Source organism: Mesorhizobium sp. 1M-11 (genome assembly GCF_001303895.1).
Lineage (GTDB): Bacteria > Pseudomonadota > Alphaproteobacteria > Rhizobiales > Rhizobiaceae > Mesorhizobium.
On sequence record NZ_LJSD01000075.1, the window covers coordinates 7,501 to 62,299 of the forward strand.

The window sequence follows — 54,799 nt, forward strand, 5'->3', positions numbered from 1 at the left end:
GTCATCAAGATCCTGGCCTCCGATGTCGACTACCAGGCACGGCTGAGTTCCAGCGATCGCCTCGAAGTGCTGTTCTCGCAACCCGATAGTGACGATCAGGCTTCGGAAGATTCGGAACTTCTCTATGTGTCAGCCAGCATCGGCGGCATGACCCGTACGCTCTACCGGTTCCAGCTTCAGGACGGCAGCACCGACTACTTCGACGAGAACGGCCGCAGTGCCGAGCAATTCCTGCTGCGGAAAGCCGTGCCCAACGGCACCTTCCGCTCTGGCTTCGGCGCGCGCCGCCATCCGATTCTCGGCTATGTCAGAATGCACACCGGCGTCGATTGGGCAGCGCCTACCGGCACGCCGATCATCGCAGCTGGCAACGGCGTGGTCGAAAAAGCCGGCTGGGCAGCCGGCTATGGCAAACAAACGATCCTTCGTCACGCCAATGGCTACGAGACGTCCTACAATCACCAGAGTGCCTTCGCTCGTGGCGTCCAACCGGGGGCCCGCGTCCGGCAAGGTCAAGTGATCGGTTATGTCGGGACCACCGGTCTCTCGACCGGCGCGCATCTTCACTACGAGCTCATCGTCAACGGTACCAAGGTGGATCCGATGCGCGTGCGTCTCCCCACGGGCAAGGTCCTGCAGGGCGACGATCTCGTCGCCTTCAAGCGCGAGCGCGAACGCATCGACGATCTCCTCAAGCAGCAAGAAGGCACCGGGCTGAAAGTTGCCAGCGCAAGCGCGGCCACCAGCAAATAGCCGCTTTGTCGACAGCCAACCGGTCAGTTTGCGATGACACCATTCGAATCGCTCAGACCGATCAGCCCACGGCGCGAAGGTTTGGCCGCATACATGGCTTGATCGGCGGCCTTGATCAGCGAATTGGCGTCGTGACCGTCATCCGGAAAGATGGCGATGCCAACGGTGGCGCCGACTTCAAGCTGCACTTCGCCCAACTGGCGTGCCTTGCTGATATCGCGTGAAAGCCGCTGCGACAGGAAGAGAACGGACTCGCGACCCGGCACCGCCATCACGATCACGCCGAACTCGTCGCCACCGAGCCGGGCTGCCGTCGCTCCCGCCGGCGCCGCCAGCGCGATCTGCTGTGCTACATCGATCAACACCTCGTCGCCGACAGCGTGACCGTGCATGTCGTTGACCGGCTTGAACCGGTCAAGATCGATGAACAGGACCGCACAGCTTGATTGCGATTGTCTTGCGCTCTCGATCGCCTGAGCCAGCGCCTCGCGAAAACGTCTGCCATTGGCCAGTCCGGTCAGCGGATCGTGCCGAGCTGAATCATGGGCCAGCCGCTCGGCTGCCTCGCGGCGCCGGACCTCATGGGCAAGCTGCCTTGTTCGAACAGCCAGGAATACCAGGGACACGACACCGACACACAAAAGCAGCGCAAGGATTTCGTCCAGCTGCCAGTCCTCGTGAGTCCGCGTGATCCGGTAGAGCCAGTCAAAAAGGTCGACCTTCACGGCGAAAGCAAAAAGTCCAGCCACCAGCAATATCCAGGAGCCGACAAGAACGAGCATGCGCCGGTCAGGCCATCTCACATCGCCTGAAGCGATCTCGGAGGAACCCAGTTGCCGCCGCAGATCATTCTTCGACATGCGCGCCCCTCACTCGACGATAAACCACGTCGCGTGCCTGTCCCGGCATTATAGCACATTACCGCTTGCGAATATGCACCAAAGAAGTGCGGCTCTCTTTACCGTATGATCGCCGCTCGCAGCGTCATTCAATTCTTTCCGTGACCGTCACAAATTCAGTGAGCGGGCGAGCCGTCCGGCTTCTCCTCCGGTTGAGGAACCGGTGGCGCCGGCTGCGTCAACCAAGCGGTTATGGCTGCGATGAAACACATGACCGCCGAGATCGCCGCGACAGCCTGGAAAGCGCGACCCGTTGCAGCTGTCCGCATTGCATCCGCCGCCGGCTCGATGACGGATTGAGGCAACACCCCAAACTCGGTGCCGCTCGCACCACCGCCGGCGGCAGCATAGACCAATCCGACCACGGCGCCGAGCGCGGCGACAGCCATCAGACCGGCAATGCGCGCAACCGCATTGTTGATACCGGACGCAGCACCGGTATCTCTATCGTCGACCGAAGTCATGATCGCTGTCGACAGGGGCGATACGACCAGCGCCATACCGAGCCCCATCAGCATCGCAAGTGGGAAAACCCCGCTCCAGAAGCCATGGAAATCCGTGCCCGCCAGTATGGCCAATCCGGCAAAGGCGACACCCACCACGAAACTGCCGAGAGTGATCGGCAGGCGCGCGCCGGTCCGGTCGGACCATCGACCGACTGGGCCGGACAACAATGCGATTGCCGCCGACAGGGGCAGGAAGATGAATCCCGCCTCCGCTGTGCTTAGCCCCCAGCCTGCGATCAGGAGCATCGGCAGATAGAAAAGCACCGCCGACAGCGCGAAATAAAGAAAGAAGGTCGCAGCATTGGCACCGGAGAAGGCTGCGATCCGAAACAGCCTGAGATTGACCATCGGTTCGCGATGGCTGTTCTCCCACAAAAGGAACACCGCAAGCGCGGCAAGACCGATCAGAAAGACTGCGATGTTGACCATCATCGAGCCATTGCCGCCTTCCGCGCTCATCGCCGTCAAACCATAGGCCATGGCACCGAAGGCCCCTGTGGCAAGCGCCGCACCGCCAAGGTCGAGTCCTCTGGGGTGCGCCGGTGAATCGGCCGGCACTTTGGCAAGCAGCAGCCAGATCGCAAAAGCGCCGAGCGGCAGATTAATGGCGAAGATCATCCGCCAGACGCCCGCACCGAAACTGGAGAGAACCATGCCCCCAAGGACAGGGCCAAGCGCCGTCGTCAACGCCGAAGCTGCCGCCCAGATGCCGATGGCTCGGCCCCGTTCCGCCTTGGGATAGGCCTTGGCGATAATGGCGAGGCTGCCAGGCACCATGATGGCCGCGCCGATGCCCTGGATTGCCCTGAATAGAATGAGCAGTGGCGCTGTCGGAGCGAGCGCGCAGGCGATTGAAGCTGCAATGAACAGCGCGATCCCGGCGACGAAGGCACGGCGCAGACCGAACCGGTCTCCGGCCGCACCACCGGCCAGGATGAGCGCGGACAGCGTCAGCGCATAGGCATTGGAAATCCACTGTGCCTCGACAAGGCTTGCGCCGAGATCGGCACGCAACACCGGCATGGCGATCGAAAGCACCGAACCGTCGATGAAGCCGAGTGCGGAAGCGAGAATGGCTGCGACCAGCACATAGCGACGGCTGCGCTGCGGGCAAAAGGTTTCCGTCGCAGCCAACCCGCCGAGAACGCCGGCATCCATGTTCGTATCGCTGCTCGCCTGCATGGCTTTGCTTAACGCAGCTCCGCACGAATCGGTATCGATTTTCGGACGGAACGCTGCGCGAAATCGAAAACGAGGCGCGTTTGTTCCCCGGAAGGAACCTATTCGACGAAATCGACCGGCACGCCGGGCTTCACCAACCTGGCGAGTTCTGCCGCATCCCAGTTGGTCAGGCGTACGCAACCATGGCTTTCTGTCTTGCCGATCTTCGAAGGCTCTGGCGTGCCATGGATGCCGTAGGTCGGCTTGTCGAGCGCGATCCAGATCGAACCGACCGGGCCGTTCGGCCCCGGCGGAATGGTCAATACCTTGTCGTTGGCGCCCTGCTTGAAATTGATCTTGGGGTTATAGGTATAGTTCGGATCGAAGGCGACACGCGATACCGCATGCGTGCCTGTGGGGGATGGCGTGTCGGACGATCCGATCGTTGCCGGATAGGCTGCAACCAGCTTTCCGGAACCATCATAGGCGCGAACCTGCTTGCGGCTCTTGTCGGCAATGATGTGTGTCACCGGCGTCTGCGCCAGCCTGCCGAAATTGACCACTTTCACCAGGGTGCCCGGCCGGTTGAAATTGACGCCCGGATTGATCGCCTTGAGATACGCCTCGTCCATGTGGAACCGCTCGGCGAGCGCCTCGGTCACCGAAGTGAAGCTCATGCGCTCCAGTGTCGCCTTGCGGCTGTAGTCCTCCGGGATGGAAGCAACGTAAGGGCCCGCGGCATCCCCGGCGGTGATGGAATAGGTGGCGAAAGCCGGCCCTCCCGTTTTCTCGAGCTCCGCCTTGATGGCCGTTGCATCGGTCGACTTCAGATTGGTGCCGGTGATTTCCCGATAAGCGGCCAGCGCCTTGTCCATGTTGGAACCGAAACGCCCATCGATGGCGCCGGGCGAAGCACCGGCACGATCGAGCAGGACCTGCAGCGCAGCGATATCTTCGCGTGCGCCTAGCGACAGAGACGGATTGACCGTCGACTTGCCTCCGGCAGGCGGCTCGGCCGGAACGACCGAACCGTCGGGTGAGGTTGGCTGCGCCGGGTCGATCGAAGCTTCCTTCAGCGGCTGACGCTCCACCGGCTGCGGTGCCGGAATGCCATCGGGGTTGGCCGGCAGGGGATCGCCATAGCGGTCGCGTCGCCCTGGTGCCGGCGGAAAGGTCTCGACCATACTGCCGTCGGGAGGAGGATTGTCGTAATAACCGCCGTCGTCTTCCGGATACTGATAGGCACGCTGGTCTTCCATCTGCCGGCGGCGAAAGCGTGCCATGTCTTCGGGATCGTCAAGATAATAACGCTCGTCGTCGGGCACACGCTCGACACGCCGTTGGCGGTTTTCAAGACGCAATGCCCGCCGATCGAAGCGCGTCTGCGGCGGCTGGATCGCCAGAACCTTGCCGGTATAGGCATCGACGATGACGCGATTGCCCTTGCCGTCATAGAACACCTGATAGTCGCCGTTTTGGGCGACCTGGATACCTTCGGCCTTTCTTGCCGCTGTACCTTCCACGACCGGCTGCGGCGAGGGCGCCGCCTGGGCGCCGAACGCCAGCGACAGGCCCAGAGCAATTCCAGCAAAAATGTGCAACGGTTTCGCGTCCGGAATTGCGTAAAAACAAAGTGCGAGAGCGTTTCCGGGTTTCCGACAAAAACGGAAACGCTCTAGCGTCAGGGCTGAAAACGAGAGCATCGTGCGCAGCATGTAGTCCGAATTCTCCGACGCGTTCCGTCACCGATTTGTCCATCGGCCGGGGGCTATGCAAGTCCTGCGGGGCCATGATCCGCCTAACGATTCAACCATGAACTGGGCATGAACATGGCGGTTTCGCAAGACTGGCGTCTCGAAAACACCTTCCCCGTGGCTCTACTCCTCCAATCCCACTTCCCGCCGCTCGCGTCTGGTCAGATTGCGCGCAGCGAGGCGGTGACTATCCCTGAGGTAGTCCTTCAGAGCTTCGTCATCCATGGTCTCGGACGTTACCCGCTGGATCCATTTCATGCCGCGTGATGCGAGATAGGGTGCAGGCCGGCAACCGGGCTGTTCCCTCAGAATATCGTACGCCATGTCCGAGCATTTGAAGGTGAAGAAGGGACTCTCGGCCTGTTCACTCCAGCCGCCAATCGCGAAGACCTTGCTGCCGACTTTCCAGACATGGGCACCACCCCATTGCACGACGTGATGGACAGCAGGCAGTGATGCGCAGAAGCTATTGTATTCGTCGAGCGTCAAACCAGCCTCCGTCGGATTGGTGGTGCTGCCAGCGCTTTATCTTTTCCCCCGCATGTTAGAAATACCAGTCGATCGTCGGGACGCTATTCAGCGCCGCACTTTTTCCCGCGCGATGACGTTGGCACCCCGATCGTCAGCAGGTGGTGCAGTCCAGGGCAGACAATTCAAACTAAACCCTCCACTGCACCATCAAAGGACGAACCTATGTTCAGCCACGTAACTGTCGGCGTCAGCGATCTCGATCGCGCCGAACGCTTCTATGACGCCGTGCTTTTGCCGCTCGATCTTCGGCGTCGCCCGGTTACGCCCGATGGCGGCCCGGCATCCGCGTGCTGGGTCGGCAAGGACCGCACGTTGCCACGATTTTACGCCTACATTCCTTTTGACCGCGGGCCGGCGAACGCCGGCAACGGTTCCATGGTTGCGTTCCTGGCGCCCTCTCCCGAAGCGGTCTCCGAGGCCTATGCAGCAGGTATCGCGGCCGGTGGATCGGACGAAGGCGCTCCGGGCGATCGCCCTCACTATGGCGACGGCTATTTCGGTGCCTATCTGCGCGACCCTGACGGCAACAAGGTGCACATTGTGCACCGCGGCGACGTCGAGGATTGAGTGTTCCCGCCGGATGCCGGCAACCTTGGACGCCTTCACACATCATGTTAGACGCGGCCATGGTCGAATTTGCAGGCGAGATTCTGATCCTTACCGGCACACCGGGATCAGGCAAAACCACCACCGCCAAGGCCCTGGCAGTCGAAGGCGGATCAGCAAAGGTCCATCTCCACTCCGACGACTTCTGGCATTTCATAAAAAACGGCGCCATCGCCCCCTATCTGCCGGAGGCTCATCGACAGAATGCGGTGGTGATCGATGTTCTGGCCAAGGCAGCGCAAGGCTACGCCAGAGGCGATTTATTCGTCATCGTCGACGGCATCATCGGCCCCTGGTTTCTGGAACCATTCAAGGCACTTGGCGTGCCGCTGCACTATGTGGTGCTGCGGCCGCCGCTCGAGGTAGCCATCCGCCGCTGCCGCGACCGTGGTGGTGACACCCTCACCGACCCGGAGCCGATCGCTGCGCTTCACCGGCAGCTTTCAGAATTGGGGAATCTGGAAAGGCATGCCATCGACATCGGCGACCAGGGCCGCGAACAGACGCTTGCCGCCGTGATCGAGGCCCTGCGCGGCGGCACGTTTCGCTTGTCCTGATCGGCCGCCGGCCGGCTCCGCCATGCAAATCAGCAGCAGCTAAAATCTCGAACAGTTTATTGCCCTGTTATCGGATGTCGCCGCTATCAGTGGGGAGCTGAACAACGAGAGACGCCAATGATCGATATCGATTCGCTGCGACCGCAATTTCTGAGCATTCTTCGCATTGCAAGCGCCCTCACCCTGTTTCAGTACGGCAGCGGCAAGCTGCTGGGGTTCCCCGCACTCGAACGTATCCCGGCGACCTTTTCCCTGCCATGGTTTGCGGGGGTTCTGGAATTGATCGGGGGTGCCCTGCTGTTGGCCGGGTTGTTCACACGCCCCGCCGCGTTCGTTCTGTCCGGTCTGATGGCCTTCGCCTACTGGATCGGCCATGCGCCGAATTCGTTCTTTCCGGTCCTGAACGGCGGCAACCTCGCCATCGTCTACTGTTTCGTGTTCCTGTACCTGTTCGCTGCCGGTCCAGGTCCATGGAGCCTCGATGCGTATCGGAAGCCGGTAGTCCCCGCCACAGCCTGAAGCTCGTCAGGCTTCTGCCTGCGGATCGCTGCGCTTCATCGCTTTGGCAAGCACTTCGAACATCCGCTCCCCCTGCGATTGCGCCACATTGAAACGCAGGAAACGGCTGGCCGTCCTCGACAGGCTGAAGGCATTGCCGGGTGCCAGCACGACACCATCGGCCAGCGCACGCCGGGCGACATCGGCGGCATCCAACCCGTCCGGCAGGCTGCACCACAAGAACATGCCGGCACGCGGTTCGATCCAGGGTTTGATGCCAAGCGGTTCGAACCGCCGGATCGTGTCGGCCATTGCTGCCGACAGGCGCTGCCGCAATGTCTCGATATGTTTGCGGTAGCTGCCATCCTTGAGCAGCGAAAGCACCAATTCCGCCGAAAGATGTCCACCGCCGAAAGTGGTCGATATCTTGAGATCGGTCAGTGGCTCGACCCAGTCGCGCGGGGTAGCGATGAAGCCGCAACGTACCGACGCGGACAGCGTCTTGGAAAAACTGCCGATGTGGATCACCCGCGAGAGGCCGTCAAAAGCGGCAAGGCGCGGCGCCGGCTCCATCTCGAAATCGGCGAAGATATCGTCTTCGACGATGGTCAGGTCAAACTGATCGGCCAGTTTGAGCAAGCGATGCGCTGTGACCGGCGAGAGCGTTGCGCCGGTCGGATTGTGCAGCGCGGAATTGGTGATGTAGAGGCGCGGCCGGTGCTCGACGAGCGCCTGGGCGAACAGGTCGAGATCCGGCCCTGTCGGCGTATAGGGCACGCTCACGATATTGGCGCGATGCGCGCGCAACAAGGCATGGAAGTTGAAATAGCACGGGTCGTCGACCAGCACCGTGTCGCCGGGCTCGATGAGGAACCGACACAGCAGGTCGATCGCCTGCGTGCCCGACTCCGTCAGCACGATCTGGTCAGGCGAGGCCTCGATGCCATGTTCGCCCATGCGGCGTGCAAGCAGTTGCCGCAGCGGCGCCAGCCCGAGCGGTGTGCCATAGTCGGCCAGGGTCGCGTCCTTGGCATGAGCAAGGCCGCGCAGCGCGCGCCGTAGTGCCTGCTGCGGCATCCAATCGGCGGGCAGCCAACCGCAACCGGGCTTCAACACGTCCCCGCCGGCTTCCAGCGACTGCCGCGATACCCAGAATGGATCGATCTCGCGGTCGAGCCTCGGCCCGACCTCGGCGAGCGAAAGCGGCGCCAGCGGACCGCAGACATAGAAGCCCGAGCCCGGCCGCGAACGGATCGCGCCTTCCGCCGCCAGACGCTCATAGGCTTCGACCACGGTGGACGTGGAAACCTGCATCGTCTTGGCGAAGGCGCGCACGGAGGGCAGCTTGGCGCCTGGCGTCAATTGGCGTGCCGAGATGCGCTGCCGTACCGTCGCCATGACAGTCGCGATCAATGTTCCGTCTCTGCTTGCTAGCGCGGCGAGGTCATCCATCTGTATTGCTACCGTATCCATAACAGTTTGATTGAACTGTATCTCAGTGTATCTGGCGGCACCACCTCATTCCTGTCGATAAGGACCCCGATCGGTTGCTGGGAGTTCGCCTGTGGACAAGACGACGAGTGGATGGTTCAACGGTTTTCTGGGCGTGCTGATCTTCAGCGGCTCGCTGCCGGCGACCCGGGTGGCCGTGATGGATTTCAGCCCCGTTTTCCTGACGGTGACGCGTGCTGCGCTCGCCGGTCTGCTCGGCCTGGCGCTTCTGATGGTCTTTCGCGAGAAACGCCCAAGCCGGGACGACCTGATTTCGCTCACCATCGTGGCGCTCGGCGTCGTGGTCGGCTTTCCGCTTCTGACTGCGCTGGCGCTCGAGCATGTCACCTCGGCGCACTCCATCGTCTTCATCGGCCTGTTGCCGCTGGCAACAGCCATCTTCGGCGTGCTGCGCGGCGGTGAGCGACCTCGCCTCGCCTTCTGGCTGTTTTCATGCCTCGGCAGCGCACTGGTAGCCGGATTTGCCTTGTCGCGCGGGCTTTCCGCCTCGCCGGTTGGCGACGCGCTGATGCTGGCCGCCATCGTCGTCTGCGGGTTGGGTTATGCCGAAGGCGGAAAACTATCGCGCCGGCTGGGCGGCTGGCAGGTTATCTGCTGGGCCCTGGTGATCTCGCTGCCACTCATGCTGGTGTTGAGCGTCGTCACCTTCCCGCCGTCTCTCGCCAACGTCGGCATGCCGGCATGGGTCGGCCTTGCCTATGTTTCATTGTTCAGCATGCTGATCGGCTTCGTGTTCTGGTATCGCGGGCTGGCGCAGGGTGGCATCGCAGCGGTCGGCCAATTGCAGCTCTTGCAGCCCTTCTTCGGCCTGGCTCTGGCTGCCAGCCTGCTGCATGAACAGGTCAGCGCCGCCATGATCGTCGTCACTCTCGGTGTCGTGCTGTGTGTGGCAGGCGCCAAAAAATTCGCCAAATAAGCCGCACCGGCCGATACGAAAAAACGCGCCCCTTCCTGGAAGAGGCGCGCTTTCTTAGCAATAGGCCTTCAGCAAGCTGCCGTTAAGCGGCCTGCTCGGCCACGACAGTCGGCTTCGAGCGGAAGTTCAACCTGTCCGAACCCGCGGTCACCTTGACGGTCGAACCATCGAGGATCTCGCCCATCAGGATCTTTTCCGCCAGCGGATCCTGCAGTTCCTTCTGCATCACCCGCTTCAGCGGCCGCGCACCATAGGCCGGGTCGTAACCCTTGTCGGCCAGCCACTCGATCGCTTCCTTGTCGAGGTCGAGGGTGATCTTGCGGTCGACCAGCAGCTTCTCCAGCCGCTTGAGCTGGATCTCGACGATCTGGCCCATATCCTTGCGCCGCAGCCGGTGGAACAGGATAACCTCATCGACGCGGTTGAGGAATTCCGGACGGAACGAGGCTTTCACCACCGCCATCACCTCGTCGCGCACGGCATCGACATCCTGGTCTTCGCCGAGGCCGACCAGATATTCGGCGCCGAGGTTCGACGTCATGATGATCAGCGTGTTGCGGAAGTCGACCGTACGGCCCTGCCCGTCCGTCAACCGGCCGTCGTCCAGCACCTGCAACAGCACGTTGAAGACATCCGGATGCGCTTTCTCGATCTCGTCGAACAGCACCACCTGGTAGGGCCGACGCCGCACGGCTTCCGTCAGCGCACCACCTTCCTCATAGCCGACATAGCCGGGAGGAGCGCCGATGAGGCGGGCGACCGAGTGCTTCTCCATGAACTCCGACATGTCGATGCGCACCATCGCGGTCTCGTCGTCGAACAGGAACGAAGCGAGCGCCTTGGTGAGTTCGGTCTTGCCGACGCCGGTCGGTCCCAAGAACATGAACGAGCCGATCGGCCGGTTTGGATCCTGCAGGCCGGCACGGGCACGCCGCACGGCCTTCGACACAGCCTGTACGGCCTCGCCCTGACCGACGACACGCTTGGCGATCTCGTCTTCCATGCGAAGCAGCTTCTCGCGTTCGCCTTCCAGCATCTTGTCGACCGGAATGCCGGTCCAGCGCGACACGATCTGAGCGACATGGTCCGGCGTGACCACTTCCTCGACCATGCCGCCGCCCTGTCCGTCACGCGCTTCGGCTTCGGCAAGCTTCTTTTCCAGATCCGGGATCTTGCCGTAGGCCAGTTCACCGGCGCGCTGGAACTCACCCTTGCGCTGCGCGATCGCCAGCTCGTTGCGGGCGTCGTCGAGCTCCTTCTTCAGATCGGCGGCCAGCCCGAGCTTCTGCTTCTCGGCCTGCCACTTCGCAGTCAAGGCATCGGACTCTTCCTCGAGCCCGGTCAGCTCCTTTTCGAGCCGGCCCAGACGATCCTTGGAGGCATCGTCCTTCTCGACCTTCAGCGCTTCGCGCTCGATCTTCAACTGCATGATGCGGCGGTCGATCTCGTCCAGCGCTTCCGGCTTGGAATCGACCTGCATCCTGAGACGCGAGGCCGCCTCGTCGACCAGGTCGATCGCCTTGTCGGGGAGGAAGCGGTCGGCAATGTAGCGATTGCTCAGCGATGCCGCCGAAACCAGAGCGGAGTCTGAAATGCGCACCTTGTGGTGCTGTTCATACTTCTCCTTCAGGCCGCGCAGGATCGAGATCGTGTCCTCGACCGTCGGCTCCTCGACAAAGACCGGCTGGAAGCGGCGAGCAAGGGCCGCGTCCTTCTCGATGTATTTGCGGTATTCATCGAGCGTGGTGGCGCCGACGCAGTGCAGTTCACCGCGCGCAAGCGCGGGCTTCAGCAGGTTGGAAGCGTCCATCGCGCCATCCGCCTTGCCGGCTCCGACCAGCGTATGCATCTCGTCGATGAACAGGATGATACCGCCGGCGGCGGAGGTGACTTCGTTGAGCACGGCCTTCAACCGTTCCTCGAACTCGCCGCGGTATTTCGCGCCGGCGATCAACGCGCCCATGTCGAGCGCCATCAACTGCTTGTCCTTCAACGACTCCGGCACATCGCCGTTGACGATGCGCAGCGCCAGGCCCTCGGCGATCGCCGTCTTGCCGACACCGGGTTCACCGATCAGCACGGGATTGTTCTTGGTGCGGCGCGACAGCACCTGGATGGTACGGCGGATTTCGTCGTCGCGGCCGATGACCGGATCGAGCTTGCCGGCACGAGCGTCGGCTGTGAGATCGCGCGCATATTTCTTCAGCGCGTCGTAACTCTGTTCGGCGGACGCAGAATCGGCGGTACGGCCCTTGCGGATATCGTTGATGGTGGCATTGAGCGCCTGCGCCGTCACGCCAGCCTTGGACAGGATATCGGCGGTCTTGGCCGACTTCTCCATGGCGAGAGCCTGCAGCAGACGCTCCACCGTCACGAAGCTGTCGCCGGCTTTCTTGGCAAGGTCCTCGGCGGTCGAGAACACTTTCGCCAGCGGCTGCGCCATGTAGAGTTGGCCGTTGCCGCCCTCGACCTTGGGCTGGGCATTGAGCGCCGCATCGACGGCGACTTCGACGTCGCGTGGGCGCCCCCCGGCACGCTCGATCAACGACGCGGCAAATCCCTCGTCGTCATCGATCAGTGCCTTCAGGATATGTTCTGGGGTGAACTGCTGGTGGTTGCGGTTCAACGCATATTGCTGTGCGGACTGGATGAAGCCGCGCACGCGCTCGGAATATTTCTCAAGATTCATCATTGTCTCCTTCCGTCACCGGCCCGCTTTGCAGCACCGGATCAGCCTTGGTGACGGACCCGCTCTTCTGAGCCGGACCCTGTTCAGCCGTGATATGGGACGTAAGCCCTTGTCTCTCAAGACGCATTGATGCCGATCAAGGCAGATATTTCTCTGATGCCGTCTGACCGAAGACTATAGCGCAGCCAAACAAAAAAACGGCGGAGATTTCTCTCCGCCGTTTTTGATCTCGAAAGGAGTCGATGCTTAGCTATCGGCGTTGGCCGTTTCCGTCGCATCGCCAGCTTCTGCTGCTTCCACAGTCTCAGCTTTCGGCTTGCGCGGGCGCCGGGGTTTGCGCGGCGCGGCTGTTTCGGTCTCCGTCTCGCGCGCCTCGGCGTGAGCGGCGAGCTGCGCCGGGTTGAAGCTTTCGAACTGCGGTGCCGGTTCGGCAGCGGCCACGGGAGCCGGCTCTTCGGCCACGACAACCGGAGCAGCCTCTACCGGAGCAGCGGCCTGAGGCTGCGCTTCTTCGCGCCTGTTGCCGTTTTCGCCGCGCGGACCACGGTCACCACGCTGCCCGTTCTGGCCATAACTGTTGTTGTGGCGACGGTCGCGGTGATGGCGGTTGCCATTGTTGTCGCGGTTGTTGTCGCGATAGCCGTTTTCACGGCCGTTGTTGTCGCGACCATTTTCGGAATTGAGCGCCACTTCGGCGGGCGTGCCTTCGATCACCGGCTGGGGCCCGGAACCCTGGTTGGCCGACTGGCCTTCGCCTGCATTGGCACCGTTTTCGAAATCGTCGCGCTCTTCTTCGAGATCATCGTCGAAATCATCGCGATTCTGCTGGAAGTTCTGGATCGGCATCTGCGCCTGGGCGGCGGCAATGATGCGATTATAGTGTTCAGCATGCTGGAGATAGTTCTCAGCCATCACCCGGTCGCCCGAACTCATCGCATCGCGAGCGAGAGTCGCGTATTTCTCGGCGATCTGCTGGGCGGAACCGCGGATCTTCACATCCGGACCGTTGCTCTCGTAATTGCGGTTGAGCGGGTTCGGCCCCTTGCGGTTGTTGTTATTATTATTGTTGCCGCCGCCGCCATTGTTGCGACCGCGCATGCGTCTATTCTGCTGTTGTGGCCTCATCAGGGTCTCTTCGCTTCAAAAAACTTGAAAATCTTCGCGCACGGCGGCGCTCATGCAGCCTGCCGTTTCGCTGTTTCACCGGTGCTCGCCCGCATCGATTGCGTTGGCGCCACGTGTCATCCTGTTCCGGTTACATCACTTGCCGGACGATTCCCGCACGAAGCTTGGGCGTCGTTTCGCAAGAAGGCAGCTATTTCAAAGGAACCGAATCGCTAAGAGCACTGCCTGCTTCGTCTCATCCGGTAAATCGACCCTAGCCGCATTCCTTAGCCTTGCCAAGCGGTTTTTCGCCGCGCCTTCAAGCTTTTCCGCCGCCTGTGAACATTAGTACGCGATCATTTCCGGCAAGATCGCGCAACGCCGTTTTCAGGAGGAATCCTGCATCCAAGAAGATATCGGTCACCTCTGCCTTCTGGCTGCTACCGATCTCAACGGCGACGACGCCGCCGACTTCCAGATGCCTGGCACTTTCCCTGGCGATTATCCGATAGGCATCGAGCCCATCAATACCGCCATCCAGCGCCCGCAACGGGTCGAAATTGCGCACCTCCTTCTGCAGCGTTTCGATCTCCGCACTGCATATATAGGGAGGGTTGGAGACGATTGCATCAAATTGACCGGAAATTGCTTCGAACCAGTTGGATTTGACGCCTATGAACCGTTCTGAAAGGCCGAGATCGAGGGCATTGCGGGTGGCGGTGGCCAGCGCATCTTCGGAAATATCCACGCCAACGGCATGAGCCTCGGGAACCATCGCGAGCAACGCCAGCGCAATGGCACCCGTTCCGGTGCCGAGGTCCAGAATACGGCAAGCGCCCTCTCGTTCGCCAATGTCGGCAAGCAACGGCGCTATCGCGTCCACCAACGTCTCGGTGTCGGGACGCGGTTCCAGGGTTTCGGCAGACAGGCCGAGCCGCAGCCCGTGGAATTCACGATAGCCAAGAATCCGATGCACCGGTTCGCCGGAGATGCGACGGATCAGTGCGGCATCGACCGCAGACAGCGTATCGGTGTCGATGATGCGGTCGGGATCAGTGATCGCCTCGGTGCGGGTCGTCCCGGTAAGGTCCTCGACCAGAAGCCTTGCGTCGAGCGCTGCACCTTCAATGCCGGCATCCGTCAGCCGCTTGCGTGCCGAAAGCGACAGCTCGGCAAGGGTCGTGCCCTTCACGGCCTCACCCTTCCTTCATCTCCGCGAGAAGCTTCGACTGGTGGTCTGCGATCAGCGCGTTGACCACTTCATCCAGTTCGCCCTCCATCACCCGCTCGAGCTTGTAGAGGGTAAGATTGATGCGATGGTCCGTCAGGCGTCCCTGCGGAAAATTGTAGGTGCGGATGCGCTCGGAACGATCGCCCGAACCGACCTGCGACTTACGCGATTCGGAACGCTCCTCGTCGGCGCGGCTGCGCTCGAGGTCGTAGAGCCGCGCACGCAGGATCTGCATGGCGCGCGCCCTGTTCTGGTGTTGGGACTTCTCGGCCTGCACCACCATGATGCCGGTGGGCAGATGCGTGATGCGCACGGCCGAATCGGTGGTGTTGACGTGCTGGCCGCCGGAACCGGACGCGCGCATCGTGTCGATGCGGATGTCTTCCGCCTTGATCTCGATATCGACTTCCTCGGCCTCCGGCAGCACAGCCACCGTCGCCGCCGAGGTGTGGATGCGCCCTTGCGTTTCCGTTGCCGGCACCCGCTGCACCCGGTGCACGCCGGATTCGAACTTCAGATGCGCGAACACGCCCCTCCCCGAAACCGAGGCGATGATTTCCTTGAAGCCGCCGACCTCACCGTCGCTGGCCGAGACGACCTCGAACCGCCAACCCTTGGAAGCTGAATAGCGCTCATACATGCGAAACAGATCGCCGGCGAACAGAGCTGCCTCGTCGCCACCGGTCCCTGCACGGATTTCCAGGATGGCGTTGCGTTCGTCGGCGGCATCCTTGGGCAGGAGCAGGACCTGTATATCCTGCTGCAGCGCCTCGATGCGGCTTTCCACCTCCGGCAGGTCGGCCTCGGCCAGCGCCCGCATTTCGCTGTCGGTGCCCCTGTCGCCGAGCATCGCCTCGAGATCTTCCTGCTCGCGTTCGGCAGCGCGCAGTTCACGGATCTTCGCGACCATTTCCTGGATGTCGGCATATTCAGCCGCCATCTTCACATAGGCATCCGGCGCCGGGCCGGCCGCCATTTGCGCTTCGAGCATATCGAAACGCTTGACGACTTGGTCCATGCGGTCGCGAGGCAGATTGATCATCGGGTATCGAAGGCTTCTTACAAGGGAATGCCGCGGTCGTCCGCGAAGGCCTGCAGCAGCGCGCGGATCGGCATGCCTGTGGCAGGCTGGTTGAGGTTGTCGGCGAAGAAAGCTTCCAGCTCTTCCAATGGCAGGTCGGTCAACATCGCCTTGACCGGGCCGATCGATGCCGGTGACATGGAGATGGAGCGGAAGCCGAGGCCGATCAAGGCCATGGCCGAAATCGGCTTGCCGGCGAGCTCGCCGCAGAGCGTCACCGGCGTGTCGTTGCGGTGGCCGGCATCGGCGATCTGCTTCAGCACGCGCAGGAACGGTATCGAGACCGGGTCGAAACGATCGGCCAATTGTGTGTTGCCGCGATCCACCGCCATCACGAACTGGAACAGGTCGTTGGAGCCGACCGAGACGAAATCGACCGCCTTCATCAACTCGTCGAGTTGGAACAGCAGCGACGGCACTTCCAGCATCGCACCCAGCTTCAGGCTGGTCGGCAGATGGTGGGCGAAGCGCGACAGGTGCCTCACCTCGCGTTCGATGATCTCGCGTGCCTGCGCGATTTCGCCGAGCTCCGTCACCATCGGCAACATCAGCTTCAGCTCACGCCCGCCGGCGGCTTTGAGCAACGCGCGGATCTGTGTCCGCAGCAGGCCGGGGCGGTCCAAGGTCAGTCGGATCGCCCGCCAGCCGAGTGCCGGGTTCTCTTCCTGCGTGGCATTCTTGAAATAGGGCAGCACCTTGTCGCCGCCGATGTCGATGGTGCGGAAGGTGACAGGCTTGCCACGCGCTGCTTCCAGCACATCGCGGTAGAGTTTTTCCTGCGCCTCGGCGCGTGGGAAGGTCGCCGCCACCATGAATTGCAGCTCGGTGCGGAACAAGCCGATGCCGGCGGCGCCCGATTCGGTCAACTGTGGCAGGTCTACGGCCAGGCCGGCATTCATCAAAAGATCGACCTGCACGCCATCCCGGGTGACCGATGGCTGTTTGCGCAGCTCCCGGTAGAGTTCCTGCCGGCGGGCACGGAAGCGCACCTTCTCGGCATAGGCCGCCTCGAGGTCCTGTTGTGGCCTCAGATGAATGGCGCCCTCGTCACCATCGACGATGATGGCATCGCCGTTCTCCGACATCGACACCGCGCCTTTGACCTGGCCGGCGACCGGAATGCCCATGGCGCGCGCGACGATGACGACATGGCTGGTTGCCGCGCCCTCTTCGAGCACCAGCCCCCGCATCTTGTCGCGCGGATAGTCGAGCAGTTCCGCAGCCCCCATGGAGCGGGCGACAATGATGGCATCTTTCGGCAGCGAAGCGGCGACGTCTTCCGGCCCGCGCCCCATCAGCTGACGCAGCAGTCGGTTGGCGAGGTCGTCAAAATCGCTCATCCGCTCGCGCAGATAGGGATCTGTCATGTGGATCATGCGGGCGCGCATGTCCGACTGCACCTTTTCCACCGCTGCTTCCGCCGTCAGGCCGTTGCGGATCGCCTCTTCCAGGCGGCGCACCCAGCCACGGTCGTTGGCGAACATGCGGTAGGCTTCCAGCACCTCGCGGTGTTCGCCTTCGAAGGCGACATCGCGCCGCTCCAGCATGTCGTCGATGGAAAGCCTGAGCGAGCCGAGCGACTCTTCGAGCCGGCGGACTTCTTCCTCGCTGTCTTCGTTGAACAGGTTGGTGACGACAATGCGCGGCTCGTGCAGCACCACATGACCGAGCCCGACGCCTTCGTTGAAGGACACGCCTGTGAAGGAGACCGGCCGACTGAGATCGAGTTCCATGCCTGGCCGCGACAGCCGGGCAAGATCGCCGGTGGCGACCATCTCGGCGATCACCATCGCGGTGGTTTCCAGCGCCTCGACCTCGTCCTCGCGGTAGACGCGCTTGGTGCGGTTCTGCACGACAAGCACGCCGAGGGTGCGGCCTGCTCTCAGCACCGGCACGCCGAGGAAGGCGTGATAGATCTCTTCGCCTGTCTCCGGCAGATAGGCGAAGGCGGGATGTTCCTGCGCGTTGGAAAGGTTGAGTGGGCGGGCGCTGGCAGCAATGGTGCCGACGAGGCCCTGGCCGAGGCGCAGTTGCGCCAGGTGCACGGCGTTCTTGTTGAGACCTTCCGTGGCGTAGAGCTCGAGCACGGAATCCGCGCGCAACACGTAGAGCGAGCAGACTTCCGCCACCATGTTGGAGGCGATATCGCGCACGATCCGGTCAAGCCGATCCTGCGGCTCCAGCGGCTCCTGCATGAGCTCGCGGAGCCGTTTCAACAAAACGCGCGGGCCGATGGCCGTCTCACGCATCGCGGCTTCTCCAAAGGCGATTGGGCCGGTGCGGTTCCCAGCGCACCGGCCCGACGCAAAAACCGACTCGGGTCTCTTATTGCTTATCGAGACCGTAGACGGAATGCAAAGTGCGAACAGCCAGTTCCGTGTAAGGACCGTCGATCAGGATCGAAATCTTGATCTCGGACGTGGTGATCGCGCGGATATTGATGCTTTTTTCGGCAAGTGCCCGGAAAGCGGTCGCCGCGACGCCGGCGTGGCTGCGCATGCCGATGCCGATGACGGAAACCTTCGACATGCCTTCGTCGTGCTGGAGGGCGTCGAAGCCGACGGTCTGCTTGACCTTGTCCAGGACCGCCAAGGCCTTGGCGACATCGCCGGACGGCACGGTGAAGGTCATGTCGGTTGACTTGCCGTCTTCCGAAATGTTCTGGACGATCATGTCGACATTGATGTTGGCTTCAGCGAGGGGGCCGAAGATGCCACCGGCCACACCTGGCCGGTCGGCGACACGGCGCAACGAAATCTGCGCTTCGTCCTTGGCGTAGGCAATTCCGGTGACGACCTGCTGTTCCACGATTTCATCCTCGTCGCAAATGAGCGTTCCGGGCGGATTGAGCAAATCCCCCATGCCGGGCGCATCGGGATCGTCGAAGGACGATCGCACGAAAGTGCGCACCTTGTGTACCATGGCAAGCTCCACCGAGCGCACCTGAAGAACTTTGGAGCCGAGCGAGGCCATTTCCAGCATTTCCTCGAAGGAGATGCGGTCCAGCCGCTTGGCTTTGGGCTCGATGCGTGGGTCGGTGGTGTAGACGCCGTCGACATCGGTATAGATGTCGCAGCGGTCGGCCTTCACGGCTGCCGCGATCGCCACCGCACTGGTGTCGGAGCCGCCGCGGCCGAGCGTCGAAATGCGGTTGTCCGGTGCGATGCCCTGGAAACCGGAAATCACCGCCACCTGGCCTTCCTTGAAACGCTGGATCAGGAACGAACCGTCGATGTCGGCGATGCGTGCCGCGCCGTGCGCGCCATCGGTCTTGATCGGGATTTGCCAACCTTGCCAGGAGCGCGCGTTGATGCCCATCGATTGCAGCGCAATCGCCAGCAGACCGGATGTGACCTGCTCGCCGGAAGCAACGATGGCATCATATTCGCGCGCGTCGAAGAACGGGCTGTTGGCGCCGGTTGCCTTCGGCATGCCCTGCACCCAGCCGACAAGCTCGTTGGTCTTGCCCGACATCGCCGAGACGACGACGGCCACCTCGTGCCCGGCTTCGACCTCGCGTTTGACGTGACGCGCCACATTGTGGATGCGGTCGAGGTCGGCGACGGAGGTTCCGCCGAACTTCATCACGATGCGCGCCATGGAAGCGGAAAGCCTTTGAATGCAGGCCTGGTGGCCAGGGATGGACAGAAAAGCCCCGGTTGGCCGGGACGCAAAAATGCGCGGCTTCCATAGCCAAAACACAAGGCCTTCGCAAGGCGCACGCCGCCGATGTGGCAGCGTGGCGCAAGTCTCTTGCGTTTTGACGCCTTCCCTTTGCCTCGAAAGGCCGGATTATTCCTTCAGCGGTCCACCGATCGCCCAGCTATGCCCAAACGGATCGCGCAGTTGGCCGTAGCGACTACCCCAGAACACGTTGTCCAACGGCATTGTCGCGACAGCGCCTGCGTCGATCGCCCGCGACCACCAGCGATCAGCGTCATCGACCTCGAGATGCACCGTCACACCATGCGGCTTTTCGGCCGACATGCCGAACTCCGGAAAAAGGTCCCACATCATCACGTCCGATCCGTTGATGCGGATATGCGCGTGCATCAGCCGTTTGCCGTCTTCGGCATCCTGGCGGCTTACCTCTTCCGCGCCAAAGGCTGTTTTGTAGAACTCGATGGCTTTCTTGGCTCCATCGATGGTCAGACAGGGAATTACTCCGTTCAAGGCAGTCATTTCGGTCTCCTGTTTGATTTTCTTTCCCGCCCCAACAGCCAGCGACAGCTTGACGGGCACTGTATCGTCGATGCAGATTGAAATTCAAGTTTATACTTGAATGAGAGAATGGATGGCAAGAACCTCGACCCAAGGCGACGTCTTTGCAGCTATTGCCGATCCGACGCGCCGGCGCCTGCTGGAGCGCATCGGAAATCGCGAGCGTTCCGTTGCCGAGCTGACCGCTGAAGTCGGGGCAACGCTCGCAAATGTCTCGTTGCACCTGCAGGTATTGACTCGCGCCGATCTGGTGCGCCGGCGCGCCGCCGGGCGCCAGCGCCTCTACCGATTGAACCTTGCCCCGCTTATGAAAGTTACCGACTGGGCTGCTCAGCTTTCAGCCTTCTGGAATGAAAAGCTCGATGGCCTCGGCGAGTTGGCGGAGAGGCTCGATGCTGAAGCCGATCAATCTGACATTTGAGCGCGATATCCGTGCCTCGCTTACAACGGTTTGGGCTTGCCTCACGGATCCGAAGCTGATCTCGCAATGGTTCTTCGCCGTCGATTTCAAACCGGTTGCCGGCCATCGCTTCCACATCACGGGACAAGCGATGGCCGGCTGGCGCGGCTGGACCGAAGTCGAAGTGCTTGAGATCACCCCTCCGCATCGCATGGTCTGGTCGTTCGATTGTGCCGAGCAAGCGCCTGCGGGGCGTGTCGTCTTCAGCTTGAACGAACACGCCAGCTTTGTCCGCCTTGTGCTGACGCATGACGGCCTCGTACCAGAGCAGACATTGCGCCTGCTCGAAGCCGGCTGGAGAGAATACACGGGAAATTTGCTGACGCTTGCCGAAGCGCTTTGACCGGGTCATGGCTTTGGAAAACAAGGGCTTCGGTGCGCGGTCATGCTACGCTGCGGTGACGCGTGCGCAAAACGCGCCTTGACAATCCTCCCTCATCTGCTGACTTCCTTCTCCCCGAAGGAGACAAAGTCATGCCAGAGCCCCGACGATCGACGATCGACGCCGGAGAAGTCGAGCGCTTCTCAGCTCTTGCCGCCGAATGGTGGAACCCCAACGGGAAATTCCGTCCGTTGCACAAATTCAATCCTGTGCGGCTGGCCTATATCCGCGACCAGATCGCCACTCGTTTCGGCCGCGATGCGCGCGCAGCGAAACCCTTCGAGGGTCTGCGCATCCTCGATATCGGCTGCGGCGGCGGGCTGCTGTGCGAGCCGATGGCGCGCCTGGGTGCCGAAGTGGTCGGGGCGGACGCCTCGATGACCAACATCGAAGTGGCGAAACTGCACGCGACGGAAGCGGGCGTGGCTGTCGACTACCGTGCCACCACGGCGGAAGATCTGGCCGATTCCGGCGAGAGATTCGATGTCGTTCTCAACATGGAAGTGGTCGAGCATGTCGCCGACATCAACCTGTTCGTCGGCAAGTGCGGCGAGATGGTGAAGCCGGGCGGCATCATGTTCGTGGCGACCATAAACCGCACGCTGAAAGCGTTGGGACTCGCCATCATTGGCGCTGAATATGTGCTGCGCTGGCTGCCCCGCGGCACGCACAAATTCGGCAAGCTGGTGCGGCCGGACGAGCTGGAGCGCGCATTGAGCGGCGCCGGCCTGGCGGTAACCGACCGCTCCGGCGTCATCTACAATCCGCTCGCCGACCGCTGGCAACGTTCCAAGGACATGGACGTCAACTACATGGTGCTTGCCGAAAAGGCAGCCTGACGAACAGGTGGCCGGCACCTGTTGGCGCCGGCCGTTCGTTCATACCTCTGCGCGAAGCGGCCGATAAGCGCCGTGCCAATAGATCAGCGCCTCTCCCGTATCCTGGGTGCGCACGGCTTCGACGGAGCCGATGACAATCGAATGCGTGCCGCGATCGATCATTTCATCGAGGCTGCAGTCGAATGCCGCCACGGCATCCACCAGAACCGACGCGCCGGTCTTCATCGTCGTCCATTCCGCGCCGGCATAACGATCATTGCTCTTTATGCCGCCGAAGCCGGAGAAGCGCTCGGCCACATCCTGATGCTGCGGCCCCAGCGAATTGACGGCGAAATGGCGATGGCGTTCGATGACGGGCCAGGTCGAGGACGAGCGGTTCACGCAGGCAATGACCTTGGGCGGCTCGGCCGATAACGAAACCACCGAGATCACCACAAGGCCGGAGCGATCCTCGCCGATACCCGCGGTGATGACGCTGACATTGCCGACGATGAGCCGCATGGCCGAGCGGAAAGTGGTAGCGTCGACCGGTCCTGAAGGCATTGATGTCGTCATAGCCGCCTCTCACGCCGCAGAGCGTGTGGCGGCAGGCGCCATGCGTATCCCGCGCTGTTCGAGGATCGGAAGCACAGCGTCGCGGAAATAGGGGAATTCCTCCGCGTAATCGACAAAAGACAGTGTCGTGCCGCGGAAGCCGGCCTCGTATAGAGCCGTGATTCCGTCGGCGACCTGCTCCGGCGTGCCTATGAGAGGAAAACCGCCATGACCGGCGGCCATGCGGTCCCGGATGAGGGCGAGCAGATCATGCGGGAACGACTGCGCGTGCGCGAATTGCAAACGCACCAGATTGTCTACCGCTGCCCAGTCGGCATTGGTGCGGCCGAAATGCTCCAGATAATCCTTTGCTTCCTTCTCGGTCGGCCGGCACACGACATGCGAGAAGGTCAGCACATCGACCTCGCGGCCGGCTTCAAGTGCCTGGCCCTTGAGCGCCTGGATCTCGTCCTTCGAGCGCGCCAGATCGATCGCCGGCGTGAACAGGAAGTTGGCGTTGCGAACGGCAAAGCGTCGCCCTTCTTCCGAACCGGCGGCATTGAGGATCGGAAGTGGCGACGACGGCCGCGGATCGCCGAGCACATTCTTCAGCTTGAAATAGGTGCCGTCCCAATCGAAGGCTTCGGTGCGGCTCCACAGTGCCTGGATGATATCGAACCATTCCTGTGCATAGCCGTAACGCGTGCTGTGGTCGTCGGGCAGCGTCAGCCCCAGCGCTTCATATTCCGGCTTGTTCCAGCCGGCGACGATGTTGAGACCGATCCGGCCGGCGCCGATCTGATCGATGGTTGCGAGCTGCTTGGCAACGACGACGGGGTGGTTCGCCGTCGTATGGGTCGTGGCAAAGACGGTGATGTTGCGCGTGAGGGCAAGCAGTCCCGTCGCCCAGGTGATCGTTTCCAGCACATTGCCGTGGAAATTGGTCTCGCCGCCATACCCGATCCAGCGCGCGATCGGCAGCATGAAATCGATGCCGGCGTCATCGAGAAGCCGCGCCAGCCGGAGATTGTTGTCCCAGGAATTGACCCACCGCTCCGGCACTTTGGTAACGGTCATGCCACCGGAGCAATTGGAAGCGAAAGTGCCAAGAAAGAAGGGTTGCGCGGCCGCGCCGCCGTCGAGCATGCTCATTTCTACGTCCTCACCATTTGTTATATTTTATGATAGAAAGTCTATCATAAAACAACATGGACGCAACCCGGTCACCTGGTGCATGGTCCCTGCGCGAGGAGGCATGGATGAGAGCCAAGAAGACATCGAACCAGCAGAGGGATCTTCTCGACCGCGGCTGGCACCTGGCGCGCACGCCACTCGAGATCGACGTCGCCGAAATCGAATACGCGCTGATGCGCTCCTACGAGGCTTTCGGTCGCTGGCAGGCCGAATGCCTGGCGACGGTGATCGAATTCTCGGCGAGCGGTCCTGAGAACGCACTGCTGCATATCATCCGCATGAACGACCGGCCGAAGAGTATCCGTGACCTGGCGCAGATGACCAACCGCGACGACATCCCCAACATCCAGTACAGCCTGCGCAAGCTGGTGAAAGCCGATCTCGTCAAGCGGCAAGGCAGCGGCCGCGCCGGTGTCACCTATGAGGTCACACCCTTGGGGCACCGCGTGACGGAACGCTATGCCGATATCCGCTCAGCGCTTCTGATCGACGCGGTGACGCGCGTGCCCGACCTCGCAGACAGGCTGGAGGACGCGGCACGCACGCTGGAACTGATGACGGGCATCTATGAGCAGTCCGCCCGCGCCGCCGCCACGCATCGCCGGCGCCACCCGCAGCCCGAAGTGATCGGCGCCCGCGAGGACGACGAAGGCTAGAGCAATTTCAGCAAAAGCGCACAGCGGTTTTGCGTCCCGAATTGCGTAAAAACAAAGAGTTGGAACGCTTCCGCGAAAAGCGGAACCGTTTTAGAGGCGGATCAGGCCGCCTGCCGCTGCGCCTTGGCGGTGACGAACACACCGGCCACGATGATGGCCGCACCTGCCCAGGTCAGCCACTGATAGTGCTCGCCGAGGAACAGCGTACCCGAGACCAGCGCGATGGCCGCGCCGACATAGCCGATCTGGCTGAGGTAGACCGGACCGCCGACCGCCTGGAGGCGGAAGTAGAAGGCAAACATCGCTGCTCCCGTGACCACCTGGGCCAGCACCAGCCAGGGCACATTGACCAGCGTACCGAACGAGCCTGCCTGACCAGAGAAGAGCAATCCGCCAAACAGCATCGCTGCCGCTGCAAGGTGACTGCCGACAGCCAGTTCGATGGCATCGGTACCCGTCGGCCAGTCGATGGTGCGATAGATGTTGCCGGCGGCGAGGAAGACCGGGATCAAGAGGCCGATCAGTACCCAGAACAGGTCTGCCGGCTGACCGGCTTCGCCTCGGGTCAACGCAACCATCAGCGCTCCTGCAAAGCCCACCACGATACCGATCACACCGAGCAGATTGGGACGACGCACGCCGAAGAGAATCGACAGGGTGAGCGTCACCACCGGCGAAAGCGTGAACATGATGCCGGTGTAACCGGCGCCGAGATGCGGGATGGCCGAGAAGATCAGGAAATTCGGGATTGCGAAGGAGATTGCTGCGGCGATGATGTAGTAGCGCAGTTTGTGCCCCGTCATCACCAGGCGGTGGCGCCGATAAAACAGGACCAGCAGAAGCGCGCCGCCAATACCGAAAGAGGTCATGAACGCCCACAGCATCGGCGGCACGGCATTGGCCGTCGCCAGCTTGCCGAGGGGCAGCGTCAGACCGAGCAAAGTGCCGGTGATCAAAAGCAGGCCGAAGGCCGAATCCCAGACCGATTTCATCGAAGCGCCCGCGCGATTCTCTTCAGTTAGCGTTGTCATGATGACGATCCCCTACATGCTCAAGCAACCCGCCGCTCGTCGACCAAGGCGCTCTCATGGGCTTCCGGTTGGACGGCGACTTTTGGCCAATCTGATCTCCCGGCGGACAAGGCTACTTGGCGATTGTTGACCAATGGCATATCATTTAACGAAAAGAATCTTAATGTCAAGATACTTCATGGTGAGATAGATGGATCGTGCAGCGAACGCGGTGGCGCAATGGCGGAAGGAAAGGCCGGACCTCGACGTCCGCCCCATGGCGGTGTTTGGCCGCCTCAGCTACGCCGCCCTCGTGGTGGCGCGGGACAAGTTGAACCCCCTGTTCGCCCAATTCGGCCTGCAGAACGGCGAGTTCGACGTTCTGGCCACCTTGCGGCGCTCGGGTGCGCCTTTCGCGCTGACGCCGACGGCGCTCTATGAAGCCACGATGGTGACTTCAGGCGCCATGACCAACCGGCTCGACCGGTTGGAGAAGGCAGGATTGATCGCCCGTGCGCCACATCCGCAGGACCGCCGCGGCGTGATCGTACAGTTGACGGAAAAAGGCCGTGCCCTCATCGACGAAGCCGTGACTGCCCACGTCGCCAATGAGCATCAGGTTCTCTCCGTACTGACGCGTGACGAGCAGGAGCAACTGGCGGCGTTGCTCGAAAAGCTGATCAAGGGGCTGAACGCAAACGATTGAGTGCCGGCGGCGAACGCCGCTGACACGCCTGTGGCTCAGCGGAATGCGATCAAGATCAGTTGCGGTCGTCCGGGAAGGTCGGGATCGGCATGAATTCGACGCCGTCTTCAGCCAGGCCTTGAGCTTCCTCAAGCGTTGCTTCGCCGTAGATCCCACGCGGGTCGGCCTCGCCGAAGTGGATCTTGCGCGCTTCCTCGGCGAATTTGTCGCCGACATAGTCCGAGTTCTCACGCATCTTGTCGGCCAGCGCCTTCAGTTGCACCATGGCCTGACGCTGCTGCTCGCCCATGGCCAGCGCCATCTTTTCCTGCTTGCGGCTGGTCGAAACGGCAGGCGCCATCAGCGCCTTCTCGACCTTGTGCGAACCGCAGGTCGGGCACTCGACGAAACCGCGCTTTTTCTGCTTGTCGAAATCGTCATTGGAGCGGAACCAGCCTTCGAAATCGTGTTCCTGCTCGCACAGCAGTGAAAAGCGGATCAAGACGCGGCTCCTCTGAGCGACGCCGGCTCGGCTTCAAACCGGCGCAACGAAAAATCGCGCGCGTTCTTCAGATTGGGGATCTTCGCGCGCGCCGCAGCCGATTGTGCCGGGTCGATTTCCGCCACGATCACAGCCGGCTCATCGTGATCTGCCTCGGCAAGGATACGTCCCCACGGGTCGACGATCAGCGAATGGCCATAGGTTTCGCGGCCATCCTCATGGAGACCGCCCTGCGCCGCAGCGATGATGAAGGCGCCGTTCTCGATCGCGCGCGCCCTCAGCAGCACATGCCAGTGCGCTTCACCGGTCTGCCGGGTAAAGGCAGCAGGAACCGACAACACTGCGGCGCCGCCCAATGCCTCGGTGCGGAAGAGTTGCGGGAAGCGCAGATCATAGCAGATGGCGAAGCCGAGTTTCGTACCGGCAAGATCGACGACGCCGGCTTCGGTCCCCGCCTCGTAGGCCGAGGATTCCCGCCAGCTTTCGCCATTGTCCAGATCGACGTCGAACATATGGATCTTGTCATAGGACGCGAGCGTCTTGCCATCCGGCGCGATCAGCAAAGCGCGATTGGCGAGCTTGCCGTCGGCTCGCAGGATGGCAGTCGAGCCGATGTGGAAATAAATGCCGAGTTCACGCGCCAACTGCCTGGCCCTGGCGACGACGACATCCTTGTCCTCGCTGGTGAATATGGCCTGCTTGGCATCCTTGTCGCGTACCAGGGCACCAGTCATCTCCGGCGTCTGCACATAGGTGGCGCCCTGTGCTGCCGCCTCGCGTACAAGGCGCTCCATGTCAACGGCATTGCGTTCCGGGCTGGTGCCGGACCGCATCTGAATGGCGGCGGCCTTGAAAACACCCATCGTCTCGTCCTCGCTCTTGATCGTCTCGTGCGTTCAGCGCACCGCCGCGCCGGCAAGCAGCGGATCGAGTCGTCCTGCGGCTTCCAGCGCATGCAGATCGTCACAGCCGCCGACATGCACGTCGCCGACGAAGATCTGCGGGAAAGTGGCGCGGCCGTTGGCGCGCTGGATCATTTCCTGGCGCAGCTCCGGCGAAAAGGATGCGTCGTGCTCGGTATAGGCTACGCCCTTCCTGTCGAGAAGCCGCTTGGCGGCCGCGCAATAGCCGCACATCATCCGTGTGTAGATCGTCACGTCGACCATGGGTCAACAATCCTGCCCAAACCATAGCTTGTCATGAAACCTATATAGTCTCGGACTCGTCGGCCCGAAAGTCCCCCGGCAGGACCCGCGCGAAAGTGAGCACGTCGACCGCGCTGGCCCCCTTTCTTTTCAACGTCTTGGCGACCGCCTTCACGGTGGCGCCGGTTGTGTAGACATCGTCCACCACAAGGACACGCCGACCGGCGATTTCGATTTCCGCCTCTGGCGGCACCTGGAAGGCCGTACGAACATTCTCCTCGCGCTGGTGGCGTTCCAACCCGACTTGCTGACGAGTCATCTTCACACGTCGAACGGCTTGCGGCAGGAAACGCAGCCCCGATTGGCCGGCAAGAGCTCGCCCAAGTTCGGCTGACTGATTGAACTTGCGGCGAAAGAAGCGCCTCCAGTGCAGCGGGACCGGCACGATGACATCCGCTTCGCCAAGCAGTTCCGCGCCGGCACGGGCCATCCAAAGCGCCATCCAAGGGGCAAGGTCGGTGCGGTCGCTGTATTTCAACGCCTGCACCATCTGCCTGGCCACCCCCGAATAAACAGCCGCAGCCCGTGCCCGCTCAAAAGGCGGAGGATCGGCGATCGCCTCGGCAGACAAGAAATCCTCGCCCATATCGTGTGTGAAGGGCGTTCCCATGACCGGGCACCAGGGGCGTTCCAGAAGCCGGAGCTTTGGCCAGCAATCGCCGCATAGGACGCCAGGTCGGGAGACGTGACGGCGGCAACCGGCACAGGCTGGCGGAAACAATATCCGCGCCGGCCATTGCAATGCCGTCTGGGCTAGCCCCTTGATATCAGCCATCGGATCGGCCACGTGATTGCCCGTCTCAAGAACCAGCATAGCAGAAGCAGGACCCGTCTTTGCAGCCCTTGTTTGATACCGCCCTCTGGTTGACGAGGAAACGTCGGGCACTTGCCCAACCAACCTCAGGCGCGGATTTCCTGATGCAACGCGCCGCAGATGATTTGGCCGACCGGCTGGCAGCGGTCGAACGCCGCTTCAGCAACGCCGCAGCCTTGTTCTGCCAGACCGCGCATGCCGCCGAGGCCCTTGCCTCCAGCGGCAAGGTCGACGAAGTCATCCGCGTCGAAGCCGATCCTGCCTTCCTGGCCGATGGTGCGGGAATGGTCACTGCGCCCGAGACAGTACCGTTCGAGCCTGGCAGCCTCGACCTGATCGTATCGCTCCTTGCCCTTCAGTCGATGAACGACATTCCGGGCATGCTGGCCCAGATCCGCCGCGCGCTGAAGCCTGACGGTCTCTTCCTCGGCGCGATGACCGGCTCCGGCACGCTGGCCGAGTTGCGCGAAAGCCTGCTTGCGGCGGAAACCGAACTCCATGGCGGCGCAAGTCCACGCGTCATCCCCTTTGCCGATGTGCGTGATGCCGGCGCACTGCTGCAGCGGGCTGGGCTCGCACTGCCCGTTGCCGATGTCGAGACGGTGACGGTTCGCTATGGCACCCCGTTCGGCCTCATGAATGATCTGAAGGCGATGGGTGAAACAAACGCCTTGATCGACCGCAGCCGGCGCCCGATGAGCCGCGCGCTGCTCGCCCGCGCCGCCGAGATCTATTCCGAACGATTTTCCGATGGCGATGGTCGCGTGAGGGCGAGCTTTTCGATCATCTGGTTGTCCGGCTGGGCACCGGACGCTTCGCAGCAGAAGCCGCTGAAACCCGGATCGGCAACTGTATCGCTGGAGAAATTCCTGAAGGAATCCGGACAGGGATAACAGGCAGGTTTGCAGCCTATTTAACGCTCAAGGCCTGGACGAGCCTGCTCTCGTTGTCGCTCCAGAGCCACTGCAGCACGCTGGCAAGGTTACCGAAACCCAGAATGATGGCTGCGGCCATCAGGGAGCCGACCAGCGCGTATTCGATCGCCGTCGCGCCTGTCTCGTTTTTGAAAAATCGCCGCAGCAAGGACATGACCACCTTTCCTGTTCGGCCTACCTTAGCGTCGACTGATTTACAAAGGTTAACGGGGTAGGCTTAACGGGCGGTGAATCCGCCGGGCCAACGCTCAGCACGCGCCCGAGCGGGTACCGTTGTCGCGGATGACGCACACGGCATCGGGGCTCGCCTGCAGCACGCTGCGCCGCACGGTATAGGTGCTCGTGCGGCCAATGGATCCGGTGCTCATCATGTCGAGCCCTGCCTGCGGATCGGCGCTGGCGAACCGCTGTCCCAGCCGGCTGTCGAGATAGGAAGCACCAAGGATTGAAAGTGCCACCGCCGCCGATCCAAACAGCAGGGTGACCCTCAACACGCCCATGCCGATCTTGCCCAGCGAACGCTGCGGACGGATATCCGCCCAATCCCGATCAATGCTCATGCGCCACCCCAAGACGGCATCTTTGCCGCAGCCCGGGATCACTCTTTCACGAGTGGATTAAACCTCTGTTAACGCTAATTGTGGCGATCAGAGCAGATCGATCAGGAAAGGGATAAGCGGCGCATCCGCAGGCGGCATCGGATAGTCGCGCATCTGTTTCGGCCGCACCCATTTCAGCGCCTGCGCTTCCTTCGGCTCCGGAGTGCCCCAGAAGCGGCGGCAGACGTAGAGTGGCATCAGCAGGTGAAAATCGTCGTAGCTGTGGCTGGCGAAGGTCAGTGGCGCGAGGCAGGCCGTCTTGGTTTCGATACCAAGTTCCTCGTGAAGTTCGCGCACCAGGCAGTCTTCCGGTGTTTCGCCCGGCTCAACCTTGCCGCCTGGAAATTCCCACATGCCGGCAAGCTGCTTGCCTTCCGGACGCTGCGCGATCAGCACCCGGCCGTCGGCATCGACCAGAGCGCATGCGACGACCAGAAGCAGCCTCTTTGGCTTGGACAGTTCAGAGTTCATGCGGAGGCCGGCTGCCTGTAGTGGTAACGATAGACCTCCTCGAAGCCGAGCCCATGATAGAGGGCAAGCGCCGGCGCATTGTCGGCCTCGACCTGCAGCCAGGCCTCGCGAGCGCCACGCAGCCGCGCCCATTTCAGGGCTGACAGCACCAGTTGGCGGCCGTATCCCTTGCGACGCACTGTCTTGTCGGTGGCAATCTCGAACAGTCCGGCGAGATCGCCATCGTGCACGCAGATCAGCGTCGCCATTGCCTCATCACCGCGTTCCAGCGCGAACAGCCCAGCTTCCGGCTGGATGGCGCCGATGATTTCCGACAGGCCAGGCCGCAACGAAGCGTCGGCACCATGTACTTTCAGCGTGGCGGAAACGAAGCGGCTGATGTCCTTGAGCGGAATCTGGTCGAGGACGTCATCGACCGGTGCCTTTGCAAGCGACATGCGCATGACCAGCGAATCGCCGAAACGCGACCAGCCTTCGGCGTCGAGATGCCGCGAAAGAGCGGCCCCTGCCAATGGCGAAATGCGGAAGGTCAGCGGCCGTCCGTAGGCCTCGAAGCGGCGGCCTGCGCGCGCGATGCGCTCGGGCAGTTGATGGACGTCGTTAGGGTCGAGCGGATTGATCGAATTCAACCGCTTGGCCGGGTGACCGGCCGTCAGCCGCACCACCCATGTGCCGTCATAGTGCGCCGCCGCAGCCGGCCATGCACGAAAGCCCGCCGCTTCGTAGCGACGAACCTTGGCCAGCACGGTGGCAGGGTGCTGCGGGTTCAACAAATCAACTCCGGTAGTCGCCGTTGATGGCGACATACTCCTTGGTGAGGTCACAGGTCCACACCGTCGCCTTGCCGCGGCCTATGCCGATGTCCGCGCGAATGACGATGCTGTCGCGCTTCATATAGGCCGAGGTCGCCGCTTCCGAATAGGCGGTGTCGCGCTCACCATCGACAGCAAGCCTGTTGTCGCCGAACCAGATCGCCAGGCGATCGCGGTCAGCGGGCTCACCGGCCTTGCCGACTGCCATGACGACCCGGCCCCAATTGGCGTCTTCTCCGGCGACGGCGGTCTTCACCAGCGGCGAATTGGCGATCGACAAGGCGATGCGCTTGGCCGAGCGGGCCGACTTCGCGCCCGTCACAGTGACTTCGATCTGTTTGCGGGCGCCCTCGCCGTCGCGCACCACCTGGATGGCAAGCGCCTTCAGCATCTTGTTCAGGGCGCGGCGGAAGGCGCCGAGACGCGCGTCCTTGGCATCGGTGATCTTGGCCGCGCCGCGCTTGCCGGCGGCACCGGTCGCAAACAGAAGCAGCGTATCGCTGGTCGAGGTATCGCTATCTACCGTCACCGCATTGAAAGTCTTGGCCGTACCCTTGGAAAGCAGATCCTGCAGCACCGGCGCGGCGATCGGCGCATCCGTGGCAACGAAGGACAGCATCGTCGCCATATCCGGCGCAATCATGCCGGCGCCCTTGGCGATGCCGTTGAGGGTCACGTCGACATCGCCCAGCTTGACCGTGGCCGTGACCACTTTCGGATAGGTGTCGGTGGTCATGATCGCCTTGGCCGCCTCGATCCATTGATCGGGCCGCGCTTCCTTGACCATGCCTGCCAGGAGATGGCTGTATTTGTTGGGGTCGAGCGGCTCGCCGATCACGCCAGTCGAGGCGAGGAACACTTCTTCCGGCGCGCAGCCGGCGGCCTTGCCGGCGGCGATTGCGGTCATGGAGGTGGTCTCGCGGCCCTTCTTGCCGGTGAAGGCGTTGGCGTTGCCGGAATTGACCACAAGCACGCGGGCTTCGCCCTGGCCTAGGTTCTGGCGGCACAGATCCACTGGCGCCGAGGGGCATTTCGAGCGTGTGAACACGCCTGCGACAGCCGTGCCGGGATCGAACACCATCGCCAGAAGGTCGGTGCGGTTCTTGTATTTGATGCCTGCTTCCGCCGTCGCGATGCGCACCCCCTCGATTGCCGGCATCTTGGGATATTTCTTCGGGGCGAGCGGGGAAATCGTAGCGGACATGAAGAACCTCGGCAGTCCGGAAGACGGTAAGGGGCACGCACCGTTTGCCCGATAGCGCGAGGCTTCGCAAGGCGTTTTCTAGTGTCGGGCGTCGCGGCTGTCCTGCGCATCGCCCGATCGACTTTCGGAAAGCACGAAGCGCAGCTTAAAAGTGTTAGAGCGTCCTTTGCGCGTCAGGATGGAAACACGGCGCTCTAACGCACAACCGGGTTGATGAATCCGCGAAACACGCGCTGAACGATCGGTATCAGCCCCCAGATTATTGCCGTGACCATGGTTGGCGCGATGACCAGCGTGCGCTGCCAGATCTCCCACTCTTCCGTCAGCGGTGCCAGCACGTACAGGATCGTGGTGATGAGTGGATAGACACCTGCAAGCACGAGCAGAGCGAAGCGGGATCGGGAAAATCGGGACGGGGCGGCAACAGGCGAACCGGCGGACATGACGACCTCCATAAGAACGATACGTTTCGTTACATATAGAACGGTCCGTTTCGTTTCGTCAAGAGTTGATGTATGGTGGTCGGCAAAGTTTCGAGGAGCGTGAGCGCGTTGACTGCGAGCGAAGGAAAGGCCCGCCGTTCGATCGGCGCACGGCGCAACCCCGCCAGCGCCGAGGCTATTCTCGAGGCGGCCGAGGCCGTGCTCCAGGAAGACGGCTATTCCGGTTTTTCCATCGAGGCCGTGGCACGCCGCGCCCGCGCCGGCAAACCCACCATCTATCGCTGGTGGCCGAGCAAGGCAGCGCTGCTGATCGACGTGTACCAGCGCCAGAAGCATATCGACTATCCGGACACGGGGGATCTGGAGAGGGATCTGGCGGGATTCCTGACAGGTTTGCTCGCGCATTGGCGCGACACGCCTTCAGGAGCGATCTTCCGTTCCATCGTTGCCGAGGCGCAGTCGGATGAAGCCGCCGCGGAAGCGCTCGCTGCCTATGCGGCCAGCCGTCGCGTCGAGCAGGGCAAGATAACCGAACGCGCCAAGACACGCGGTGAGGTCGCCGACGACGTCGACCCGCTGCAGGTAGCGGATATGGTGTCGTCCTATGCGTGGGTCCGTCTTCTGACCGGACGCCTGGATGAGGATGAGGCCAAGATCCGCGCCGCCGTCCGGATCATCGTCCACGGCATCAAGACATAGAGCGTTTCCGTTTTTCACGGAAACGCTCTAACAGGCAAACAAAAAAGAGCGGCGCCTTTGCAGGCACCGCTCTTTCAAATCTGTCCGCCGGATCGGCGGGAAATTGCAACTACTTGCCGGCGCTGCCCTCGGCCGCTTCAACGGCCTTGCGCAGATTCTCGTCGGGAATCTCGACCTTGGCGGCCTTGCGCGCTTCCTTGACGGCCTCGAAATACTTGTCGCGGATTATCGCCGACTTGGCCTGATCCTTGACCTGATCGAAGGCCGGCGGCTGCTGCTGGCGCTTGTCCTCGAGCTTGATGATGTGCCAGCCGAACTGCGTCTGTACCGGCTCCTTGGTGTATTTGCCGACTTCCAGCGCCATTGCCGCCTTTTCGAATTCCGGTACCATCTGGCCGGGACCGAAGAAACCGAGATCGCCGCCATTGGTCTTGCCGCTCGGATCACTGGTGTTCTCGTTAGCAAGCTTCTGAAAGTCTTCGCCGGCGTCGAGCTTCTTGACGATGGCGTCCGCTTCTTCCTTCGTCTTCACGAGAATGTGACGGGCATGCACTTCGTTGACGGGCGGCTGCGCGGCGATTTCCTTGTCGTAGCGAGCGCGGATTTCGGCATCGGTGATCTTGCCGACCACTTCTTTCTCGACCAGTTCACCATGCAAGGCGCGCTGCTGAAGGAAAGCGGCGCGACGCTGGAATTCGGGATCCTTGTCGAGCCCATCTGCAATGGCCTTGGCGGAGAGAACCTTGATCTCGATGGCAGCCGACAGTGCCGCGGCACGACGCTGCTCCGCGGGAAGCTGTGCGAACTGACGTGACAGTTCTCCTTCGGCAAGCGTCAGATCCGCCTCGGTAATTGGCTTGCCGTCCACAGTGGCGATGACCGCGTTGGGATCGACCGGCGCCGGCGCCGGAGCCGCGGCGGCGTCCGCCGGTTTGGTTTCCTGGGCAGCGAGCGGCGAAACGGACAAAGCCGACAGGCCGATAGCCAGACCGAGGCTGGCTAGCGACACGCGGCGAAACAACAAGGTCATGCGAAAGAGCTCCGATGAGAATGATTGGGTCTTTTGATCAGCCGGAATGTGGCAGAATTAGGCGTTCCGCGGCTCAGTAACGCAGCGTTGACATCGATTGTGCCCCCTCTTATCTGTCCAACCACTTGGCGTCCAGAACCGTTTTTCCGGGCGCTTTTTGGTGTTTTTCCGTTCAAGCGGGTTTGCTGGATGCCTCCGCATCCGCTCTCGCGCCCAGGATTGCAAGCGAAAGGACCATTGAATGGTCAGTCTCGGCGGTCTCGCCCGTAAGATTTTCGGCTCTTCCAACGACCGCCGTGTCAAGTCGACCCGGCCTCGGGTCGAAGCGATCAACGCCATGGAAAACGAGATGCGCGCGCTCTCCGACGCAGAGCTTACCGCCCGCACCGGAAAATTCCGCGAGGATATCGCCAATGGCGCTGAGCTGGACGACCTGCTGATCCCCGCCTTTGCCACCGCGCGCGAGGCGGCGCGAAGGGTGCTGGGCCTGCGGCCGTTCGACGTGCAGCTGATCGGCGGCATGGTCCTGCACAATGGCGGCATTGCCGAAATGCGCACAGGCGAGGGCAAGACGCTGGTCGCCACCCTGCCCGTCTATCTCAATGCCCTTGCCGGCAAAGGCGTGCATGTCGTTACCGTCAACGACTATCTCGCCACGCGCGACGCCGAATGGATGGGTCGTGTCTATAAATTCCTCGGCCTCAGCGTCGGCATCATCGTACACGGCCTGTCCGACGAAGAGCGTCGCGATGCCTACGCCTGCGATGTCACCTACGCGACCAACAACGAACTCGGCTTCGACTATCTGCGCGATAACATGAAATATGAGCGCGCGCAGATGGTTCAGCGCGGCCACAATTACGCGATCGTCGACGAAGTGGATTCGATCCTCGTCGATGAGGCGCGCACCCCGCTCATCATCTCCGGTCCGCTCGAGGACCGCTCGGATATGTACAACACCGTCGATGCCTTCATCGTGAAGTTGCAGCCTGTCGATTACGAGGTCGACGAGAAGCAGAAGACGGCGATCTTCACCGAAGAAGGCACCGAGAAGGTGGAGAACATGCTGCGCGGCGCCGACCTGTTGAAGGGCGAGTCGCTTTACGACGTCGAAAACGTCGCCATGGTCCACCATGTCAACAACGCGCTGAAAGCTCACTGCCTCTTCCAGCGCGACAAGGACTACATCGTACGCAACGGCGAGATCGTCATCATCGATGAATTCACCGGCCGCATGATGCCCGGCCGCCGCTATTCGGAAGGCCTGCACCAGGCGCTTGAAGCCAAGGAGCATGTGCAGATCCAGCCGGAGAACCAGACGCTGGCGTCCGTCACCTTCCAGAACTATTTCCGCATGTACAAGAAGCTGGCCGGCATGACCGGTACCGCGCTGACCGAGGCGGAAGAGTTCGGCAACATCTACAATCTCGAAGTCACCGAGATCCCGACCAACCTGCCCGTCAGCCGCATCGATGAGGACGACGAGGTCTATCGGACGGTCGAGGAGAAATACAAGGCGATCGTCAGGGAGATCCGTGAGGCCAACGCCAAGGGACAGCCGACGCTGGTCGGCACGACGTCGATCGAAAAGTCCGAACAACTGGCCGAACGCCTGCGCCAGGACGGCTTCGAGGATTTCGAAGTCCTCAATGCCCGCCATCACGAGCGCGAAGCGGCGATCGTTGCCCAGGCCGGCAAGCCCGGCGCCATCACCATTGCCACCAATATGGCCGGCCGCGGCACCGATATTCAGCTCGGCGGCAACGCCGACATGCGCATTGCCGAGGAATTGAACGACATGCCTGCGGGGCCTGAGCGCGAGGCGCGGGAAAACGCCATCCGCGAGGATGTGAAGCAGCTCAAGGAAAAGGCACTCGCCGCCGGCGGCCTCTATGTGCTCGCCACCGAACGCCACGAGAGCCGGCGCATCGACAATCAGCTGCGCGGCCGCTCCGGCCGTCAGGGCGACCCAGGCCGCTCGAAGTTTTTCCTGTCGCTGCAGGATGACCTGATGCGCATCTTTGGTTCCGAGCGCATGGACGGCATGCTGCAGAAGCTCGGCCTCAAGGAAGACGAAGCGATCATCCACCCGTGGATCAACAAGGCTCTGGAGAAGGCCCAGAAGAAGGTCGAGGCACGCAACTTCGACATTCGCAAGAACCTTCTAAAATATGACGATGTCTCCAACGACCAGCGCAAGGTCGTGTTCGAGCAACGCATCGCGCTGATGGACGGCGAAAGCCTTTCCGAGACGGTTGCAGAAATGCGCAACGACGTCATCGACGAGATCGTCGCCAAGGCCATTCCCGAAAATGCCTACGCCGAGCAATGGGATATTGCCGGCCTCAAGGCCGAGGCACAGCAGTACCTCAATCTCGATCTGCCGATCGAGGAATGGGCCAAGGAAGAAGGCATTGCCGAGGATGACATCCGCGAACGCATCGCCAAGGCGGCCGACGAAGCCGCCAACGAACGTGCGGGCCGCTTCGGCCCGGACGTGATGAACTACGTCGAGCGGTCCGTCGTCCTGCAGACGCTGGACCATTTGTGGCGCGAGCACATCGTCAATCTTGACCATCTGCGCTCGGTGGTCGGTTTCCGCGGCTACGCCCAGCGCGATCCGCTCAATGAATACAAGGGTGAGGCCTTCGAACTGTTCCAGGCCATGCTCGGCAATCTCCGCCAGGCCGTGACTGCGCAGCTGATGCGCGTGGAGCTGGTGCGCGAGGCGGCCGACGCACCATTACCGGAGGCGCCGGAGATGTTCGGCCAGCACATCGATGCCAGCACCGGCACGAACGATTTCGGTGAAGGCGCGGATGTCGCTGTTCTGGAGGATGCGCGCGTCGTTCCCGCCGAGCAACGCGACCCGCAAAACCCGGCAAGCTGGGGTAAGGTGGGCCGCAACGAACCCTGCCCCTGTGGTTCGGGCAAGAAATTCAAGCACTGCCACGGCGCCTTCGGCTGACGGCAGGCGCTACCGCGCCGCTATTTCTGCTTTGGCGAGGCCAGTTGCAAGGTGAAAACCGTGCCCGCCATGCCGTCCGCCAGCTTCGGCGCCAGGGCGAGCGGCACGCATTTCTGAACGGCGTCGGTCGCCGCCTGCACGAACTGCTTGCGCTGGTCGGCATCGCCGTCCACGCGAATGCTGGTCGCCTTGGGCAGACCAATCAACGATCCGTCACGCTTGAAGCTGAATTGCAACGTGACTGAACCTTTCGCCGCACCGGAGGGTGGATTCCAGCAGTTCTGCAGCGCAGAGCCGACATCGTCCATCGTGTTCAAGGGTTCGGCCGCCAATTCTCCAGCCGACTGCCCGATGACCAAGGCCGCCAGCGCAATACCGCATGCGATCTTCATGGTGTATTCCTCCACGTCGGCTCCCTCAACTTCCGACGATTTTCAAATGAATATCCGCCGGCCTTTGTTCCCTTGGCCCAATCAGCTTTTCCGAGAGTAGGCAGGGGCTCCGCAAAGCGGGGACCGGCCGTCTCGACAGGGCTGTCAGCAGGCGGTCGTTATGACAACATCGAGGGCAGACATTATCCGAAACTTTGCTAAAAAGCGGCGGGGGCGGTGCGAGGTGGATATGCTTGCTGGGATTGCAAGGCCGATCGGACTGACGCTGCGCCTGCTCTGGCGTTTCTGGCCACAACTCATTGCATTGGTGCTGCTTGGACTGATCGCCAACGGCTTGTTCATGCGGCTCGCCACGCATGTGGCGATTGTGAATCATATGGCCGGCTTGGCATTGCTGACGCTGGTGGCCCTCACTCAACTCGTTGTCACAGTCGCCATGTTCCAGACATTGCGGCCAGCGCTGCCCGCGGTGCGTGCTGCTCAGGCGGTCGCGAGAGGCGAAACAGGCGAAGAGTCCAGCGCCGGTGGCAGTGCCCGCCTCGCCAATATGGTCACCGTCGCGCTGCTGCCATTCTTCGCTTACTACGCCGCCTGGGGTTTCCTCGGCGACACCGTGCGACAGTATTCGCGCGCTGCGCTCGACCTTGCGCCATTCGGTGAATCCGGAAACGTGCTGGATGTGCTGGATTCGCGCTGGCTGCTGTTTTCGGTCGCCATTTCCTGGGTGATCCGGCGCGTTGCCAAGGACATGCAAAAACGAGGTGGTGCATCCTCGGCCTGGCAGATCATCGTGGTCATCTGCGAGACCAATTGGATCTTCATCGGTCTCTACGTCATCAGCCGCTGGAAGGATGTCGCCCTCTCCTGGGTCATGAGCCGCAACATCGGTTCTTTCTTTCAGGCCACGGCAGAGAGCATCGCCACGCCCGTCGGCAACGCCATGGCGGCAGCGCCAATGGTGCCTGTCGAAATGATGCCAGCCAGTGCCTCGAGCACACTGATCAGCCTGTTCTTCTACATGCTCGTGCCGGTGATCTGGCTGGTGATGGCAGCGCTGATCTACGGTTATGACGTGCGCGACGATAAGGAATTGATGCGCGTTCACCAGCGGGTCGGGCGCCTCGGCGAGCGCTACAAGGCGATCCCGAAATTCCTGCGCGACTTCGTCGAACATTTCATCAGCGGTTACCGCTCGCGCTACCTGCCGATCGCCAATGGCGTGAGGCTTACTCTAAGTTCCGGCGTGTTGCTGATCGTCGTTCTGATCGTCGGCTATCGCCTGATCGACTGGGCAGCTGCCTGGGCCTGGTTGGGCGCAACGCGGCTGATCGGCCCGCATGAGCTCGACAGCTGGCAGGTGCTCGCACATGGCGTGACTTTCCTGTTCGGCAGCCCGTTCCAGGACAGTTCCACCGGAATCCTGGTTGAACCGCTGCGTATCTGTCTGCTCGCCGCCGTTCTGGAAAGCGCATTTGCACTGCCAAAGCGTGCTTCCACGGCGGCTGTCGACGCGGCCGCCTAGCAGACTGCCACTCTCAATCCCGCGGTCGCTCGAACAACAGGAAGGTCGGGCGCTCACTGGCTACGCCAATAGCCGGCCGGATGGTTGCGGTGGCATCCTTGGGCACCAGAAAGGTTTCGCGTATCTTCAGCACATCACCGCTCCTGGCGCTGGAAAAGATCGCCGAAATGCAGGTCTTGGCGTCGTCCGTCTGCCTGAACGACACCGCTGCCGTCGGCAACCAGCGACGACCGGCGGCGTCGACGAGCATGACCTTGCAACCCAACCACAAAGTCTGCAGGTCAGTCTCGCCGACGGTCACGGTCAGGTCGACCAGCACCGGGACCACCTCAGGCGGAATATCGGCGCGCCCGAGAGCCGCGCGCAGATCGGTCAATTGCCAGTCACTGCCACCGAAACGTGCTTTGCTGCCCCAGGCGACCTCCTTCGCGAAAAAATCCCGGTTGCCCAGAAATTCCCTGACGCTGTCATACGACATCACCGCGAGCGCTGCAGGGATCAACACGATCAGCGCCAGCAGGCTGCGCAGCCACCAGCGCCTTTCGGCCGGGGTACGCTGGCCTCCTGTCTCATCAGTCCGCTGCGCCGCGATGCTCAAGGTCAGCCCTCAGAAAGTGTCGCCGAGTTCATAGGTTTCGGTCACGCCTTCCGGCAAACCGTTCGGTTGCGTCGCGACCGAACCGAGCGCGATACGCGCTTCCGAGTCGAGTGGCCCGGCCAATTTGCCGGATACGAGCAGCGTAGCCCCTGAGACCTGCGAGGGCAGGATTTCGAACACCAGCCTTGTCCTACCCGGTACACCGGGATCGAGAGCAATCGGCAAGGCGCCTGCAGCAGACGAGGCGCGTTCGCTTGTCCGATAATTGAGACGATCCGGTCCCTGCCAGGTCGCGGCCGCGACCATGGCCGATCGGTCTGCTGCATCGAGCCTGGCCGTCACGATGGCCCAGACCCCGCCCGAGGTCAGCAGGTTCTGCTTGCCGAACTGGTCGAATTTCAGCGTACGGGCAAAGACGACCTTGTCGACCGCGATATCGAATGTGCGTGTGAGGATCGTATCCTGGATCTTGCCGTAAACTGGAATGGGGGCCGTCAGATCTGCATAATGCGGCGTCGTTGTTTGCATGCCGTAGCAAAGAAATGCTGCGACCAATAAAACCGCGATGTTGGCCACCCGGCGCATCATGGCTTGGCATCCGGTGTGTCAGGCCCGGTGCCGACGGCCATGGCCACGGTGCCGATGACATGTTCATTGTACCAGCCGGGCGCGCCGTAGAGATTGTCGCGCTGCTTGTAGATTTCGCCATTCACCGCAAGCACGAAACGATCGGGTGGCGCCGCACCTGCCGGCAGACCCCAGACATAGGCCATGCGCTCCGGCAATCCAGGCTGCAGTGCCGGCGACATCGTCGAGTCGCGAACGAGTACGACAAAGGGTTTCTCGTCGGTGCCGCCTGTCGACTGGAAGGTCGTGAAATAGTTTTTGCTGGAGATCGCCGTGCGGTTTGTCATCTCAGCTTCGAAAACCAGGGCTTTCTCGCCGGCTTTCAGCGGCAAGCCATAGACACCCTTGTCGACCGTATAGGCGCGCAACGGCCTGACCACCCAGGGACCGGTCTCCACCGGCTGGCCTGGCTCAAGCACGACGGCCGGCTTCTGGATCGCATCGAACGCACCAAGAGCGCCACCCACCGCGAGCGCCGCGATGGTGCCGATACCACCAACGATCCATGCTTTGAGCTTTGAACGGACGCCGCCGAACATGAAGCTTTCCGAATCTTGCGCCCGCCACCCGCGCGGCAAACTAGTGTGGAAACGCTGTGATTGGAACCCTGGAGGCGACTCACCCGCATGCAGGCGCCATTCTCCTGACTATGCCTGCCAGCTCCGTGCTGACCCGCTAGTCCGCCCGCGAGTCCGATTGTGCGTCCGCCAATGCGATAAGGTTCTGCAATGCGGCGATCCCCAACCGGTTCAAATGCCTGCGGCCGAGCGCGATGTCGATGCGCATGGCGATCTCGTCGGCGTCCGCGCCTTTCAGATCGACCAGCCGCTCTATGCCGATCTCCTCCAGCCAGGCGATCATCCTGAGTCCGATCGAATGCGCCTTGAGCATCGCCTTGCGTTCGGTTTCGTCGATCATGCTGCCCCCGAACCGTTTTTTAAGCTGTCCCGCATAGATAGTTTGCCATGTCGGGGCCTGTTAAGGTCCAAGGCGAGGACTGGGAGTACCGCGTGCGCTTTTCCGCAGCCACGACTGCCGAGCGGCTTCTGCCGCAGCGCCTGGCGCTGCGTGCGCGGCCTTTGCTCGGCAAGCTTGATGCGGTTCTCTTTTCCCCCGACGAACGCGGCGAAGCCGGACGCATCTCGCTGATTGCCTTCGTCATCCGCGTCATCAGTGCCGTCATCGCCTTTGTCAGCCAGGTGTTGATGGCTCGCTGGATGGGGTCCTTCGAATACGGCATCCTCGTGCTGGTCTGGACGACGATGGTCATCGTCGGCAACCTGTCCTGCCTCGGCTTCCACACCTCGGTCATCCGCTTCATCCCCGAGTTCCGCGAGCACGGCAAGCTGGCCGAACTGCGCGGCATTCTGCTGGCCAGCCGGATCTTCGTTCTGGTTGCCTCGACCGTCATCGCACTGGTCGGCGTGGCGGGAGTCTGGTTGTTTTCCGGCTGGATCGAAAACTATTATGTGGTGCCGTTCATACTCGGCATCTTCTGCCTGCCGATGATTGCGATGTCCGATCTGCTTCAGGGCATCGCGCGGGCCAACTCCTGGGCACTTTCGGCCCTTACCCGCGTCTACATCGTCCGCCCGCTTGCTATCCTCGCCTGCATGGGGCTCGCACTGTTGATCGGCATGCCGGCGGACGCGAAGACTGCGCTGATTGCGTCGATCGTCGCCACTTATGCCACCACCATCATCCAGTTGATCGAAGTCACCGCACGTACCGACGCCCGGGTTCCTTCCGGCCCGACAACCATCCATCTGCGCGACTGGATCGCCATATCCCTGCCGATCTTCCTGGTGGAGAGTTTCTTTTTCCTGCTCACCAATGCCGACGTGCTCATGGTCGGTCTCTACCTCGAGCCGGATGATGTCGCCGTCTACTTTGCCACGGTGAAGACGCTGGCACTGGTGCACTTCGTCTATTTCGCGGTGAAGGCCGGCGTCGCGCAACGCTATGCCCACTATACCCATGGCGAAAGGGACAAGCTTGCCGCGTTTGCCCGCGAGACGGTTTCATGGACCTTCTGGCCTTCCCTGCTGATGGCCTTAGTGGTTCTACTTCTCGGCAAACCGATGCTGATCCTGTTCGGGCCGGAATTCACCGCAGGCTACCCGCTGCTGTTCCTGCTCGTCTGCGGTGTGGTTGCTCGTGCCGCCGTCGGTCCCTGCGAGAGCCTGCTCACCATGAGCGGCCACCAGAACATCTGCGCCGCCGTTTTCGCCTTGACGCTGGCCATCAACATCGCGCTCAATGTGGCGCTGATCCCGACCTTTCATCTTTGGGGCGCCGCGCTGGCCACTGCGATAGCCATGGTATTCGAAGCCGCCGCCCTGTCGTTCACGGTGTGGCGCAAGCTCGGTATCGCCATGGTTATCTTCGTTCCCGCCAGAGGAGCCGCCTGATGGCCGCTGTCCCACTGATCGAAGAAACAAGCGGCGGTCCGGCGGGGACCTTGATGACGGGTCTGGCCGGCGTCACGCCCAATGCCGCCGAACTCGCCGAGATCGAGTTGCTGGCCTCCAACCGGCCGGAACGAACGCTTGCCGTCTATCCAGCCTCAGCCGGCTTCGATCTGGTCGAGGAACTCGACTATCTGTGCAACCGCACTGTCGAACCCAATGTCTTCTTCAACCCCCGCTTCCTGGCGCCGGCGATGCCGCGCCTGGAAGACAAGGAAGTGCGGCTGGCTGTTATCCGCGACGGCAACGAACACCGTAGCCGACTGCGCCTTCTGGTGCCTTTCTCGGTGGAACGGCCAGGCATACCGCTAGCGGCTCCCATCATGCGCACCTGGGCAAGCCCGTTCGGGCCCGTCGGCACCCCCTTGACCGATCGGGACGACCCCATCGGCGTGATCGAGGATTTCTTCTCGATGCTGTCGCGCCCGCATCTGAAGCTGCCCAAGGTTTTTGCCTTGCCCGACATGCGCCTCGATGGCCCAATGGCCAGCCTGGTGCGGGCCCTTGCCGAAGCGCGCAACCTGCCGCTGGTGATCACGGGCGAAACGCAGCGCCCGTTCCTGCAAAGCAAACTCGATGGCGATGCCTACCTCAAGCAATCCTTGCGTTCACATCACTACCGCGAGTTCCGCCGCCTGAAACGCCGGCTCGGCGAGACCGGAAAACTAGAACATGAAGTGGCGCGTGGACCGGAAGAAATCCGCCAGGCCATCGAAAACTTCCTCACTCTGGAGGCATCCGGCTGGAAGGGACGCGAACGCACCGCGATGGCCATCGATCGCTTTCGCGCCGCCTTCGCACGCGAAGCGGTGCACCGTCTGGCCGAGCAGGACATGTGCCGCATCCATTCTCTGATATTGGACGGTCGCACCATCGCCAGCCTGATCGTCTTTGTCGAAGCCGGTCACGCCTATACGTGGAAGACCGCGTATGACGAGACGCTGGCTGCGTTTTCGCCAGGCACGCTGCTGATGATCGAGGTGACCAAGCAGCATCTCGACGATCCCAATATCGTCATGACCGATTCATGCGCTGTGCCCGACCATCCTGTGATGAGCCGTCTGTGGATGGAACGGAGGCCCGTCGGCACTTTCGTGATCGGCCTCACGCCCGATGCCGACAAGGCAACGAGACAGGCCGCGTCACAACTGCATCTTTATCGTGAAACCCGCAACTTCGCCCGCCTGTTGCGCAACAGGGTGAGAAACCTGTTCAGCCGCAATTGATTGCATCGCAGGCGGATTGGCTCGAGTTCCCCATCGACATCGTGATCTTCGCGCACCTGCCCGCAGCTTTCCGCGCAATTCGTACTTTAGTTCAATCTAAACTATTGATATATATTACTTTTTTAAACTTTCCGTTGTGCGGTTCTTTGAATGGGCTACAGTGGCCTTACGGTAGGGCGAAGGCACGTCGTGTTACCGTAGCCCGCTTGCCACACCCCCAACCCCCACCCAGGCAAGCGGGCTCGTTTCGGGGCGTCACGTCATCCGATAAAATCACCAATGTGAAGAACTTGGTACTTCGTAGCAGCGCAAATCGAACCCGAAGGGCTCGCAAGGGCGACCGCCCGTCGGCCGCAGGCCGCCCCATCGGAGCCGCGAGCGCAGCGAACTGGCATGAGATCAAGAAAATGGTGCCCTAACCAGCGCAAATCGAGCCCGAAGGGCTCGCAGGGGCGACCGCCCGTCGGCCGCAGGCCGCCCCATCGGAGCCGTGAGCGTAGCGAACTGGCATGAGATCAAGAATGGTGCCCTAACCAGCGCAAATCGAGCCCGAAGGGCTCACAAGGGCGACCGCCCGTCGGCCGCAGGCCGCCCCATCGGAGCCGTGAGCGTAGCGAACTGGCGTGAGATAAAAAATGGTGCCCCTAGCCGGGATCGAACCAGCACTCCTTGCGGAACTCGATTTTGAGTCGAGCGCGTCTACCAATTCCGCCATAGGGGCCCCGGACCGGGCGGTCCAGATGGGCGCGGACTATACGGTCACGACCCGGTTCGTCAACTGGCGCAACGCATCGGCGGGCTGAAATCTCGAGAAACTTCGGCCTCGGGCAGTGCGACCTTTCGCTTTCGTGAAGCCCCCGCCATTGTGTGGCCAAGAAATTCTTTCTAGAGCATGACGCTCACCAAGAAGGGGGCTGCATGCTTCGCGGACTTTATGACTGGACGCTGTCACTGGCGGCGCGGAAATCGGCCGAGTGGTGGCTGGCGTTCATCGCTTTCGTCGAGAGCTCGGTCTTCCTGGTGCCGGCAGACGTCCTTTACCTGCCGATGGCGCTCTCCCGCCCCGACCGCGCCTATCGATACGCGCTTGTCGCCACGATTGCCTCCGTACTCGGCGGTGTTGCCGGCTGGTTCATCGGCCACTACGCCTACGAAGCCGTGGCCAAGCCTGTGCTCGAGTTCTATGGCAAGTATGATGAGTTCGAGGCGCTGCGGCTGTCATCGGGGATCGGCTTCATCATCCTGATGCTGATCACTTCAGGGGCGGCGCACCTGCCGCCGATCAAGGTGGTCACGATCCTCTCCGGCGTCATCGGCGTCAATCTTCTGCTGTTCATCGTGCTCGCCATCGTGGCGCGCGGCGGCCGTTTCCTTCTGCTTGCGTGGTTGCTGCGCCGCTATGGCGAACCGATCCGTGACTTCATCGAGAAGCGGCTCGGCCTCCTGGCGGGAGCCGCAGCGGCCATCCTCATTCTGCTTTATTTCGCGGCCAAATACGCCCTTTAACCAGGCGCGCCGACAACAGGAGCGAAACCACATGTCCGATGCGACGACCTCCGCCAGCCGCGGTCCGATGCTCACAGCAGCATTCCTGACCGTGGCCATGGCAGCCACCGTCGGCTCGGCGCTCGCCTTCCAGTACATAGGCGGCTACATCCCCTGCAAGCTCTGCTACGAGCAGCGTATCCCCTACTATGTCGGCGCGCCGCTGATGTTGCTTGCGGCCCTTGCGGCGATCTTCAAGCTGCCCATCTGGATCACCCGCGCCCTTTTGATCGTCGGTGGCCTGCTCATGGTCTACGGCCTCTATCTCGGCGTCTTCCACTCCGGCGTCGAATGGGGCTGGTGGCCGGGACCGACCGATTGCACCAACGTCGCCGCTCCGGTCGACACCGGCGGCAACGGCGTGCTCGATGCGCTCGACAAGTTCGTGCCGCCATCCTGTGACAAAGCCGCGCTGCGCATCCTTGGACTGTCACTGGCCGGCTGGAATGCCATTGCCAGCCTGATCCTGGCGGCTGTTGCCTTCCGCGGAGCTTTCAAACGCGCCTGAGCAAGCGCGACCCGAGGGTCTGCAAGCAAAAGCCGCAGGCTTCCGGATAAAGATCAGGCGAAAGCAAAAGGCAGCGAGCCTTACGGCTCCAGTTCCACATCCCAGTAGAGATAATCCATCCAGCTCTCATGCAGATGGTTGGGCGGGAAGAGACGGCCGTTGTTGTGCAGATCGTGCACGGTCGGCTGATAGGGTTTCTGCAACGGCCACATCTTGGCCTGGGAGGGCATCATGCCGCCCTTGCGCAGATTACAGGGGGAGCAGGCGGCGACCACATTTTCCCACGTCGTCGCACCGCCGCGATGACGCGGGATGACGTGGTCGAAGGTGAGATCCTCCGGCGTCCCGCAATATTGGCACTGGAAGCGGTCGCGCAGGAACACGTTGAAACGCGTGAAGGCCGGATAGCGCGACGGCTTCACATAGGCCTTGAGGCTGACGACGGACGGCAGCTTCATGGAGAAATTCGGCGAGGAGACCGCATGCTCGTATTCGGCGACGATATTGACGCGGTCGAGGAACACCGCCTTGATCGCGTCCTGCCAGGACCAGAGCGAAAGCGGGTAATAGCTGAGCGGGCGATAGTCCGCATTCAGCACCAGTGCGGGAAGCCCATCCGGAGATACGGCAACCGTCACGTTGTTTGCCTCCTTGGTTCACGGCGCGGATACTGTAAGCCCGACATGACAGGGATGTGAAGCGGGAAGCCGTGCCGAACACCCCTCAAAAGAGCATGATTTTTAAGCTTTTTTGCGGCTTAGACCGGCGGAGCGGCGTCCCTGCCCTTCAATTCCCTGTAATAAGACCAGAAAAGTCGCGCCGCGACACCTCTCCAGGGCGTCCATGATTCGGCCAGCGCGATGAGTTTTTTCTCTGGCGGACGTGGGTCGATCGACAGCGCATGGCCGACCGCGCTTTGCAACGCCACATCGCGCGCCGGGAATACATCCGGGTGCCCGGCGGCAAAGAGCAGGTAGCACTCTGCCGTCCACGGACCGATGCCTGGAACCGCCGTGAGCCTGGCGATTGCCTCGCCGGCTTCCAACGAACACAGGTGATGCAGGTCGAGCCCATCCATCACCGCCCCCGAGACGGCGAGCAGTCCGCGTTGCTTGGGCCGTGACAGTCCTGCCTCGCGAAAAACGTCCTCGCCTGCGCCCAGAATGGCCTCAGCCGTCAATGGATCCAGCAACTTGGTCAGTCGTCCGAAAATAGCGTCGGCACTGGCTCGCGACACTTGTTGCGACACGATGATCGAAGCGAGACTGGCAAAGCCCGGCTCCGAAAGCCGCAGCGGCACTTCGCCGGCAAAGGCACGCACCGTCTCCAGGCGCGGATCGATGCCGCACAAGGCATCGAGGCCCATGGCGATGTCGTTGAGAGAGGTGATGCGCTGCATGTTCCTTGTCCGCGAAAGGCCGGCAAGGTAGCAATCCGGCTAACGCTTGCAAAACCCGATTGCCGCCGACCGATGACACTCCTGACATTTCGTTTCGCGCCCAGCCCGAATGGCGACCTGCACCTTGGTCATGCCTATTCGGCGCTGCTCAACCGGCAACTCGCGAATGACGTTGGCGCACGCCTGCTGCTGCGCATCGAGGACATCGACTCCACGCGCTGCACGCCGGAATTCGAGGCGGGCATCTATCGTGACCTCGAGTGGCTGGGCGTGCGCTGGGAAGAAGCCGTGCGACGGCAGTCGGAACATTTTGCCGAATACCAAGTGGCGCTCGACAGACTGATCGCCGAAGAACTCGTCTATCCTGCATTCATGAGCCGCGGCGACATCCGCGCCTTCATCAGCGAACGCGAACGACGCGGGCGCGACTGGCCCCGCGACCCGGATGGCGCGCCGCTCTATCCAGCGATCGACAAAGCTCTGTCCCGGGCGCAGCGCAAGGCGCGCATTGCCGAAGGAGTGCCCTTCGCCTGGCGGCTCGATAGCGCGGCCGCCCTGTCGCGCCTCGATCGCGATCTGGTCTGGACCGAATTCGAGGATACGGGCCTGTCGGCGACACGCCATGTCCAGGCCCGGCCGCAAGACTGGGGAGACATCGTTCTGGCGCGCCGCGATATTCCGACCAGCTACCACCTTTCCGTCGTGCTGGACGATGCCTTGCAAGGCATAACCCATGTCGTGCGCGGCATGGACCTGTTCCATGCAACGGCTGTGCAAAGGCTGCTTCAGCAACTGCTCGGCCTGCCGCAACCGGCCTATTTCCACCACGGGCTGATCCTGGGCCCAGATGGGCGCAAACTCTCGAAGAGCCTGAAGGATACGGGTCTGGCCGCGCTGCGTTCTGCCGGCGCGACGCCCGAAGACATCCGCCGTATGGTTGGCCTATAGGGCTGTCTCGGCAGCAGCTTCAATTCCCGTTACTTTAAAAGTAAGCGGTTTTGGCTTTGTCCGGTCGAATTGCCGGGCTAGAGCAATTCCAGGAAAAGTGCGCAGCGGTTTTCCGTCCGGAATTGCGTAAAAATAAAGAGTTAGAGCGTTTCCGAAAACGGAAACGCTCTACGCGGCACATTCTCCATCGGAAAGCGGTTTCATCCATGCACGAATTCAAGCGGTTCATTCCCGCAACCTTCGTCGTGCTGTGGGCAACCGGCTTCATCGGCGCCCGTTATGCCATGCCATGGGCGGAGCCGTTCACTTTTCTGGCGATACGTTTTGCCATCGCCGCGGTGCTGTTCGCAGTCCTGGTCGTGCTTCTCAAGGCACGTTGGCCAAGCCGCACGCAGGCGCAGCACGCCATCATTGCCGGCGTCCTTATGCACGGCATCTATCTCGGTGCGGTCTTCTGGGCGATCCATCGCGGGTTGCCTGCCGGAATCTCGGCGTTGATCGTCGGGCTTCAGCCACTGATCACCGCGGTCATGGCCGGCAAGTTGCTCGGCGAAGAAATACAGCCCCGGCATTGGGCCGGCCTGGCAATCGGCTTCGTCGGCGTCATCATCGTCTTGTGGCCGAAGCTCGGCGCACTGGGCGGCGGTGTCACGCCGGCCACGCTCACAGCTTGTGTGATCTCCGTCATTGCCATGAGCGCTGGCACCGTCTGGCAGAAGCGTTTCGGATCATCCGGCAACCTCGTCGCCTCGACCTTCTGGCAGTATGTCGGCGGCACCGTCGTGATGGTGATTGCCAGTTTCACCCTCGAAACCCGCGTCTTCACCGTCAACAGCGACTTCATCTTCGCCATGGCCTGGCTGGTGCTGGTGCTCTCGGTCGGCGCCATCTTCCTGCTGATGGTGATGATCCGCGAAGGGGCGATGTCGAAGGTGGCTTCGCTGTTCTATCTGGTTCCGGCGGTCACGGCCGTGATGGCCTGGATCCTGTTCGGCGAACATCTGAACCTGGTCCAGATCGCCGGCATGGCCATCACCACTTTCGGCGTTGGCCTGGCCACGGCTCAGCCGACCCGTGCGCGCGCCTCGGCATAGCGGCTGATGGCGGCATTGAGTTCTCCGCCCAGAATGAAGATCACCGAGACAATGTAAAGGAAGACCACGGCGATCATGATCGAGGCGAGGCCGGCATAGGTCGTCACGTAGGACGAGAAATGGTCGAGATAAGAAGCGAAGATGGTCGACCCGACCACCCAGCCGACCAGCGTGAAGCCGATCCCCGGCAGGATCGAGACAATGCTGCGTCGCCCCATCGGCAGCCAGATGTGCACGGCGAAAAGCGCGAACACGATGACCGTCGAAGCGATGACGAAGCGCCATAGCGTGATGGTGCCCATATAAGGGCCGATCCAATGGAAATGCGCTTCCGCCAGACGCGCGATCAGCGGCGCGAAAACCAGCAAAAGACTGATGGCCAGAAAGCCCACGGCAGCGATCAGCACGAAGACGATGCTCTGCGTGCGACGAAAGAAGATCGAACGTGTCTCCGTCATGCGGTAGGCCCGGTTCAAGGAAGTCCGCACCGCCTCGATACCGTTGGAGGCGAAGAACCCGGCAAGCAGCACGCCGTAAGTGAGAAGGTCCGTTCGCCGGACCGTCAGCACGTTGATGACCTCCCGCGCGATCGGCTTGGCAATCTGCTCCGGCCAGGTGTCGAACAGCAGCGGCACGATCGTCTCGACGAAAGCTTGCGCGCCAAGGAAACTCGCCAGCGAGGTGGCGAAGATCAGAAACGGAAACAGCGCCATCAGCGAGGTGATCGCCAGATGACTGGCCATCGCCCAACCGTCGTCATTGTTGAAATGACCGGCCGCATCGTAGAGCACGCGGCGGAAGGCGACGATGGTGCGCAGCAACGATGCTGTTCCTCCAGTTGTTTCCAGGCGGCGAATATGGGAAGTGATTGCGGCAAATGGCAAGCCTCGCCGCATCTTCCGGTACTTCATCCCAAGCGCCCCGCACGATCATCGTCACCGGTGCCTCTTCGGGCATTGGCGCCCATTGCGCACGGGCGCTGAAGGCAGACGGCTGGCGGGTGTTCGCCACGGCCCGCAAGCCCGAGGACATTGCAACGCTGGAAGCCGATGGCATCGAAGCGTTCTATCTCGACTATCGCGAGCCGGATTCGATCAAGGCTCTGGTCGAAACCGTGCTAGAACGCACCGGCGGCCGGCTCGATGCGCTCTACAACAATGGCGCTTACGCTCAGCCCGGTGCGGTTGAGGACCTGCCCGTCGAAGCGCTGCGTGAACAATTCGAAGCCAATCTGTTCGGCTGGCATGATCTTACCCGCCGGATCGTACCTGTGATGCGCGCCCAGGGTCATGGCCGTGTCGTCCACTGCTCGTCGATCCTTGGCCTTACGCCGGTGCCGTTTCGCGGGGCCTATGCCGCATCCAAACACGCGCTGGAAGGGTTGATGCTGTGTCTGCGTCAGGAGCTCGCTGGCAGCGGCGTCCACGTCTCGCTGATCGAACCCGGGCCAATCGCCTCGAAATTCGCGAGTAATGGCCTGCCCTGGTTCCTCAAGCACATCGATCACGAAAATTCGGTGCATCGCACCGCCTATCGCGCGCAATTGCAGCGGCTTGAGCAGGGCGGAATCCGCTCGCCCTACAAGCTCGGACCGGAAGCCGTCTACAAAGTGCTGACCCATGCGCTTCTGTCGCAACGCCCCCGGCCGCACTATGTGGTAACGATGCCAGCCAGAATCGGGGTAGCGCTGAAACGTCTGTTGCCAGCTTCCATGCTCTACCGCATCCTCGCCAAGCGCGCTTGAACGGAACGGAATCGCCATGGGCACTGTTTTCAACATCCTCGCCATCGTCGTGATGGTGGCCGTGGTCGCGGTGCTCATCCGCGGCCTCATCAACATGATGCGCGGCGGCTCGGGGGTGACATCGAACAAGCTCATGCAGGCACGCGTGCTGCTGCAGTTCCTGGCGCTGGTCCTGATCATGCTTGCGGTCTATTTCACGCGCAAATAGCCCGAGCAGGTTTGCGGCCGAGCGGGAGGATGCATTGGTCAAACTCAACAAGATCTACACCCGCACCGGCGATACCGGCACCACGGGACTTGGTACCGGCGCAAGACGCCTGAAGTCCGATCTGCGCATCGAGGCCTGCGGCACGGTGGACGAGGCCAATGCCTGCATTGGCATGGCACGCCTGCATACGGCTACCGCCCACCCTTCGATCGACATGATGCTTGGCCGAATCCAGAACGATCTTTTTGACCTCGGCGCCGACCTTTCCGTACCGGATGATGGCAAGCCGCTGGAATACGAGCCGCTGCGCATCGTCGCCTCGCAAGTCGAACGTGTCGAGAAAGACATCGACCTGCTCAACAAGGACCTGCAGCCGCTGAGATCTTTCATCCTCAACGGAGGCACCCCGGCCGCTGCCGCTCTTCATCTCGCCCGAACGGTCACCCGCCGCGCCGAACGTGTGATGGTGGCACTGGCGCAGAATCCCGACGAGCAGGTCGGCGCAGAGGCGCTCAAATACGTCAACCGCCTGTCGGACTTCCTGTTCGTGGCCGCACGCACGGTCAATGACAATGGAAAGTCCGACGTGCTATGGGTGCCGGGTAAGAACCGCTGATTTGGCATCAGTGGACAACGGGCGGAAGCCAGCCGCATGTTCATTCCGCTTTACGATTCTAACCATCTGCGCCGCATCCGCTACGCCTACGTCAACATCGGGTTGATCCTTTTCAACGTCGCGATCTATCTGGTCACGCGCGTCGGCGGTGACGACTACGCCGCAGGTGCCACACTCAGCTATGGTTTCATCCCCTCCGTCGTCCACGACATTGCGGAACTGTCGCCGCAATTCATCGTCATTCCCGAACAGCTGAGTTACCTCACCTATTCCTTCCTCCATGCCGATATCTTCCATCTCGGCGGCAACATGCTGTTCCTATGGGTGTTCGGCGACAACGTCGAGGATGCGCTCGGTCACGTCCGCTATCTGATCTTCTATCTCGCCAGTGCCGCCGGCGGCGCCTTTTTCCACGGCTGGGTGGCTCCTGGCTCCGAGCAGCCGCTGATCGGTGCATCAGGGGCCATAGCTGGCGTGGTGGCCGCCTATCTGATCCTCTACCCGCGCGTGAAGGTGTGGGTGCTGGCCTTTGCCCGCATTCCGCTCAGACTGCCGGCCTATATCGTCCTGATCCTGTGGGTGCTCTTGCAGTTCGTCATGTTCGCGATGGGCGGCGAGGAGCAGATATCCTGGGCTTGCCATATCGGCGGCATCGTGACCGGCGCCCTCCTCGTCCTGGTGCTGCGCAGCCGCGGCGTCCCCCTGTTGGAAAACGAGGAAGAAACAGTTCCGGCAGTGGTGCCCGCCGAAACGGCGCCGCCGCCCGTCCCTGCCCCTGCGGAAGAGAAGCCGGCATCACGCTGGGGCCGGCAATAGCTGCAGCTTTCAACCGATTTGGACCTTTTGCCGATATTGACGCGGATGGCGCCCGCAACTACGGTCCGCGCGCCTGCGGCAGCCCTGTCAGCCACCGTCCAGGCGGCCGAAGCTTGGCGGGCGAATTTGAGAAATTGCGTCCGAAATGTCGGCATTCGACAACCCTGAGCGGGCCGGTACTGTTATAGCGCCCCCCGAATGCATCTTGAGAGGTGAGAGACAGATGAAAGTCCTGGTGCCCGTTAAGCGGGTTGTCGATGCGAATGTTAAGGTTCGCGTGAAAGCGGACGGCTCGGGCGTGGAACTCGCCAATGTGAAGATGGCGATGAACCCGTTTGACGAGATCGCGGTCGAAGAGGCGATCCGGCTGAAGGAAGCGGGCAAGGTCGAGGAGATCGTCGTGGTCTCGATCGGGCCGGCGCAGGCGCAGGAAACGCTCCGCACCGCTCTCGCCATGGGCGCCGACCGCGCCATCCTGGTCAAGGCCGACGAAGCCGTCGAGCCGCTGGGCGTCGCCAAGGTGCTGAAGGGCGTGGTCGACGCCGAACAGCCCGGCCTCGTCATTCTCGGCAAGCAGGCCATCGACGACGATTCCAACCAGACCGGCCAGATGCTGGCAGCGCTCCTGGGCTGGTCGCAGGGCACTTTCGCCTCGAAAGTGGAACTGGCCGGCGACAAGGCAAAGATCACCCGCGAAGTCGACGGCGGTCTGCAGACGGTCGAACTCAAGATGCCGACCATCGTGACGGCGGACCTGCGTCTGAACCAGCCGCGCTACGCCTCGCTGCCCAACATCATGAAGGCCAAGAAGAAGCCGCTCGACGAAAAGACCGCGGCTGATTTCGGCGCCGACATCAAGCCGCGCCTCAAGGTCGTCAAGACCGAGGAACCGGGCGGCCGCAAGGCGGGCGTCAAGGTCAAGACGGTGGCCGAGCTGGTCGACAAGCTCAAGAACGAAGCCGGCGTGCTTTAAGCGAAGGGATCAACACCATGGCAATCCTCCTCATCGCCGAACACGACAACGCCTCGCTGTCCGACCAGACCGCCAAGGCCCTGTCGGCGGCCCTCAAGATCGGCTCCGACGTCGACGTGCTGGTTGCCGGCAAGGGCGCCAAGGCAGCCGCCGATGCCGCCGCCAAGCTGAAGGGCGTGCGCAAGGTGCTTCTGGCAGAAGCCGACGAACTGGCCGAGCGTCTCGCCGAGCCGACCGCTGCCCTGGTCGTCTCGCTGGCCGGCAACTACGACACCATCGTCGCCGCGGCCACTTCGACCGGCAAGAACGTCTCGCCGCGCGTGGCAGCCCTGCTCGACACGGCCCAGGTCTCGGAGATCATCGAGGTGGTGTCGGCCGACACCTTCAAGCGTCCGATCTATGCCGGCAACGCCATCCAGACGGTGCAGGCGAGCGACGCCAAGAAGGTGATCACCGTGCGCACCGCCTCCTTCCAGGCAGCCCCGGAAGGTGGCTCGGCCTCGGTCGAGACGGTCTCGGCTGCAGCCAACCCCGGCCTTTCGACCTTCGTCGAGAACAAGCTGTCGGAAAGCGATCGTCCGGAATTGACGTCGGCCAAGATCATCATCTCGGGCGGCCGCGCACTGGGCTCGGCGGAGAAGTTCCAGGAAGTGA

At 62.0% G+C, this 54,799-nt stretch carries 60 protein-coding genes and 1 tRNA gene (2 of these 61 running past the window's edge); 26 read left to right on the forward strand and 35 right to left on the reverse strand.

The annotated features are described in order from the left end of the window. On the forward strand, window positions 1-753 hold the end of the coding sequence (locus AO692_RS29420) for a M23 family metallopeptidase (RefSeq protein ID WP_054313596.1). The gene continues 1,215 nt to the left of window position 1, outside the view; the window shows 753 of its 1,968 coding nt (coding positions 1,216-1,968); the start codon falls outside the window, past its left edge; the stop codon is at window positions 751-753. 23 nt (window positions 754-776) lie between these two features. Here AO692_RS29420 and AO692_RS29425 read toward each other — a convergent pair whose 3' ends face one another. The 4 genes from AO692_RS29425 to AO692_RS29440 all read right to left on the reverse strand — a co-directional run bounded on the left by AO692_RS29425 (window position 777) and on the right by AO692_RS29440 (window position 5,562). After that, complete coding sequence (locus tag AO692_RS29425) at window positions 777-1,613, reverse strand: GGDEF domain-containing protein (RefSeq protein WP_054313597.1); 837 nt, start codon at window positions 1,611-1,613, stop codon at window positions 777-779. 155 nt (window positions 1,614-1,768) lie between these two features. Beyond that, window positions 1,769-3,316 (reverse strand): MFS transporter, encoded by a 1,548-nt coding sequence (locus AO692_RS29430; RefSeq protein ID WP_054313932.1) that lies wholly within the window; start codon window positions 3,314-3,316, stop codon window positions 1,769-1,771. 122 nt (window positions 3,317-3,438) lie between these two features. Continuing rightward, on the reverse strand, window positions 3,439-4,920 hold the full coding sequence (locus AO692_RS29435; protein ID WP_054313598.1) for a L,D-transpeptidase family protein: 1,482 nt from the start codon (window positions 4,918-4,920) through the stop codon (window positions 3,439-3,441). Between the two features lie 276 nt (window positions 4,921-5,196). After that, complete coding sequence (locus AO692_RS29440) at window positions 5,197-5,562, reverse strand: MmcQ/YjbR family DNA-binding protein (RefSeq protein ID WP_054313599.1); 366 nt, start codon at window positions 5,560-5,562, stop codon at window positions 5,197-5,199. A 204-nt stretch (window positions 5,563-5,766) separates the two neighbouring features. On the opposite strand from AO692_RS29440, the gene AO692_RS29445 reads away from it, so the two are divergent. From AO692_RS29445 to AO692_RS29455, 3 genes are all read left to right on the forward strand, one after another. Then, window positions 5,767-6,171: a VOC family protein gene (locus AO692_RS29445; protein ID WP_054313600.1), complete on the forward strand. Its 405-nt coding sequence runs from the start codon at window positions 5,767-5,769 to the stop codon at window positions 6,169-6,171. A 59-nt stretch (window positions 6,172-6,230) separates the two neighbouring features. Further along, on the forward strand, window positions 6,231-6,767 hold the full coding sequence (locus AO692_RS29450; protein WP_054313601.1) for an AAA family ATPase: 537 nt from the start codon (window positions 6,231-6,233) through the stop codon (window positions 6,765-6,767). A 117-nt stretch (window positions 6,768-6,884) separates the two neighbouring features. Continuing rightward, window positions 6,885-7,286 (forward strand): DoxX family protein, encoded by a 402-nt coding sequence (locus AO692_RS29455; RefSeq protein WP_054313602.1) that lies wholly within the window; start codon window positions 6,885-6,887, stop codon window positions 7,284-7,286. 6 nt (window positions 7,287-7,292) lie between these two features. Here the strand turns inward: AO692_RS29455 and AO692_RS29460 are convergent, their stop codons facing one another. Continuing rightward, complete coding sequence (locus tag AO692_RS29460; protein WP_054313603.1) at window positions 7,293-8,717, reverse strand: PLP-dependent aminotransferase family protein; 1,425 nt, start codon at window positions 8,715-8,717, stop codon at window positions 7,293-7,295. A 112-nt stretch (window positions 8,718-8,829) separates the two neighbouring features. On the opposite strand from AO692_RS29460, the gene AO692_RS29465 reads away from it, so the two are divergent. Continuing rightward, window positions 8,830-9,693: a DMT family transporter gene (locus tag AO692_RS29465; protein WP_054313604.1), complete on the forward strand. Its 864-nt coding sequence runs from the start codon at window positions 8,830-8,832 to the stop codon at window positions 9,691-9,693. A gap of 82 nt (window positions 9,694-9,775) precedes the next feature. Here the strand turns inward: AO692_RS29465 and clpB are convergent, their stop codons facing one another. The 7 genes from clpB to AO692_RS29500 form a co-directional block, all read right to left on the reverse strand. Then, window positions 9,776-12,382, reverse strand: coding sequence for an ATP-dependent chaperone ClpB (gene clpB, locus AO692_RS29470; protein WP_054313605.1), 2,607 nt, complete (start codon window positions 12,380-12,382; stop codon window positions 9,776-9,778). A gap of 246 nt (window positions 12,383-12,628) precedes the next feature. Then, window positions 12,629-13,480 carry a DUF4167 domain-containing protein gene (locus AO692_RS29475; protein WP_244483548.1) on the reverse strand — a complete coding sequence of 284 codons (852 nt, stop codon included), beginning with the start codon at window positions 13,478-13,480 and terminating at the stop codon, window positions 12,629-12,631. A gap of 325 nt (window positions 13,481-13,805) precedes the next feature. Next, entirely contained in the window at window positions 13,806-14,678 is an 873-nt protein-coding gene (prmC, locus tag AO692_RS29480; protein WP_054313607.1) for a peptide chain release factor N(5)-glutamine methyltransferase, read from the reverse strand. 4 nt (window positions 14,679-14,682) lie between these two features. Beyond that, the gene (gene prfA / locus AO692_RS29485; protein WP_054313608.1) at window positions 14,683-15,759 is read right to left on the reverse strand and encodes a peptide chain release factor 1; all 1,077 of its coding nucleotides are present in this window, start codon (window positions 15,757-15,759) and stop codon (window positions 14,683-14,685) included. A gap of 17 nt (window positions 15,760-15,776) precedes the next feature. Further along, a complete protein-coding gene (ptsP, locus tag AO692_RS29490) occupies window positions 15,777-18,047 on the reverse strand; it encodes a phosphoenolpyruvate--protein phosphotransferase (RefSeq protein ID WP_054313609.1) in 2,271 nt (756 codons plus the stop codon). A gap of 76 nt (window positions 18,048-18,123) precedes the next feature. Next, entirely contained in the window at window positions 18,124-19,398 is a 1,275-nt protein-coding gene (locus tag AO692_RS29495) for an aspartate kinase (RefSeq protein ID WP_054313610.1), read from the reverse strand. A gap of 192 nt (window positions 19,399-19,590) precedes the next feature. After that, window positions 19,591-19,980, reverse strand: a complete 390-nt coding sequence (locus AO692_RS29500; protein WP_054313933.1) for a VOC family protein — start codon at window positions 19,978-19,980, stop codon at window positions 19,591-19,593. 112 nt (window positions 19,981-20,092) lie between these two features. On the opposite strand from AO692_RS29500, the gene AO692_RS29505 reads away from it, so the two are divergent. From AO692_RS29505 to ubiG, 3 genes are all read left to right on the forward strand, one after another. Further along, window positions 20,093-20,440: a metalloregulator ArsR/SmtB family transcription factor gene (locus AO692_RS29505; RefSeq protein WP_054313611.1), complete on the forward strand. Its 348-nt coding sequence runs from the start codon at window positions 20,093-20,095 to the stop codon at window positions 20,438-20,440. After that, on the forward strand, window positions 20,412-20,822 hold the full coding sequence (locus tag AO692_RS29510) for an SRPBCC domain-containing protein (RefSeq protein ID WP_054313612.1): 411 nt from the start codon (window positions 20,412-20,414) through the stop codon (window positions 20,820-20,822). The genes AO692_RS29505 and AO692_RS29510 overlap by 29 nt, the downstream gene beginning before the upstream one ends. A gap of 131 nt (window positions 20,823-20,953) precedes the next feature. After that, a complete protein-coding gene (gene ubiG, locus AO692_RS29515) occupies window positions 20,954-21,700 on the forward strand; it encodes a bifunctional 2-polyprenyl-6-hydroxyphenol methylase/3-demethylubiquinol 3-O-methyltransferase UbiG (RefSeq protein WP_054313613.1) in 747 nt (248 codons plus the stop codon). Window positions 21,701-21,739: 39 nt separating this feature from the next. On the opposite strand, the gene AO692_RS29520 is transcribed toward ubiG, so the two are convergent. Further along, window positions 21,740-22,255: a flavin reductase family protein gene (locus AO692_RS29520; protein WP_082407651.1), complete on the reverse strand. Its 516-nt coding sequence runs from the start codon at window positions 22,253-22,255 to the stop codon at window positions 21,740-21,742. A gap of 9 nt (window positions 22,256-22,264) precedes the next feature. After that, on the reverse strand, window positions 22,265-23,386 hold the full coding sequence (locus tag AO692_RS29525) for an LLM class flavin-dependent oxidoreductase (protein ID WP_054313615.1): 1,122 nt from the start codon (window positions 23,384-23,386) through the stop codon (window positions 22,265-22,267). A 107-nt stretch (window positions 23,387-23,493) separates the two neighbouring features. Between AO692_RS29525 and AO692_RS29530 the strand changes: the two genes are divergently transcribed. Beyond that, the gene (locus AO692_RS29530; RefSeq protein ID WP_054313616.1) at window positions 23,494-24,084 is read left to right on the forward strand and encodes a winged helix DNA-binding protein; all 591 of its coding nucleotides are present in this window, start codon (window positions 23,494-23,496) and stop codon (window positions 24,082-24,084) included. Window positions 24,085-24,185: 101 nt separating this feature from the next. On the opposite strand, the gene AO692_RS29535 is transcribed toward AO692_RS29530, so the two are convergent. Beyond that, window positions 24,186-25,076, reverse strand: coding sequence for a DMT family transporter (locus AO692_RS29535; RefSeq protein WP_054313617.1), 891 nt, complete (start codon window positions 25,074-25,076; stop codon window positions 24,186-24,188). Between the two features lie 229 nt (window positions 25,077-25,305). Between AO692_RS29535 and AO692_RS29540 the strand changes: the two genes are divergently transcribed. After that, the gene (locus AO692_RS29540) at window positions 25,306-25,800 is read left to right on the forward strand and encodes a MarR family transcriptional regulator (RefSeq protein ID WP_054313618.1); all 495 of its coding nucleotides are present in this window, start codon (window positions 25,306-25,308) and stop codon (window positions 25,798-25,800) included. A 55-nt stretch (window positions 25,801-25,855) separates the two neighbouring features. On the opposite strand, the gene AO692_RS29545 is transcribed toward AO692_RS29540, so the two are convergent. Genes AO692_RS29545 through AO692_RS29560 form a run of 4 tightly spaced genes read right to left on the reverse strand, consistent with a single transcriptional unit; the run spans window position 25,856 to window position 28,261 of the window. Further along, entirely contained in the window at window positions 25,856-26,281 is a 426-nt protein-coding gene (locus tag AO692_RS29545; RefSeq protein ID WP_054313619.1) for a DUF1178 family protein, read from the reverse strand. Continuing rightward, complete coding sequence (locus AO692_RS29550) at window positions 26,278-27,144, reverse strand: carbon-nitrogen hydrolase family protein (RefSeq protein ID WP_054313620.1); 867 nt, start codon at window positions 27,142-27,144, stop codon at window positions 26,278-26,280. Before AO692_RS29550 ends, AO692_RS29545 begins: the two co-directional genes overlap by 4 nt. A 33-nt stretch (window positions 27,145-27,177) precedes the next feature. Next, the gene (gene grxC, locus AO692_RS29555; protein ID WP_054313621.1) at window positions 27,178-27,447 is read right to left on the reverse strand and encodes a glutaredoxin 3; all 270 of its coding nucleotides are present in this window, start codon (window positions 27,445-27,447) and stop codon (window positions 27,178-27,180) included. A gap of 40 nt (window positions 27,448-27,487) precedes the next feature. Next, complete coding sequence (locus AO692_RS29560; RefSeq protein WP_152980023.1) at window positions 27,488-28,261, reverse strand: ComF family protein; 774 nt, start codon at window positions 28,259-28,261, stop codon at window positions 27,488-27,490. A gap of 59 nt (window positions 28,262-28,320) precedes the next feature. Between AO692_RS29560 and AO692_RS29565 the strand changes: the two genes are divergently transcribed. Continuing rightward, window positions 28,321-29,193: a methyltransferase domain-containing protein gene (locus tag AO692_RS29565; protein ID WP_054313622.1), complete on the forward strand. Its 873-nt coding sequence runs from the start codon at window positions 28,321-28,323 to the stop codon at window positions 29,191-29,193. Between the two features lie 16 nt (window positions 29,194-29,209). Here AO692_RS29565 and AO692_RS29570 read toward each other — a convergent pair whose 3' ends face one another. The 6 genes from AO692_RS29570 to AO692_RS29595 all read right to left on the reverse strand — a co-directional run bounded on the left by AO692_RS29570 (window position 29,210) and on the right by AO692_RS29595 (window position 32,764). Continuing rightward, window positions 29,210-29,389 (reverse strand): Flp family type IVb pilin, encoded by a 180-nt coding sequence (locus AO692_RS29570; protein ID WP_054313623.1) that lies wholly within the window; start codon window positions 29,387-29,389, stop codon window positions 29,210-29,212. 94 nt (window positions 29,390-29,483) lie between these two features. Then, window positions 29,484-29,795, reverse strand: coding sequence for a hypothetical protein (locus AO692_RS29575; protein WP_054313935.1), 312 nt, complete (start codon window positions 29,793-29,795; stop codon window positions 29,484-29,486). An 87-nt stretch (window positions 29,796-29,882) separates the two neighbouring features. Next, complete coding sequence (locus AO692_RS29580) at window positions 29,883-30,305, reverse strand: (deoxy)nucleoside triphosphate pyrophosphohydrolase (RefSeq protein WP_054313624.1); 423 nt, start codon at window positions 30,303-30,305, stop codon at window positions 29,883-29,885. Beyond that, a complete protein-coding gene (locus AO692_RS29585) occupies window positions 30,302-31,075 on the reverse strand; it encodes a GNAT family N-acetyltransferase (RefSeq protein WP_244483549.1) in 774 nt (257 codons plus the stop codon). Before AO692_RS29585 ends, AO692_RS29580 begins: the two co-directional genes overlap by 4 nt. A 4-nt stretch (window positions 31,076-31,079) precedes the next feature. Beyond that, window positions 31,080-32,321, reverse strand: a complete 1,242-nt coding sequence (gene argJ / locus AO692_RS29590) for a bifunctional glutamate N-acetyltransferase/amino-acid acetyltransferase ArgJ (RefSeq protein WP_054313625.1) — start codon at window positions 32,319-32,321, stop codon at window positions 31,080-31,082. Between the two features lie 194 nt (window positions 32,322-32,515). Then, window positions 32,516-32,764, reverse strand: a complete 249-nt coding sequence (locus AO692_RS29595; RefSeq protein ID WP_054313937.1) for a hypothetical protein — start codon at window positions 32,762-32,764, stop codon at window positions 32,516-32,518. A gap of 108 nt (window positions 32,765-32,872) precedes the next feature. On the opposite strand from AO692_RS29595, the gene AO692_RS29600 reads away from it, so the two are divergent. Continuing rightward, window positions 32,873-33,463, forward strand: coding sequence for a TetR/AcrR family transcriptional regulator (locus tag AO692_RS29600; RefSeq protein ID WP_280138696.1), 591 nt, complete (start codon window positions 32,873-32,875; stop codon window positions 33,461-33,463). 109 nt (window positions 33,464-33,572) lie between these two features. On the opposite strand, the gene AO692_RS29605 is transcribed toward AO692_RS29600, so the two are convergent. Beyond that, on the reverse strand, window positions 33,573-34,493 hold the full coding sequence (locus AO692_RS29605) for a peptidylprolyl isomerase (protein WP_054313627.1): 921 nt from the start codon (window positions 34,491-34,493) through the stop codon (window positions 33,573-33,575). A gap of 241 nt (window positions 34,494-34,734) precedes the next feature. On the opposite strand from AO692_RS29605, the gene secA reads away from it, so the two are divergent. After that, the gene (secA, locus tag AO692_RS29610) at window positions 34,735-37,461 is read left to right on the forward strand and encodes a preprotein translocase subunit SecA (RefSeq protein WP_054313628.1); all 2,727 of its coding nucleotides are present in this window, start codon (window positions 34,735-34,737) and stop codon (window positions 37,459-37,461) included. Between the two features lie 20 nt (window positions 37,462-37,481). Here the strand turns inward: secA and AO692_RS29615 are convergent, their stop codons facing one another. Then, the gene (locus AO692_RS29615; RefSeq protein ID WP_054313629.1) at window positions 37,482-37,853 is read right to left on the reverse strand and encodes a hypothetical protein; all 372 of its coding nucleotides are present in this window, start codon (window positions 37,851-37,853) and stop codon (window positions 37,482-37,484) included. Window positions 37,854-38,082: 229 nt separating this feature from the next. On the opposite strand from AO692_RS29615, the gene AO692_RS29620 reads away from it, so the two are divergent. Further along, window positions 38,083-39,375 carry a hypothetical protein gene (locus AO692_RS29620; protein WP_054313630.1) on the forward strand — a complete coding sequence of 431 codons (1,293 nt, stop codon included), beginning with the start codon at window positions 38,083-38,085 and terminating at the stop codon, window positions 39,373-39,375. Window positions 39,376-39,388: 13 nt separating this feature from the next. Here AO692_RS29620 and AO692_RS29625 read toward each other — a convergent pair whose 3' ends face one another. The 4 genes from AO692_RS29625 to AO692_RS29640 form a co-directional block, all read right to left on the reverse strand. Beyond that, window positions 39,389-39,973: a hypothetical protein gene (locus AO692_RS29625; RefSeq protein WP_244483550.1), complete on the reverse strand. Its 585-nt coding sequence runs from the start codon at window positions 39,971-39,973 to the stop codon at window positions 39,389-39,391. Between the two features lie 9 nt (window positions 39,974-39,982). Then, window positions 39,983-40,561, reverse strand: coding sequence for a hypothetical protein (locus tag AO692_RS29630; protein WP_054313631.1), 579 nt, complete (start codon window positions 40,559-40,561; stop codon window positions 39,983-39,985). After that, entirely contained in the window at window positions 40,558-41,139 is a 582-nt protein-coding gene (locus AO692_RS29635; protein ID WP_054313632.1) for a hypothetical protein, read from the reverse strand. The genes AO692_RS29630 and AO692_RS29635 overlap by 4 nt, the downstream gene beginning before the upstream one ends. A gap of 136 nt (window positions 41,140-41,275) precedes the next feature. Continuing rightward, complete coding sequence (locus AO692_RS29640; RefSeq protein WP_054313633.1) at window positions 41,276-41,518, reverse strand: hypothetical protein; 243 nt, start codon at window positions 41,516-41,518, stop codon at window positions 41,276-41,278. A 92-nt stretch (window positions 41,519-41,610) separates the two neighbouring features. On the opposite strand from AO692_RS29640, the gene AO692_RS29645 reads away from it, so the two are divergent. Further along, entirely contained in the window at window positions 41,611-43,011 is a 1,401-nt protein-coding gene (locus tag AO692_RS29645; protein ID WP_054313634.1) for a lipopolysaccharide biosynthesis protein, read from the forward strand. After that, window positions 43,011-44,294 (forward strand): GNAT family N-acetyltransferase, encoded by a 1,284-nt coding sequence (locus AO692_RS29650; protein ID WP_054313635.1) that lies wholly within the window; start codon window positions 43,011-43,013, stop codon window positions 44,292-44,294. Before AO692_RS29645 ends, AO692_RS29650 begins: the two co-directional genes overlap by 1 nt. 636 nt (window positions 44,295-44,930) lie before the next feature. On the opposite strand, the gene AO692_RS29655 is transcribed toward AO692_RS29650, so the two are convergent. Continuing rightward, window positions 44,931-45,015, reverse strand: a tRNA-Leu gene (locus AO692_RS29655). A 197-nt stretch (window positions 45,016-45,212) separates the two neighbouring features. Here AO692_RS29655 and AO692_RS29660 point away from each other — a divergent pair. Together AO692_RS29660 and AO692_RS29665 are read left to right on the forward strand one after the other, a co-directional pair. Further along, window positions 45,213-45,800 carry a YqaA family protein gene (locus AO692_RS29660; protein WP_054313636.1) on the forward strand — a complete coding sequence of 196 codons (588 nt, stop codon included), beginning with the start codon at window positions 45,213-45,215 and terminating at the stop codon, window positions 45,798-45,800. A gap of 31 nt (window positions 45,801-45,831) precedes the next feature. Continuing rightward, the gene (locus AO692_RS29665) at window positions 45,832-46,347 is read left to right on the forward strand and encodes a disulfide bond formation protein B (RefSeq protein ID WP_054313637.1); all 516 of its coding nucleotides are present in this window, start codon (window positions 45,832-45,834) and stop codon (window positions 46,345-46,347) included. An 80-nt stretch (window positions 46,348-46,427) separates the two neighbouring features. Here the strand turns inward: AO692_RS29665 and AO692_RS29670 are convergent, their stop codons facing one another. Beyond that, window positions 46,428-46,985: an HNH endonuclease gene (locus tag AO692_RS29670; RefSeq protein WP_054313638.1), complete on the reverse strand. Its 558-nt coding sequence runs from the start codon at window positions 46,983-46,985 to the stop codon at window positions 46,428-46,430. Window positions 46,986-47,104: 119 nt separating this feature from the next. After that, entirely contained in the window at window positions 47,105-47,746 is a 642-nt protein-coding gene (locus AO692_RS29675) for a DNA-3-methyladenine glycosylase (RefSeq protein ID WP_054313639.1), read from the reverse strand. A 72-nt stretch (window positions 47,747-47,818) separates the two neighbouring features. On the opposite strand from AO692_RS29675, the gene gluQRS reads away from it, so the two are divergent. After that, window positions 47,819-48,694 carry a tRNA glutamyl-Q(34) synthetase GluQRS gene (gluQRS, locus tag AO692_RS29680; protein WP_054313640.1) on the forward strand — a complete coding sequence of 292 codons (876 nt, stop codon included), beginning with the start codon at window positions 47,819-47,821 and terminating at the stop codon, window positions 48,692-48,694. Between the two features lie 206 nt (window positions 48,695-48,900). Continuing rightward, window positions 48,901-49,788 (forward strand): EamA family transporter, encoded by an 888-nt coding sequence (locus AO692_RS29685; protein WP_054313641.1) that lies wholly within the window; start codon window positions 48,901-48,903, stop codon window positions 49,786-49,788. On the opposite strand, the gene AO692_RS29690 is transcribed toward AO692_RS29685, so the two are convergent. Continuing rightward, window positions 49,758-50,609, reverse strand: a complete 852-nt coding sequence (locus AO692_RS29690) for a YihY/virulence factor BrkB family protein (protein WP_054313642.1) — start codon at window positions 50,607-50,609, stop codon at window positions 49,758-49,760. The two genes, AO692_RS29685 and AO692_RS29690, sit on opposite strands and share 31 nt — an antisense overlap. 56 nt (window positions 50,610-50,665) lie before the next feature. On the opposite strand from AO692_RS29690, the gene AO692_RS29695 reads away from it, so the two are divergent. The 6 genes from AO692_RS29695 to AO692_RS29720 all read left to right on the forward strand — a co-directional run. Continuing rightward, on the forward strand, window positions 50,666-51,532 hold the full coding sequence (locus tag AO692_RS29695; RefSeq protein WP_054313643.1) for an SDR family oxidoreductase: 867 nt from the start codon (window positions 50,666-50,668) through the stop codon (window positions 51,530-51,532). Between the two features lie 16 nt (window positions 51,533-51,548). Beyond that, window positions 51,549-51,740 carry a twin transmembrane helix small protein gene (locus AO692_RS29700; protein WP_054313644.1) on the forward strand — a complete coding sequence of 64 codons (192 nt, stop codon included), beginning with the start codon at window positions 51,549-51,551 and terminating at the stop codon, window positions 51,738-51,740. Window positions 51,741-51,774: 34 nt separating this feature from the next. Further along, entirely contained in the window at window positions 51,775-52,356 is a 582-nt protein-coding gene (locus AO692_RS29705; protein ID WP_054313645.1) for a cob(I)yrinic acid a,c-diamide adenosyltransferase, read from the forward strand. A gap of 36 nt (window positions 52,357-52,392) precedes the next feature. Beyond that, entirely contained in the window at window positions 52,393-53,172 is a 780-nt protein-coding gene (locus AO692_RS29710) for a rhomboid family intramembrane serine protease (protein ID WP_054313646.1), read from the forward strand. A gap of 223 nt (window positions 53,173-53,395) precedes the next feature. Further along, a complete protein-coding gene (locus AO692_RS29715) occupies window positions 53,396-54,145 on the forward strand; it encodes an electron transfer flavoprotein subunit beta/FixA family protein (RefSeq protein ID WP_054313647.1) in 750 nt (249 codons plus the stop codon). A gap of 17 nt (window positions 54,146-54,162) precedes the next feature. Next, window positions 54,163-54,799: the 5' portion of an electron transfer flavoprotein subunit alpha/FixB family protein gene (locus AO692_RS29720; protein WP_054313648.1), read on the forward strand. It continues 293 nt past the right edge of the window; the window shows 637 of its 930 coding nt (coding positions 1-637); it begins with the start codon at window positions 54,163-54,165; its stop codon lies off the right edge, out of view.

Excerpts from the sequence above, each read along its gene's own strand:
- AO692_RS29425 (WP_054313597.1), bottom strand. The coding sequence starts at position 1,613 with ATGTCGAAGAATGATCTGCGGCGGCAACTGGGTTCCTCCGAGATCGCT.
- AO692_RS29430 (WP_054313932.1), bottom strand. The coding sequence starts at position 3,316 with ATGGATGCCGGCGTTCTCGGCGGGTTGGCTGCGACGGAAACCTTTTGC.
- AO692_RS29445 (WP_054313600.1), top strand. The coding sequence starts at position 5,767 with ATGTTCAGCCACGTAACTGTCGGCGTCAGCGATCTCGATCGCGCCGAA.
- AO692_RS29450 (WP_054313601.1), top strand. The coding sequence starts at position 6,231 with ATGGTCGAATTTGCAGGCGAGATTCTGATCCTTACCGGCACACCGGGA.
- AO692_RS29455 (WP_054313602.1), top strand. The coding sequence starts at position 6,885 with ATGATCGATATCGATTCGCTGCGACCGCAATTTCTGAGCATTCTTCGC.
- AO692_RS29460 (WP_054313603.1), bottom strand. The coding sequence starts at position 8,717 with ATGGATGACCTCGCCGCGCTAGCAAGCAGAGACGGAACATTGATCGCG.
- clpB (WP_054313605.1), bottom strand. The coding sequence starts at position 12,382 with ATGAATCTTGAGAAATATTCCGAGCGCGTGCGCGGCTTCATCCAGTCC.
- AO692_RS29475 (WP_244483548.1), bottom strand. The coding sequence starts at position 13,480 with ATGCGCGGTCGCAACAATGGCGGCGGCGGCAACAATAATAATAACAAC.
- prfA (WP_054313608.1), bottom strand. The coding sequence starts at position 15,759 with ATGATCAATCTGCCTCGCGACCGCATGGACCAAGTCGTCAAGCGTTTC.
- ptsP (WP_054313609.1), bottom strand. The coding sequence starts at position 18,047 with ATGCGTGAGACGGCCATCGGCCCGCGCGTTTTGTTGAAACGGCTCCGC.
- AO692_RS29495 (WP_054313610.1), bottom strand. The coding sequence starts at position 19,398 with ATGGCGCGCATCGTGATGAAGTTCGGCGGAACCTCCGTCGCCGACCTC.
- AO692_RS29500 (WP_054313933.1), bottom strand. The coding sequence starts at position 19,980 with ATGACTGCCTTGAACGGAGTAATTCCCTGTCTGACCATCGATGGAGCC.
- AO692_RS29505 (WP_054313611.1), top strand. The coding sequence starts at position 20,093 with ATGGCAAGAACCTCGACCCAAGGCGACGTCTTTGCAGCTATTGCCGAT.
- AO692_RS29510 (WP_054313612.1), top strand. The coding sequence starts at position 20,412 with ATGCTGAAGCCGATCAATCTGACATTTGAGCGCGATATCCGTGCCTCG.
- ubiG (WP_054313613.1), top strand. The coding sequence starts at position 20,954 with ATGCCAGAGCCCCGACGATCGACGATCGACGCCGGAGAAGTCGAGCGC.
- AO692_RS29520 (WP_082407651.1), bottom strand. The coding sequence starts at position 22,255 with ATGACGACATCAATGCCTTCAGGACCGGTCGACGCTACCACTTTCCGC.
- AO692_RS29525 (WP_054313615.1), bottom strand. The coding sequence starts at position 23,386 with ATGAGCATGCTCGACGGCGGCGCGGCCGCGCAACCCTTCTTTCTTGGC.
- AO692_RS29530 (WP_054313616.1), top strand. The coding sequence starts at position 23,494 with ATGAGAGCCAAGAAGACATCGAACCAGCAGAGGGATCTTCTCGACCGC.
- AO692_RS29535 (WP_054313617.1), bottom strand. The coding sequence starts at position 25,076 with ATGAAATCGGTCTGGGATTCGGCCTTCGGCCTGCTTTTGATCACCGGC.
- AO692_RS29540 (WP_054313618.1), top strand. The coding sequence starts at position 25,306 with ATGGATCGTGCAGCGAACGCGGTGGCGCAATGGCGGAAGGAAAGGCCG.
- AO692_RS29550 (WP_054313620.1), bottom strand. The coding sequence starts at position 27,144 with ATGGGTGTTTTCAAGGCCGCCGCCATTCAGATGCGGTCCGGCACCAGC.
- grxC (WP_054313621.1), bottom strand. The coding sequence starts at position 27,447 with ATGGTCGACGTGACGATCTACACACGGATGATGTGCGGCTATTGCGCG.
- AO692_RS29560 (WP_152980023.1), bottom strand. The coding sequence starts at position 28,261 with ATGGCTGATATCAAGGGGCTAGCCCAGACGGCATTGCAATGGCCGGCG.
- AO692_RS29570 (WP_054313623.1), bottom strand. The coding sequence starts at position 29,389 with ATGTCCTTGCTGCGGCGATTTTTCAAAAACGAGACAGGCGCGACGGCG.
- AO692_RS29575 (WP_054313935.1), bottom strand. The coding sequence starts at position 29,795 with ATGAGCATTGATCGGGATTGGGCGGATATCCGTCCGCAGCGTTCGCTG.
- AO692_RS29580 (WP_054313624.1), bottom strand. The coding sequence starts at position 30,305 with ATGAACTCTGAACTGTCCAAGCCAAAGAGGCTGCTTCTGGTCGTCGCA.
- argJ (WP_054313625.1), bottom strand. The coding sequence starts at position 32,321 with ATGTCCGCTACGATTTCCCCGCTCGCCCCGAAGAAATATCCCAAGATG.
- AO692_RS29595 (WP_054313937.1), bottom strand. The coding sequence starts at position 32,764 with ATGTCCGCCGGTTCGCCTGTTGCCGCCCCGTCCCGATTTTCCCGATCC.
- AO692_RS29605 (WP_054313627.1), bottom strand. The coding sequence starts at position 34,493 with ATGACCTTGTTGTTTCGCCGCGTGTCGCTAGCCAGCCTCGGTCTGGCT.
- secA (WP_054313628.1), top strand. The coding sequence starts at position 34,735 with ATGGTCAGTCTCGGCGGTCTCGCCCGTAAGATTTTCGGCTCTTCCAAC.
- AO692_RS29615 (WP_054313629.1), bottom strand. The coding sequence starts at position 37,853 with ATGAAGATCGCATGCGGTATTGCGCTGGCGGCCTTGGTCATCGGGCAG.
- AO692_RS29620 (WP_054313630.1), top strand. The coding sequence starts at position 38,083 with ATGCTTGCTGGGATTGCAAGGCCGATCGGACTGACGCTGCGCCTGCTC.
- AO692_RS29630 (WP_054313631.1), bottom strand. The coding sequence starts at position 40,561 with ATGATGCGCCGGGTGGCCAACATCGCGGTTTTATTGGTCGCAGCATTT.
- AO692_RS29635 (WP_054313632.1), bottom strand. The coding sequence starts at position 41,139 with ATGTTCGGCGGCGTCCGTTCAAAGCTCAAAGCATGGATCGTTGGTGGT.
- AO692_RS29640 (WP_054313633.1), bottom strand. The coding sequence starts at position 41,518 with ATGATCGACGAAACCGAACGCAAGGCGATGCTCAAGGCGCATTCGATC.
- AO692_RS29650 (WP_054313635.1), top strand. The coding sequence starts at position 43,011 with ATGGCCGCTGTCCCACTGATCGAAGAAACAAGCGGCGGTCCGGCGGGG.
- AO692_RS29660 (WP_054313636.1), top strand. The coding sequence starts at position 45,213 with ATGCTTCGCGGACTTTATGACTGGACGCTGTCACTGGCGGCGCGGAAA.
- AO692_RS29665 (WP_054313637.1), top strand. The coding sequence starts at position 45,832 with ATGTCCGATGCGACGACCTCCGCCAGCCGCGGTCCGATGCTCACAGCA.
- AO692_RS29675 (WP_054313639.1), bottom strand. The coding sequence starts at position 47,746 with ATGCAGCGCATCACCTCTCTCAACGACATCGCCATGGGCCTCGATGCC.
- gluQRS (WP_054313640.1), top strand. The coding sequence starts at position 47,819 with ATGACACTCCTGACATTTCGTTTCGCGCCCAGCCCGAATGGCGACCTG.
- AO692_RS29685 (WP_054313641.1), top strand. The coding sequence starts at position 48,901 with ATGCACGAATTCAAGCGGTTCATTCCCGCAACCTTCGTCGTGCTGTGG.
- AO692_RS29695 (WP_054313643.1), top strand. The coding sequence starts at position 50,666 with ATGGCAAGCCTCGCCGCATCTTCCGGTACTTCATCCCAAGCGCCCCGC.
- AO692_RS29700 (WP_054313644.1), top strand. The coding sequence starts at position 51,549 with ATGGGCACTGTTTTCAACATCCTCGCCATCGTCGTGATGGTGGCCGTG.
- AO692_RS29710 (WP_054313646.1), top strand. The coding sequence starts at position 52,393 with ATGTTCATTCCGCTTTACGATTCTAACCATCTGCGCCGCATCCGCTAC.
- AO692_RS29715 (WP_054313647.1), top strand. The coding sequence starts at position 53,396 with ATGAAAGTCCTGGTGCCCGTTAAGCGGGTTGTCGATGCGAATGTTAAG.